Here is a 57,671-nt window from a genome sequence, read left to right on the forward strand (position 1 = left end):
CGAGCGCCTCCGGGCGTTGGCGCGCGACGCCGGCCACCGGGGACCGGTCGAGGTGTTCCGCACCGGGGGGCAGCTGATCGACACCGGCGAGATCCGCGAGCTGTCGCCCGGTGTGGCACCGGCCCGCCCGAGAACTCGGTGACGTTGCGCCTGCGCGACTGGGACAACCGGCCGCGCAGGAGGCGCCCGGCCCCCGGCCCGATCGCCATCCGCCCCGCGCGTGACGCGCCCGGCGCCGAATCCCTGCCGGCGCCGGTGGGACCCGGCGACGGGCCGACCGCCGAGGTGCTCGACCGCTCGGGCGTCGACCGGCCACCGCCGGTGTCCGCGGCGCCGGGCGCGATCCCGCGCCTGGAGGACGTGCGGTACCACCTGCTGCCCGATGGCGCGGGGTGACCTTCCTGGACGACCGGGAGGCCCGCGTGGTGCACGACGCGGTCGACAACGGGTTGACCAGGAGGCTTCCCCGCTCCCGGACGACGGGTCGAGGCACGTCCTGGTGGCCGCGCACGGGCGCGCCGGCGGGGTCGGATCCCGCTGAGGTCCACCCCGAGAGGCCAACTCCAACCCTGACCATTAGTGGTCAGACGGAGTTGGCCTTCTTGGTTTTCCGGGCCAGGTTCGCCCGTGCGCCGCTGGTCAAGAGCGGACACCTGACGGCCAGAGCTATCGTCAAGACCTGTGGATGAAGTTCTTTAGGCGGCTTCCTCGTCGGGTCGTTCGACCAGGACGTCGTTGACGAAGGTGGCGCCGGCTCGGACGAGTGCGACGAGGTGTGGTGCGTTGACCGCCCGCCAGCGGGACTGGGCCGACTCGATCAGTGTGAACGCCATCGCCAGGCCGGCGGCTCGCGAGCCCGGCCCCTTGGTGACCTTGGTGCGATGCCGCACGGTGGCGAAGGTGGACTCGATCGGGTTGGTGGTGCGCAGGTGGATCCAGTGCTCGGCCGGGTGGTCGTAGAAGGCCGGCAGCTCGTTGAGGTCGTCGGTGATCTTGGCGACCGCCTTGGGGAACTTCGCGCCGGGTTGCGCGGACTTCGGTAGCGCCGCGAGCGTGTTGCCGATCTTGTGAAACCAGCATCTCCGTGTGCTGGTGGCGGGGAAGACCTCGGGCAGCGCGCCCCAGAACCCGAGCGCGCCGTCGCCGACGGCGAGGACCGGGGCGGTCATGCCGCGTCGGGCGCAGTCGCGCAGCAGATCGGCCCACGACTCGGTGGACTCACGGTAGCCGTCGGCCAGGGCGACGAGTTCCTTGCGGCCGTCGGCGCGCACGCCGATCATGACGAGCAGGCAGAGCCGGTGTTCCTCCAGTCGGATGTTGACGTGGACACCGTCCGCCCACAGGTAAACGTAGTCCACATCGGACAGATCGCGCTCGGCGAAGGCGCACTGCTCGGTCTTCCACCGCTCGGTCAGCTTCGTGACCACCGGCGCGGACAAGCCCTTGGTCGAGCCGAGGAACTGGCCCAGGGCGGGCACGAAGTCCCCCGAGGACAGGCCGTGCGGGTACAGCAGCGGCAGCACCTCGGTCTCCTCGGCACCACCCGCCGCGCGGCCCTGCCGCGCGGCGTTCAGCCCTGCTGAGCCGCCCCTCCCTCACTGAGCCACACCACATGCACCCGCGAGACCCCCGCCGATCGCGAGGAGATCTCGAACAGCGTCCGGGCGCTCTCCGCACTCTGGGAGTGCAGTTGGAAGTCTCCTTCCACGGAGTTGACGTCAGCTCGGTCCTCGTAGGCCAGGCCGTAGCCCGCAACGCGGGCGTCCTGGCCCTCCCCGAACTCCTCCACCAAGGCGAACAGCCCGGGTGCTTCGGCCAACGCCAGCTCCCGCATCAGGCCGGTGAACTCTTCCTTCGTCCACGGCGGTGCAGGCATGGTCGGTGCGGTCTGCTCAGCCAGCTCGGTCACGCGCTCTTCCTCTTCTCGTAGGTCTGGATCAGGTCGGCCAGCGCGTCACCGGGCCAGAGGACATTGCCTGCCTGTTCGGGGGTGACCAGCCAGATGACCGGCGTGGTCTCCAGGGCGCTCGGCGGCAAGGGCATCGGCATCCCGGCCTCCATCACCCGCGCCTCGTGGCTCAGCAGCACCGAGGGCAGCGGCGGCCGGACGAGGAAGTAGGCGATGGGCATGTTCGGGAAGGACAGCACCGGCGTCGGGAATGCGGCGAACCACGGGTCGTCCGCCAAGGCCATGACCAGCGACTCGCCCACCGCGAACGCCCCTAGTTCCGGACCGGTCACGGTGAAGACGTTGGCTGCGTGCAGCCCAGGCGTCGACCACCACGCGCGTACCACGTTGGCGTCAGTCGTCGCTTCCGCGATCGGCCGCAGGCAGGGACTGGTGACGGGCAGCTCGTCCACCGGGCTGGCGAAGTGACCGTCATGCCAGATGGCTCCGGGTAGGACGGGCCAACCCAGCTCGGCGTAGCTCAGAGCGGCCTGCAAGGTCGTGGACGGTTCGGTGTCCGGTGTGCTGGTCGGCACTGCCTTGCCTTTCTGTTGGGGGTCTGTTGTTGGAGCGGAGGCGGGCACGACCTCGAACAGGTCGTCACACTGCATGGGGGGCGAGGGCGACAAGGGCGCCACCGATGAACGCCGAGCAATGCTTGAAATCTGTGGATCTGAAGGGAAGGGGCGTACCTTCCCGATGATCTGCTGATGATCCTCAAGCAAGGCCGACGTTGGCGCGTCGGTCGGGAAGGCACGCCCATGCTCACCGTAGTCCCTGGCGATGAACCGAACGACGAGGGCACGGCGACGGTGGCGGGTTCGTCGTCGTTGATCGACGAGATCGTGCGGGAGGGTGCCCGGCGGATGCTGGCCAAGGCACTGCAAGCGGAGGTGGACGCCTACATCGCCCGGTTCCGCGAGGAGCTCGACGGGCATGGCCACCGGCTGGTGGTGCGTAACGGCTATCACCAGCCGAGGGAGGTGCTGACCAGCGCGGGCGCGGTGGAGGTGACCGTGCCGCGGGTCAACGACAAGCGCACCGACCCGGACACCGGCGAACGGAAGAGATTCTCTTCGGCGATCCTGCCGCCGTGGGCGCGTAAGACCCCGAAGATCACCGAGGTGTTGCCGCTGCTGTACCTGCACGGCCTGTCGTCCGGGGACTTCGTGCCCGCGCTCGGGCAGTTCCTGGGCAGTAGCAAGGGCCTGTCCGGACCGGTGGTCACGAAGCTGACCGAGCAGTGGAGGACCGATCAACGCGCGTTCGCCGGGCGCAGTCTGTCCGATGTGGACTTCGTGTATCTGTGGGCGGACGGGATCCACGTCAACATCCGCCTGGAGGAACACAGACTCTGCCTGCTGGTGATGATCGGGGTTCGCGCCGACGGCCGCAAGGAGCTCGTCGCCCTGGCCGACGGCTACCGCGAATCGACCGAGTCGTGGGCGGATCTGCTGCGCGACTGCGCGCGCCGCGGGATGCGCGCCCCGGTGCTGGCGGTCGGCGACGGGGCGCTCGGGTTCTGGGGCGCGTTACGCGAGGTCTTCCCCGCCACCCGCGAGCAGCGCTGCTGGTTCCACAAGATCGGCAACGTGCTGTCCGCGTTGCCGAAATCGGCGCATCCCGGGGCGAAGAAGGCCCTGGCGGAGATATGGAACGCCGAGGACAAACGGCATGCCCTGGACGCGGTCACCGCGTTTCAGGCCACCTACGGCGCGAAGTTCCCCAAGGCCGCCACGAAGATCACCGACGACGTCGAGGAGCTGCTGGCGTTCTACGATTACCCGGCCGAGCACTGGATCCACCTGCGCACCACGAACCCGATCGAGTCCACCTTCGCCACCGTGCGCCACCGCACCAAGGTCACCAAGGGCCCCGGCTCACGCGCCGCCGGCCTCGCGATGGCGTTCAAACTGATCGAGTCGGCCCAGGTCCGCTGGCGAGCGGTCAACGCCCCGCACCTGGTCGCTCTCGTCCGCGCCGGCGCCCGCTTCGAGAACGGCAAACTCGTCGAACGACCCGACGAACAAGCACCACCCACCGCAGCCTGAAAGATCTTCATCCACAGGTCTTGACTATTGCTCATGAACGCCGGACCGGGCTGGAGTTCACCGCTCACTACCCGCGCCACCGTGGAGCGGTTGACGTCCATCGCCTTGGCCGGCCCGTAGTCCGAGCGAAAGCCCGCGAGCCGCGCGGCACGGGTGAACATGTCGGTACGCAGCCGGATGGTGTACGGCATCCCCAGCGCCCTGTCCTATGTGGACGGCTTGGCGTAGGTAGGCGGCATAGTTGCGGCTCCCTTGTAGCGTGGGGTGTTGTCGGGTGGCCCCAAGCGCCAGGCGGTGCGGGGGACCACCGGGGCTTGCCTGGCGCTGGGACCGAGATCAAGAGTGGAATCCCGACGGGGCGACAGACAGCGCCGCTACAAGGCCCAGGTATCGCCCAAATGGGGCCAGCCTGATGCAGCGCTACGCTTGACCAGGCAGAACCCGCCCCGCGGAATGCGGTAGCCAACGCCAGGAGGTCACCCGATGGCAGTACGGCGAAGCGGCTTTGTCCGTGCCCGGAAGGCTGCCGGCTTCACCCAGGAGTCGTTCGCGGAGGTCATGCACGTCGACCGCTCCACGGTGGCCCGCTGGGAGCAGGGCACGCGTGAGCCGCTGCCGTACCAGCGTTCGAAGCTGGCCAGGTTGCTGAAGATCACGATGAATGATCTGGACGAGCTGCTGCATCCAGAGGTGGGAAGCGTTGCGGCGACGCAACATGCGAGCCCACCCGCAGTCGTGTTGCCCGCCCCACGGGTGGTCCATGCCGAGCTACTGACGCAGTACGAGGCCTTGACGAGCGCCTACCGCCAGATCGACTACCAGGCCGGCTCGGCAGCGGTGTACGAGCAGACCGTCTCTCAGCTCAACCGCCTGATGGGCATGGCTGACAACGTGCCGTCATCCCACTACCAGCGGTTCGCCCTGGTGCTCGGTGACACAGCTCAGCTCGCCGCCTGGTTGGCCATCGACCACCAGGACTACGGCGCAGCACGGCGCTACACGTCACTGGCCTTGTCCAGCGCGCAGGAGGGCGAAGACGCCCAGCTCCACGCCTACGTGCTGGGGATCATGAGCTACATCCACCTGCACGCGGGTCGAGGGCCGGACGCGTTGCGCCTGCTGCTGGCCGCGCTGCACCTGGCGGAGAACCCGCGCTTCGGCATCAGCCAAGCCGTCCACTCCTGGCTGTCGGAAGCCATCGGGGAGGCGTACGCCCTGGTGGGCGACCACCGGGCAGGAGCGGCTGCGCTGGCCAAGGCTGAGCGGTTGTTCGACGGCGTCGACAGGAGGGACGTACCAGCGTGGCTCGGCTTCTACAACGGTGCTGAGCACATCATGCGGTTGAAGGGCCGTTGCCTCGTGCGGCTCGGAGATGGTGCTGCTGCGGTGACCGCGCTGGAGGAAGCCGTCCAGGCGTTGCCTGTGCACTACGTCAGGGAGCGCTCCGGCACGCTCATCGACTTGGCCATCGCCCGCCTGATGCGGTCGCGCACCGGCCAGACCTCAGCGGTCGAACCCGAGGCTGCCGCCACCGCTGCCCTCGCAGCCTGGGAGCTACAGAGGTTGAATGATCAGGGTTAGCTTGCGGCGTGTCCGGCTGACTCGGGCGCGGGGATGCGGTAGGCCGTAGGGATGCGCTATCCCGATGGTGGTGGACTGACGGCCGAGGGACGTGCCCGGCGTGAAGCCGTGCGGTTGCGGGCGGCGGAGCTGTTCGCGCAGGACGTGTCGGTGTCGGAGATCGCCCGACGGCTGCGGGTGTCGCACAACGCGGTGTATGTGTGGCGGCGGCGCTGGCTGGCCGAAGGCGATGGCGGACTGGTGTCGAAGGGTCCTTCGGGCGCGGACTGCAGGCTCTCGCCGACGCAGGTGGATCGGCTGGCCGCGGCGTTGGAGGAAGGTCCCGCCGCGCACGGCTACATCGAGGACCAGCGGTGGACCCTGGCGCGGGTCGCGGACCTGATCGGCCAGCTGTTCCGGGTCCGCTACACCCTGCGTGGGGTGTCGATGCTGTTGCACCGCATGGGGTTCAGTCCGCAGATGCCCACGCACAGGCTGGTCGAACGCGACGAGGAGGCCGTCACGACGTGGCGACGGGAGGCGTGGCGTCAGGCAAAAGGTTAGCGGCCGAGCGTGGGGCGTGGATCTGCTTCGAGGACGAGGCGGGTCACACGCTACGGCCGCCGAAGGCCCGGACCTGGGCGCCACGCGGACAGACCCCGACAATCCCGGTCTCGGGCAAAGGATCCGGCCGCATCTCGGTCGCCGGACTGTTCTGCGTCCGCCCCGCGGAACCCGAACAACGCCCACACTTATTATACCGCCTCAAGATCCACCGCGCCCGCAAGGGCGAACGCCGCAGCTTCGCCGAGACCGACTACATCGCCCTGCTCGACGCCGCACACCAGTACCTCAAGGCCGAGATCGTGGTCATCTGGGACAACCTCAACACCCACATCAGCACCGCAATGCGAGACCTGGCCGCCAAACGGGACTGGCTGCACATCATCCAACTTCCCGCCTACGCACCCGACCTCAACCCCACCGAAGGCATCTGGTCCCACGTCAAACGAAGCCTCGGCAACCTCGCCGTCACCAACGTGGACCACCTGGTCGACATCGTGCGCAACCGACTCAAACGCATCCAGTACCGACCCGAACTCCTGACCGGCTTCCTCACCCAGACCGGCCTCACCCTCGACCCGGAACCACCCTAATCCTGACCATTCAATCTCTGTAGCCGTCCAGACCGGTTCCGGCCGCAACCAACGCCGGGTACGCGAGCTGCTGCCCCAGCTCCAGCCCTACCGGCGGCGAGTTCAGGCGGTGGGAGCATCTGCTTCGAGGAGTTCGGTGAATACCTCGCTGGGTTTTCTCCAGTCGTGGATCTTACGGGGTCGGTCGTTGATCTCGGCGGCGATGGCGGCGAGGTAGCGGGGGTCGGTGGGGATGTCGACGCCCTTGGGCAGGAACTCGCGGACAATGCGGTTGAGGTTCTCGTTGCTGCCGCGTTCCCACGGTGAGTGGGGGTGGGCGAAGAAGACCGGCAGTCCGGTGGCTGTCACCTGCTTGTGCAGAGCCATCTCGGAGCCGCAGTCCCAGGTCAGGGAGCGTTTGATGGAGGTCGGGAGGTCGCCGACGGCGGCGAAGATCGCGTCGGTGACGGTGAGTGAGTCGCGTCCGCGCAGCGGGACCAGGACCAGGAAGCGGCTGGTGCGCTCCACCAACGTGGCCACCGCACTTTTACCGCCCTTGCCGATCACCAGTCGGGTAGCGGGGACGCATTACTGCGTCCCCGCCCCCTCAGAACCGTGCAAGCAGCTTTCACCGCACACGGCTCAAGCAAGCCCCAAAGGCTCGCCGGCAGGCAACAGTGCTGGACTTGTCATCGCGGCGGTTCATTCCGTCGTTGACAATGGGCGTGGAGGAGGTGGATTCGTTGATCGCCCGGCGCACTCTCGTCTGGAAGCGCGATGTACTGCTTGGAGATCGCCTTCCGGATGACCACCCGCCATGTTTCCCATTCTCGTGGGCTTCGCGGCGGGTGGTCGGCGTACAGCAGGAGACCTCCGCAGGCTGGGCAACGACCGTGTTGCGCCTGTATGAGGCGCATGGTCATGGCGTCGACCGGCAGAGGTGTTCCCTTGCGGCGCCGCTGAGCCCAGTATGATTCCAGGGCGGGGTCGTCCGGGGACGCCCTTCCCTTGACCAACCGGTGCCGGACTATCTTCGTCCAGGAGAACTTGAGGAGGTAGGCGCCGCTGTCGCGGTCACCGAACACCCACCTGTCCTTCCTGGTCCTGTTGAACCGGCCGAAGTACTTGTCGGATACCCAGTGCTTCGACTTGTTCGGGTGGCTGTGCTTGGCCCACTTGTAAGCGAGCTTCCACATGTGGTTGTCCAGCGCCGTGAAGATCTCGCTGGACACCACTGTCCTGTAATAGGCCGACCAGCCGCGTACGATCGGGTTGATCTTCTTGAGCACCGCACCGGCGTTGGCCCCACGCAGGGCCAGCATCTCGGCGCTGAGCCGTTCCCGGATTCGTCGCCGGGCCGCCCTGCTCGGCTTGATCAGCAGTTTGCCGTGATAGCGGCGGACGTTGAACCCCAGGAAGTCGAACCCGCTCTCCGCGTGGACGATGCGCGTCTTGTCCTCGTGGAAGGCGAGTCCTCTGGGTGTCAGCCATGCCGCCAGTCGTTCCTTGACCTGTTCGGCCTGTTCGCGACTGGTGCACATCGCGACAAAATCATCCGAGTACCGGACCAGCACGGGGCTGCCGCTTTGCGCACTTCCGGCGTCCCTGCCGGTGGTGTAGTAGCGGACGCCCGCGGCCTCCTCCATTCCGTGCAGGGCCACGTTGAAAAGCAACGGGCTGATCACCCCACCCTGCGGAACTCCTTCCTCGGTCGGGGCGAACCGACCGCGATCCACGATCCCGGCCTTGAGCCACTGTCGGACCAGTCCCCGGGCGGGGAAGGTGCCGAGTGCGGCCATGAGCCGGGCATGGCCGATGCGGTCGAACGCCGCCGTCAGGTCCGCGTCGAGCACCCACGCACGCTGCGGATTCTTCCCGTTGAGCGTGGAGTAGACGGCTCCGATCGCGTCGTGACAGCCACGGCCGGGCCGAAAACCGTACGACTTCGGCTCGAACCGCGCTTCCCATTCGGGCTCCAATGCCCCCAATGCCACGGCTTGCAGGCACCGGTCGACAATGACGGGAATCCCGAGCCCGCGCTTCTTCGTGGTCCCCGACTTGGGGATGAACACCCGCTTGACGGGCTTGGGAATCCACGGTCGGGCCCGGTGCTGGACCCAGTCGGCCAGTGCGGCCTTGTCCTGGGACATCAGCACGACCTTCCCGTCGACTCCCGCCGTCGCGCGTCCAGCATTGATCTCCGTGACCCGTCGCACGCCCAGAAGCGTGTTCGAGCGGGATCGGAGCATCAGTTTCTGTAGATTTCGGACCTTCTTCAGGTCCCCTGCCTGCGATGCCGCGAAGATTCTCTGCCGCAGACGCCGTACGTCTTCCTCGACCCGCCGCCAGTCGATCGACGGCCAGTCCAAGTCCTCGCCCTCGGGTCCGTTCACCGGCGCAGAAACAGCCGAGACGACCGAGGCCGCTCCGCCCGTGATCCACACAGCGTCCAACTTGTCCCTCGGTTCCGTCGTCCTGTCCAGTGTTTCCCCACAGGCTCACCCGGCCCACGTCAGCACCCTTTCGGGTCCGGGCAGCGCACCCGTATCCGGACGGTTATCCGGGGCCACCGGCGGAGAATCCGGTCAAAGCGCCCAAGTTTCCCGTTTCCTTTCGGCTTCCGGCATTGGCTTGTTGGGCCGTCCTGTTCCCGCTGGAGAGTTGAGCCTTCCTTGCGGTCGACCGACCGGGCCACGAAGGCCTGGACCTCAACGGGTTTTCCACGTTCCACACGAGTGAGATACGACCGGGGTGGGTGCTCCCTTTACCCCGAGGCGGCGGTGTCCACCTGGCCGGAGAGACCTCTGCCAGCCAGCGCCTGCCGCTTCTCAACGGCCAGCCATGCACCCCACTAACACATTCCATCGGCGGGGCTTGGGATCACGAGGCATCATCGGGAGTTCACTTGCGTTCACCCGTCCGGTCTTCCCCTTGCCGGTAACTCCCGGATGGAACAGGAGTCCTTGGGCTTTCCCCCGAGCTTCGCACCACGCCGTTACCGGAATCGCACGTCGAGGGCGGGGACGGGTCATACGGACACGGACCCGTGACTGCACCTACGGCCTCATCAACCGCCTCTCCAATCGGTCAGTCCACTCACATTCGTGCGACTTCGTGTCGCACGGTCCCCTTCCCAGTGGCCGGGCACGGCCCGGTCGTCGGCCTCGGCGGGGCGTTCGTCCAGGTAACGGGGCTCGCGAATGCGTGGCGCCGGTGCCGGACGCGGCCCGCGGCGGGCCGTGCGGCCGGTCCGCAACGCGATCAGCTCCCGGTTCAGGGTGGCTACAGGTTGGGCGTAGACCCACTGGTAGACGGCCTCGTGGCTCACCCGCACAGCGTCCTCGCCGTCCTCGCCCCGTGCCAACCGGCCCGCGATCGACGCCGGTGACCAACCCGCCCGCAACAGCCCCGCCACCCGCGCCCGCAGCACCGGATTGCGGTCCACCGCCAGAGACTTCGGCCTCGACCGGGCGGTTTCCGCAGCCCGGTCGGCCACCACCGCCCGGTACCCGTCGCGACCGCCGTGCCGGGCCACGTCCCTCGACACGACCGAGGCGTCACGACCGATCCGAACCGCGATCTCCTTGTATTCCAACGACTCGGCCAGTCCACGGGAGATCTCCTCCCGATCGGCCAACGTCAACATCCGGCGCACGGCGGGCGATCCTTCCCCACCGAACTCCAAGATCACATGCTACGACCGTTTGAACCTGCCGGCAGCTCGGCGCTGTACGGACCCTGCTGGAGGCGGCCCCGTAGCATCGGCCCCGTGCCGACTGGAAGTGAAGACCGCACCGGAAGCGCCAGGTGATGAACCGCAGGAACTGGCTGCTGCTCGGGACGCTGTCCGTCTTGTGGGGTGCGGCCTACCTGGTTATCGCAGTTGCCTTGCGCAGCTTTCCGCCGGTGGTAGTGGTGTTCGGGCGAGTCTTCCTCGCTGCGCTGTTCTTGGTACCACTGGCCATCCGGCGCGACGTCTTGAGACCGCTCTTGAAACACCCGCGGTGGGTGCTGGTGACCGTCCTTGTGCAGTCCACTGCACCTTTGCTGCTTCTTACCTACGGGCAGCAATGGCTATCCGCTGGTCTCACGGGAGTACTCATTGGAGCGCAGCCGCTGTTCGTTGCGGCACTCGCTACCTGGTTTGCACCTGACGAGAAGCCGGAGGGCGCCAGAGGAATCCTCGGGCTGGTTATGGGCTTTGCTGGTATCGGGCTGTTGTTCGGGGTAGACATCGGCGGCAGTTCGCACCTGCTGCTTGGTGGTGTACTGATCACCGCGGCTGCCTTGTGTTATGCTATCGGTTCCATTCTGATCCACCGCAAACTGGGCTTTGCTCAGCCGCTTGGCGTCGCTACTTCGGCCATGCTGGTGAGCGGCGTGGCAACCGCCATTCCGGCCGTACTGCTGCTGCCTGATCAGGTGCCACCGTTCGTCAGTGTGGCAGCCCTGGTGGCGCTTGGCGTGGTGTTCACGGCTCTCACGCTCACCGTCTTCTACGGCCTGATTGCACGAGCCGGCCCGAGTAAGGCAACCCTGGCGTTCTATCTATCGCCGGGTGTAACAGTGGTGCTCGGCTGGCTGCTGCTTGATGAGCAGGTGCAGTGGTCGACGGTCGTGGGGTTGGCGGCGATTATTGCGGGTTCGGTGCTGGCGGCGGGCAGGGCAGAGGTCAGTAGTTAGTAACCAATCCACCGCAGCCGCACTTCTGCGGTGCGCTGTCCGAATTTATCAAAGTAATAGTACAGGTGGTAATCGCCGTTACTCTGCTCGGTCAGCATTGACGTGTAGGTGATAGGTTCGCTGTCAGGTGTGACGGAGACGATAAAGGTCGGTTCCGGCTCGTCGGGTACACAAACGCCGATGAAGAGCCGTTCGGGCTGGCCAGGACTGACCTGTAAATGATAATTGTTTTGATAGGGTGACTTGTGGTGCCGAACTGCTGCATGGTCTCGTGCCTCGTTTATGGTTGCTAGAAGCCCCACGAGAACCCGAGCAGTCCACCGAAAGCTGGGCGCATCTACCCCATGACCAAGGCGATGCCCGCTTCTGAAGAGTTGCCGCGGGGGTGTCCCTATGTCGTTGTCAAGCCGCGACTGGGCCGGGGAGGGCTTCGGGGTGCCGGTAGTGGGTCTTGTTTCGGAGCATGGCGAACAGGACGTCGCAGCGTCGTCGGGCCAGGCAGATCAGGGCGGCGTTGTGTTTCTTCCCCTGGTTGCGTTTGCGCTGGTAGTAGGCTCTGCTGGTCGGGTCGGACAAGGCCGCGAACGCTGCGAGGAAGAACGCCCGTTTGAGTTTGCGGTTGCCGGTGCGGGCCGGATGCTCGCCTTTGATGGAGGAGCCGGAGCTGCGGGTGACCGGGGCGATGCCGGCGTAGGCGGCCAGGTGCCGGAGGTTTGAATCCGGTGGCGTCGCCGATCTCCAGCAGGATGCGGGCTGCGGTCCTGACCCAGATGCCGGGCATCGAGGTCAGGACCTCGGCAAGAGGGTGCGCATCGAGTATCCCTTCGACCTCGCCGGCGACCTGTTTGCGTTGCTGGAGAACGCTTTCAGGCTGTCGGCAAGGCGGGGTAGCACAGTGTCCGCTGCCGTCGTGCCCGGGACGACAACGGTCTGCTCCTCCAGCGCTGCCAGGATCGCCGCGACCAGTCGTCGCCCACTCTCGGTGCGTGTGCGGTGGCGATCGAGGTGAGCTTGCGGCGCCCGGCCTTGGCGATGCCGGTCGGGCCGCCGCAGCGGGACAGGATCTCCAGCACCGCCGGGTGGGCGACGCGGGGGCCGATGGCGCGTTCGAGTGCGGGGTGGACGCCGGTGAGCAGGCCGCGGATGCGGTTCGCAATCCGGGTCGCTTCGCCGGCCAGGTCGTCGTCGAACCCGACCAGCACGTCCGGTTCGGCCAGGGCGTCGTCGCCGACGTCGACCGGCCGCAGGGTGTGCGGCAGGCTGCGGGCCGCGTCGGCGATGACGAACGCGTCCCGGGCGTCGGTCTTCGCGCGTCCCGGGCAGAGGTCGGCGATACGGCGCATGGCCAGGCCGGGCAGGTATGCCACCGTGTGGCCGGCCGCCCGTGCGACCGCGACCGGCAGCGCGCCGATCGTCGCGGGCTGGTCGACCACCACCAACAGCGGTCCGTGCGCGGCGAGTTTGTCGAACAGGGTCCGCAGCCTCGGTTCGCTGTTGGGCAGGGGTGCGTCGTGCAGCCGTTTCCCGGCGGGGTCCAGGCCCACGGCGTGGTGCTCGCCCTTGCCCACGTCCAGGCCGAGGAACACCCCGAAAGTGCTGGTCATCGGTCGTGCCGTTCGTCCGTCGCGGTGGTCGCGGGGTGGGCATCGTCGGCCGGCACCCACGTTACGACGAGACCTGCCCGGCGGGCGGCCGTGTCCCTGTCAGCGGTCCGGCGATGCCACCGGGTCCGGTGACACCACCCCCCGGATCATGCCTTCGACTGGGGACGTAAGTCATGCCGGACCCGGCGACCACAACTCCTCGGTCAGGAGCTACGAAAAGGTAACGGGGGGTGGGCGGCCTGGTGCGCGTCGTGCAGGTCGCGCACGGGCGCGCCGTGCCGCCCGGTTCCACCGAGGCGGTCGAGGACCGGCGGCGCGTGCACGTCGAGGTGGTCCGGTCCGCCTCCGGGTGACGGGCGGACCCGTGCGTTCGGGAAGCGGTCCCTGCCCCAACGCGCCGGGGGGCGGACGGCGACCTTGTGGGCGCGAGGACCAGGCGGTGGAGTGGACGGTGCCGGACCGCCGACAGGGCGCCGCGCGCGACAGGGAGACACGACGTGGAAGACGACTCGGACGTCGAGAACTGGTTCCTCATGATGGACCCGACGTGGGAGCCGGAGAGCGAGGACGAGGCGCCGCCGCTGGAAGCGGTGGTGGGGCTGTGGCCCGTCCTCCCCGACGGCGGCGTGGGTCCGTTCCGGGCAAACCCCTCCTACGTCCCGTCCGATCCGGACTCGCCCGCCGACCCGCTCGACGCGGTGCTGCGGATGCTCATCCGCGGCGAGGCGGAGGCCGAGCAACTCCAGCTGATGCTGCGCGACTCGCTGTTCGACATCGCCATGAACGGCGACGAGCGCCCGCTGATCCTCCGCTCGCCCGACGACGTGCCGTGCGTGGTCATCGCCACCGCCGAGGTGCACCGCCGCCGGGTCAGCTCCCCGGAGTGGCGGCGCATCGACCTGACCGAGCTGGTGACCCTGCTCGCCGACGACGTCGACGTGCTGTTCAACCCCGGCGGGCCCGCGTCGGCGCGGCTGATCGGCGACTTCATGCGCCGCGCCCTCACCCTGCCCGAGGAGCAGGTGAACGCCGCCTACGAGCGGTTCCGCGAAGGCCGCACGCTGGAGGTGCTGCCGTGGGACGTGCCCCCGGCCCCCTCCGGCGCAGTCGGTGCCGCTCCCGCGGCGGCGACCGTCATCGACCCGCCCGACCTGCCCGTGGCCTCATCCGAAGCCCCGGCCACCCCCGGCGCGGTCCCGTCGGCCGGCTGAGCCGTCGCGACCACCGCACACCGGAGCACGCGTCGCCGGGCGTCCCACCCCTCGTCACCGCGACGCGACACCCCGACGGCCAAGGAGGGCTAATGCCGCACGGGGTAGGCACGGGCGCCGCATGAAGGTGTTCGGGCGCAAACTCCTCCTCGGGAGGGCACTGCCGGGTCTCACGCGCAGGTCGCCGCGATCGCTGCGGCGCGGTGCCGTCGTGGTGGAGCGGGTGGGCGTGGCGTGCGTCATCCGCACCGCCGGCGACGACACCGGGCTGCGGGCACTGGCGCACCTGCTCCCCGCCGTCCCCGCGCCCCTCGTCGTCGACACCGCGACGCCCGCCGTGCTCGACCGGCTGGCCCGGGTCGTGGGCTCTGCCGCCCGGCGCGGCGGGCGCACCCTGCGCGTAGTGGCGCCCGCCGGGTTCCCCGACCTCGACCTGGCCTGGTGGCAGCGCTTGGCCGAGCGGACGGGGGTGGAGCTCCTGGTGCCCTCGGGACCGGTCGCGGTGGCGGGCGGGACGCTGTTCGCGCGGGGTGCCCGCGAGGACTCGACGGGCACCTGGTGGCGCTTCGCACCCCGCCGGCCGGCCGAGTCCCTCGGACCCCGCCACCCGCCGCCGCGCTGGCAGGTGACCGCACCGGGCGCCCCGCCCCGCGCGCACGGCCTGCTGGTCACCGAGCACGTGCCCGGAGGTGTCGTGCTCAGACCGCCGACCTCCGCGTCCGACCCGAGCTGGGCGAGCGTGCCACCCGACCCGGACCACCTCGTGGTCGTCGCGGGCGTGCCCGGCGGCCCTCGCGTGCGGGCCGCGGACGTCGCCGCCTGCCTGGGCGCGCTGCCCGAGGCGGCACGCGCCGCCGTGAAGCTGGGTTGCGCGGACGGTCAGGACGTGGTCGAGCTGGGCTTGCTCGTCGCCGGGTTCCTGGGCGTCGGCGTCACCGTGGTCGACGGTGTGCCCCACGTGCGCGACGGCGAGGTCCGGTTCGTCTTCCGCGACACCGTCGGCGCACCCACCTGGACCCCCTACCTCCAAGAGGTCCACTGCCCGGCCGGTGGCACCGCCGTGGTGCCGGTCCGGTGGCGCACGCCGTCCCCACGCCTCGTCCCGCACCTGCCCGGTGTCTTCCGCGTGGACGACCACTGGTTGGTGCTGGTGATGCGCAGCGGCCTGTGGGTCCGCTCGGCGCACCGCCCGCCGCAACCGGTGCCCGCCGGTCGTGCCGTCGACCCGTCGGTGCTGACGATCGCGGTGGGCGACCCCGGCGAACCGCTGCCGGGCACCGTGTGGCCGGTCGTGCGCGACCTGCTCGACGACCTCGAACCCCCCTCGCGCGACCGTGCCCGGCTGTCGGTCCTCGGGGTCCCGGACCGCGGTGGTCGCCGGGTGGCCGAAGCCCTGGCGGGCAGCAGGCGCGTCGGTCTGCGCCTGCACGCGCGGGACGGGGCGCCGCGCCGCTGATCCGTCGGCCCGACCTCCGACGCCCTGCTCGAACGGGCGGGCGCGCTGCCCGACCGGGCACACCGGTCTGGATCGATCTTGTCGCGTGCGCGCCGGGTGCCCGACCGTGGGGGAATGGGAGTGTTCCCGCTCACGTCGCGCCGCGCCGCGACCGCCTTCGCCGCCGCGTCCGCCCTCGTCCTCGCCGCCGCGTGCGGCACGACCGACGACACGGTGGAGGACAAGGCGGATGACGGCCTCACCATCGGCATCCGCTTCGACCAACCCGGCATGGGGCACCGCCGGGCCGACGGCAGGTACGTGGGCTTCGACGTGGACGTCGCCCGGTACGTCGCCGCCGGGTTCGGCGTGGAGGAAGAGGACATCACCTGGCGCGAGGCCCGTCCCGCGGACCGGGAGTCGCTGATCGAGGACGGCTCGGTCGACCTCGTCGTCGCCGCCTACTCCATCACCGACGAGCGCCGGGAGCGCGTCGCGTTCGCGGGCCCCTACTTCGAGACCGGGCAGAGCCTCCTGGTGCGGTTCACCGAGACCGCCGTCACCGGTCCGGAAGCGCTCGACGACCGGGGGCTGTGCTCGGTGACCGGCTCGACGTCGGCGCAGCGCGTCAAGGAGAACTTCGCGCGGGCCGCGCGACTGGTCGAGTACAACGACTACTCCGACTGCGTCATCGCGCTGCTGGCGGGCAAGGTCGACGCCGTCACCACCGACGAGGCCATCCTCGCCGGGTACGTCGCGGCGAACCCGGAACTGCTCAAGGTCGTCGGAGAGCCGTTCACCACCGAGCGCTACGGCGTGGGCCTGGCCAAGCACGACGGCGCGGGCCGGGCCGCCGTCGACGCGCTGATCGGGGAGATGGTCCGCTCCGGGGAGTGGCGCGCCGCGTGGGAGCGCAACCTCGGGGCCTCCGGATTGGACCTCCCCGAGGCTCCGCCGGTGACCGGTGGATAGCGCTCAAGGGCCGTGCGGGCAGGCGTTCCGGTCCTGGTGGGCACAAGCGGCCCACTACGGCTCCCCAGGACGACGACCACGTGGTCAGCTCGGTTCGAACTCCCGGAAGGAGCCCACCGTGACAACCCAGGCACACCAGGTCGAGGTGGTGACCCCGGTCCGCCCGACGCGGCGCGGCGCGGACGAGGTCGCCGAGTGGTACCGCCACCACTTCGGGTGGCCGGTCGACATCGTGGACGGTGGTGTCAACCTGATCCTCACCAGCGGCCTGGTCGGCTTCGAGCTGCCCGTCCACTTCGCCAGGGGAGTCCTGGCGCGGCTGGTCGACCTCGGCGCCGTCGGTCCGGCCCTGCGCACCGGCGTGCACAACGACCGGGTGGCCTTCCTGTGCGACGTCGACGAACTCGTCCTCGCCCAGGCCGATGTGCCGCTGGGGGTCACCTACCTGCGGACGGGCACCGCGCTGCCGTTGCCCTCGCCGCGGCCGTCGGCGGCGTGGCTCGTCGCCCCCGACCTCGGCCGCCGGTCGCTGCCCACCGCGAACGCGGTCCTGCACGCGGTGCGGCGCGCCGCCTCCGAGGCCGCCCGGTCGGCACCGCTCCGATCCCCGGGGCTCCGGGTCGGTCAGGCACGGGGCCGGAAGGGGTCGGCGTGATCGACCAGACGGGCCCCTACGGGGCGAAGTGGTTCTTCGCCGGAGACCTGCTCCTGCGGCTCGTCGCCGAGGGCAGGCTCGTCCTGGAACCCGCCGAGTCCGACCGGGTGGTCGAGGGCCTGCGCACCACCCTGCGCGTGCTCACCGAGCGCGTCCACGTGATCGAGCTGCTGCGCGGCACCTCGCTGGACAACCTCCGCCGCGCCCACCCCGAGGTGGAGCGCGCCGTCGTGGACGCGGTGTTCACCGACCAGGTCTCCGGGGGCGGCCTGAGCCGGGCGCTGGAGGAGCTGCCCAAGTACATCGAGGCGTTCGAGAACGCCGGGAAGCGCCCGGCCGGCGCGGTGGCGCGCGACGTGGAGGGCTCCGCGCCGACCGACCGCTGACTCAGATGATCCCCACGCGCGCGGCGTACGCCACGGCGTGGGAGCGGTTCTTCAGGTCGAGTTTGCCGGTCAAGGAGGTGACGAGGCCCTTGACCGTGCGCTCGGACAGGGCCATCTTCGAGGCGATCTCGCTGGTGTTCCACCCCTCCGCAACCAACCGCAGCACCTCGACCTCCCGGGCGCTGAGCACCGAGGAGGGCGCGCCGCACTCGGCCAGTTCCCGCCGGAGCCGCTCCACGTACTTGAGCAGCGTCCCGAGCAGGGCCGGCGGCAACTCCCCGCCACCCTTCGCCGCGCTGAGCGCACTGCGCGCCAGGTGGTCCGGAGTGGCAGCCTTGCGGGGCAGCACCGCCACCACGCGGCACTCCAGCGCGGTCAGCAGGTCCCGTTCGTCGAGCGGGTTCGCCGTCACCAGGACCACCAGCGGACCCGGCGCGCTCGCCGCCTCCCTGAGCCAGCACACCGCCTCACGGCTCAGGGCGTCCACCGCCAGGACGACGACCTGCGCGGACGTCGGCCTGGGCACGAGGAGCAGGTCGTCACGCCGGTCGAGCGACCTCGTCAGCCCGAGGCGGGTGACCCCGTCGAACGCGTGGACGGCCACGCGGACGCGCTCCGCCCCGCCGGTGGGCTTCGCGGTCGCCGCGGTCGACTCGGTCATGGCAGGCCCCCGGCTCGTGCCGGGCCGCCCGACGCACGGGGCACCGGGGCGCCTCGCCCGGTCGGCGTGCTCATCCGCGGTCGTGCGTCGGGACGCGGGGCCACGGCGCGGTCGGGGCATCGGTGTCGGCGAACAGGTCGCCGGGACGACCGACCCCGGCTCCGCGCGGGCGTGCGTCCGCCTCGTGGGCGTGCGGCGGCACACCGAGGTCGGTGGTCGTGCTCAGCCGCACCAGGGCCGGGCGCCCGCCGGAGGGGTCGGGCAGCCACACCAGGTCCATGAGCGAGCGCCTGCCGTCCGACGTGACGTGCAGGACGTGCCGCCGGCACGTGGTGTGCTCCGATTTGGGGCGGCGTGGGTCGAGCGGGTCGCTAAGCGGTTCTGCCGGGGGCTCTCCACTGGGCACGACGAAGGTCCTCTCACGGTGAAGGTCCTTTCACGACGGACTTCGGAGCGGCCCGCCGCCCTTCTCGGGCGGAGCGGGAACCGGCGGTGGAGGTCACCCCTGCGGTCGACGGGAACCGACATCGCCTTCCGAATCCGCGGACAGGTGAATGGTCGGCTTTCCGCCGGACTCCTCCCCGATCAGCGCGTCGACCCGGCGTCTTGGATCGCGGCGGTTGCGCCTTCAGGCACGGATATGATCAAGGGTTAACCAAGATTTGATGGAGAACCGGCTGGTGTCGGAAAAGGGAACGCGAATGCGCGCGATCCGTTCACCGAGGGGAATAGCCGAAGTTCTGCGTCCACCAGTGGCCGTCGGCGGTGACCACCAAGCCGACCCCGATCAGGTCGAAATCCGGGTGCACGATGTTCGCGCGGTGCGGCACGCTCGTCATCCACGCCAGGACCACCCGCGCCGGGCTCTCCTGGCCGAACGCCACATTCTCCCCTCCGGGGTGCTCGAACCCCTCGGCTTCCATCCGCTCGAACGGATCCGGCAGTCGCGGCAACCGGTGCGCCAGGGTCCGCAACCGGGCCATGTCACCGCTGTGCCGCCGGGCCGATCGTCGCAACCGCTCGTCCCTGCCCAGCAGCGCGAGACCGCGACTGCGCCGCTCGATGTTCGTCAGGGCGACGACCTTGTCCTCCCACTGGGCGCGCGTCACGTCACGCATCCGCCCACCTTCGTGGTTGACCGACCCGGCCGGGTACGGCATCCGCGGTCTGCTGCCCCTACGGGCATCGGCCTCTGCCTGGTGGTTCGGTGGCTGATCCCGAGCGCGGTCGGAGCCGCAGAGGTAGGACGCCCTTCCTGTTCAGGCACTCTTGGCGGGAATGCCGGACTCGCGGCCGTCGACCCGCCCCATGATGGCGCCGGACAGGTGTTCCGCCACCACCCGGAGGTAGCCCGCTCATGACCGGAGCAGATCGCGATGGCGCCGACGCGACGACGCAGGTGGTCCGGTGGCCCAGCCCGCCGGCCGGGCCGCAGGTCGCCGCGTCGGCCGACTGGGCCACCGGGCTGTTCCGGAAGCTGGACCCGCTGCCCGGTGACCGCGAACCCCTGCGGGTGGAGGTGGTGGGCGGTGGCCCGGTCGGGCTGTCGTTCGCCTGCACGCTGCGGGCGATGATGGGTGACCAGGTCGTGATCCGAGTCCACGACCGGCGGTGGAAGCGCCAGGGCAACAAGGTGGTGTGGCTCGGTCAGGCCGACGGCAACTTCCGGCGCGAGCAGGTGGTGACGCTGCAGAGCAACGTGTGGTCGACCCTGCCGCACCAGGTGCAGGAGCGCCTGTTCGTGGACGGCCGGTTCGGGGAGATGTGGCCGCTGGGCCCCGACTCGCCCGGGGCGAAGGGCCGCCCGCGCAACATCAAGATCCGGTGGATCGAGGACTGCCTGCTGGAGATGGCCCAGGAGCACTACGACATCGAGCTGGTGCCCGGTCGCTACGAGATCCCGCCGTCGTGGGACGGCACGCAGGTCCTGGTCGTCGCGGACGGCGCGAACTCGCCGACCAGGGCGGCGCTGAAGGACCACTTCGGCACTCCGGACCAGGACTTCTACTCGGTGGGCGGACGCCAGCTGGTGGAACCGGTACTGGGCATCCGGGTGAAGGGCAACTTCCCCGACGAGCACACCGTGCCGCTCACGGTGTCGCAGAACCGGTACCTGTTCAACTCGCTCGGGGGCGGGTTCATCAACATGCGGCTGACCGCCGAGGAGGCCTCGGAGATCGTCGCGATCGGCGAGAACAGCCCGGTGGACTGCATCCGCACGTACCGGTGCATGGTGCTGCCGCGTGGCAACCGGTTCGTGTGCGACCGGCACCGGTCGATCTTCAAACCCTCGGTGGACCGCCTGTCCTTCCTGTGGCCGCGCATCCTCGACGGCGCGCGGCTGTTCGGTGCTGGTCCGCAGGACATCCTGGGCATCACCATGTTCAACCTGTCCATGACGCAGAACGCCCGCTTCACCGCGCAACTGGGTCCGTCGACGTTCGCGTTCCTGATCGGCGACGCGGCGAACTCGCTGCACTTCTGGCCCGGCCGCGGCTTGAACACCGGGGTCAAGAGCGCGCTGTCGCTGGCCGGCACGCTGCGCTCGCGGTGGCAGGGCCGGCAGCTGCGCTCCTCGGACTTCTCCGCGCACGAGGGTCTGATGCAGCAGCTCCAGTACCGCGAGAAGGCCAGGGCGTGGACGACCATGGTCATGCCGGACGACACCGGGATGCCCCGCCTGGTCGAGGACCGGCTGCGCGACGGGCTGGAGGGCCCGCACGACCGGGAGGCGTTGACCGCCGTGCTGTGGGAACGGGTGAAGGTGGTCAAGTCGCGGTTGACGGGGCGCATGGGCCCGCTGCCCGACGACGACTGGTACCGACGGCGCTTCGACTGCCTGCCGGTCAAGACGCTCAAGCAGCTGGTCGAGACCGGCCCCTGGATCACCCGTGAGATCGGCGGTGACGAGGTGTCGGTGGACGTCGACTTCGCCGACATCGTCGCGGATCCCAACCCGCCGCCGGGGAACCCCGCGCTGCCGCGTGACCTCGCGCCGCCGAACCGCCCGCTGCCGGACCTCGTGCCGCAGGTCGACCCCGACCAGACGACGCTCACCCCGCTGCGCGCCCTGATGGGCACCCCACCGTCACCGGCGGCCTCCCAGGACTGCGCCGAGCTGACGGTCCTCACCCGGTTGAGCGACGTGCTCCCCACCACCAACGCGTGACCCCGCGGCACCTGCCGCCCTTCCCGCAGACCAACGCCGGCGCCGCACCCCTCACGGGTGCGGCGCCGGCGTTCTGGCCTCGGGTATCAGCGCAGGTCACCGCACGGCGTGGCGTCCGGGTCACCGGCCGCCCCCGCCACCCACCGCACGTGGCGGATGGTGACGTCGAACCGTCCGGCCGTCGTGAGCAGGAAGGGCGTGTTGACCTTCTTCGGGTCCACCCCGGCGGCGGTGAAGCACTCGACCGGGATCTTGACGCTCTGCCCCGTGCCGACCGACAGGCGCCGCAACACCCGGGTGGCGTCCAGCTCGGCCGCGCACGGGTACACGCAGTGCACGCCGATCACCGCGGCCGCGGTCGGCTGCTGGTGGACGACCAGGTCGACCACCAGGGCGCTCCCGGCGTCGGCGTGGGCGCCGAGGTCGCTGCCACCGCCGGTGTGCTGGAGGTACACCTGGCCGGGTCCGGTGCCGCTCCAGGTCACCCGCATCCCCGTCGGACCCTCCGGCGCGGCCGAGATCGCCTGGTAGGACGCGGTGCCGCCGTCGCCGATGGCCTTGCCCGCCCACTCGTCCTCCGCGCTGCCGAGCATGCCCCGGTAGGCAGTCGCCTCCCGACCGCGGTAGACCTCCAGGTCGGCCACCCCCACCACCCGCTGCCGCGCGGGCGAGGTGTTCACGGCGCTGGACGCGGGCGCCTGCGAAGACGCCACCGGCGCGGCCTGGGGCTCCTGCTCCTGCCGCGGATCGTCACCGGACGCCAGGACCGCCGTCGTGCCGACCGCCGCGACCGCGAGCACCGCCGCCACGCCGAGCCACCGGCGCTTCCGCGCCGCCACCGGTCGACGCGCCCGCGTCGGGAGGGTGAGTGGAGCGGCGGGGACGGGGACCACCGAGGACACGGCCGGACGACGCGCGGGAGAGGACGCCGCGCCGGTGCGCCGGGCGATGGCCGCCGCCCCGAGGGCGACGGTCAACTTCGGGTGCAGGGTGGCGTGGATGGGCTTGCCGAAGGTGGCCGACACCATCTGGCTCACCAGCGGGATGCGCGAGGAACCGCCGGCGAGCAGCACGCCGGCGAGGTTGTCCGATCGCAGCCTGGCCGAGTTGATCGTGCGGTGCAGCGCCTCCGTGGTCAGCGAAACCGAGTGCCGCACCATGTCGTTGAACTGCAACCGGCTGATCACCACCTGCCGGGTGCCGGCGGGCAGGGGCACGGACAGCGTGACGTCCGGTTCGGTCGACAGGACCTCCTTCGCCCGGACGCACGACGCGCGGGCGGCGGCCAGGGTGGCGGCGGTGTCCGGCGAGGCCGGGTCGAGCGCCGTGAGCGCACCGTCGAGCCGGGCGTCCAGGTGCGCCAGCATCGCCGCGTCGAAATCCATCCCGCCGAGCTGCTCGACACCCTCCGGCGTCCCGAGGATCTCCATCCCCGCGCCACGTGCGCGCAGCACGGTGGCGTCGAACGTGCCGCCACCGAGGTCGTAGACGGCGATCAGCTCACCGTCACCGAGCCTGCGCTCGACCGAGTAGTGCGTCGCCGCCGCCTCGGGTTCGGTGACGACGCGGACCTCCGTCAACCCCGCCAGCCGGTGCACCTCCTCGAAGTGCTCCCGCCGGTACGGTCCCCAGACGGCCGGGCAGGTGAGCACCACCTCTGCCGGCGGCGCGCCCTCGCGAGCCGTCACCACCGTGACCACGTCCCGCAGTTGCGCGGCCAGCAGGGCCGCCGGCGCATAAGCGACCCCGCCGATCACCAACGGCGTGGGATCGCCGAGCTTGCGCTTGTGCCCGCGCGACACCCGTGCCGGATCCGCGACCGCGGCCTCTTCCGCCGCGTCACCGGTCAGCAGGGTGCCGTCGGGTTTCGAGAACACCGTGGACGGAGCCACGACGTCCCGCCCCAACGGCACCACTCTCGTGCCACTCTCCCCGCACACGGCCGCGGCCGTGAACGTGGTGCCGAGATCGATGCCCAGGCCGTATCGCACCGTCGAACCTCCCCTGCGCGCTGCGTCACAGGAATCCTCACGCACACCCCGCGCCTCGACCTCGGCCGGAAATCCACCATGCCCATTCGGGAAGTCCACTGTGCCCGTTCTCCGCGGACGAGTGGGATTCTCGCGGAGCCGAACCGAATTCGGTGCTCGCGGCGCTCCGCCGGCGAAGGGGACCGTGCGGTAGGCCCCGAACCGCACACGGGGTTCGGGGCCGGCCCGGCGATCCGGACGCCGGTCAGCCCTCCGGCCGACCCCGGTCGTCGGGTGATTCGACGACCGTGTGCTGCACGTCGCGACCGTGCGGCGTCTTCTCCCACATGAACGGCGAGCGGACCAGCTGGAACAGCGCTCGCCACGCCGCCACCCAGTAGAGCAACCAGTAGCCGGGCAACAGACTGGCCATGTGACCGAACGAGATCTTGCGGTGGATGGCCGCGACGATCGTGATGCTCATCATCAGGCCGGTCGCGATCAGCAGCAGTTGTCCCGCGAACGTGCTGAGCCACCCCTGACCGATGGTCGACCAGCGGACCCCCACCAGGTTCAGCAGCAGGAGCGCGGTCGCCAGCGGTTGTCCGAGGAACGTCGCGGGACGTGAGGCGAGGATCCCCAGCAGGGTCACCATCCCGGAAGGCCGGAAACGGCGCAGGGACTTGACGGGGCGCTTGGTGTGGACGAGGACGGTCACCATGAAGCCCTTGAGCCAACGGGTGCGCTGGCGGATCCACGCCACCGGTGTGGAGGTCGCCTCCTCCCACGTCACGGAGTCGATCACGTCGACCCGGTAGCCGAGCGCGCGGCACCGCATGCCCAGGTCGGCGTCCTCGGTGACGTTCCAGGCGTCCCACCCGCCCACCGCGCGCAGGATGTCGGCCCGGAAGTGGTTGCTGGTCCCACCGAGGGGGATGGGTAGTCCGAGGCGTGCCAGACCGGGCAGGGTCATGCCGTACCGCAGCGAGTACTCCAGGGCGAACTGGCGGGTCAGCAGGTTGCGCTTGGCGTTGTAGAAGGCGAGTTCGGCTTGGACGCAGGCCAGCTTGCCGTCCGAGGACGCCGCGAAGGCGGCGGCCGACTTGAGCAGCTGGTCGGGGTCGGGGCGGTCCTCCGCGTCGAAGATGACCACGAGTTCCCCCCGGGCGAGCAGCAGCCCGAGGTTGCACGACCGGGGTTTGGTGCGGGGCGAGCCGGGCGGCAGATCGATCACGCGCATGTGGGGCGCCATGTTCGCGGCGAGCGCCGCCTGCCTGGTCGCAGGGTCGTCCTCCTCGATCAGGAACAGTATTTCGAGGCGGTCGGTGGGGTAGTCCAGTCGCGCCATGCAGCGGACGAGGTCGTTCATCACGGCTGCCTCGTCGTACAGGGGGAGCAGGACCGTGTAGAAGGGCAGTGCTTCCTCGGCGGGCGTCGCTCCGCCACCCGGCGTCCGCGTCGTCGGGTCGGTCGCCGACGAAGACCTCGGCAGGAGTGATGCGGTCGAGACCGTGACGTCGACGATCGCACCGATCAGGAAGATCACCGTCAGGATCAGCGCGAGGACGGTGGGCGCCACCACGAACAGCGCCACCGTCGACACCAGGGCGAGCACGCCCAGCGCGATCTGCCACCTCGCGAAGCCGGCCTTGGCGGTGAGCTCCGGATGGGTCCGGGGGAAGTTGTTCGCCATGTAATCGGCGATCTCCGGTCCACGGGCCCTGACGACGAACTCCTGCAGGGCCACGTGGTCCATTGGTTGGAACGTCAAGTGGCGGTCGGGCACCCGTCGCCGGACCTGCTCCTGGAGTCGCGGGTCGATCGGGGCGCTCGTCGCCACCGTCACCGAGTGGTCGTCGCACCCCACGGGCGCCCAACCTTCGGCGAGCATGTCGTGAGCCGGGATCGTCGACCAGAGGAGCGCCAGTTCCGGCGACACCTCCTCATTGGTGGCATCCGAAGGTGTGGTATCAGTTAACATGTCGGATCCTTCTGTCGAGGATTATTTGTTGCGCGGTGGTCGCTCGAAAGACTCATGTCTTCGGGGTGATATCTGCGTGCACGAATCCTGTGCCCGCCCACTTTTCCGGATGACTTACAGGTGTGTCGCCGGAGAATTTTCGTCAATGGACCGCGACTGTGCTGGGGGCAAACGGTAGAGGTGTCCCCGAGCGCGTGACGCTCAATCCGCGCCGGAGTTTTCCCCAACGCTTGGGGGCCTTACCCGATCGGGCAGGAGAGCCCGGCGCTGCCCGCGATGGGATCGTGGCGCTCGGCGTCCTGCCGCGTCACATCGACGTCACCTGCTGTTCAAGCGGTGAGGGGCCGGACCACTGCTGACGTCATCGAGGCGTCGCACGACGGGGCGGACACCGAACGACTCGGCGGGTCCACGCCCGTGGACCGTTCATCCGGGGGCAGGGGGCCCGATCAGGAATGCAATCGAACAGCGCATCGCCTTCGCCTCGACCACCGGGTCCAGGCGCCGCCTCTTCGGGACGGCGTGGCACACGCCCGAGCCATTTGCCAATGAGCCCCCACCTCGCGACTGCCGGGAGGACTGCGGATCTCGGACAAGGGTGCACGCGCGTGACGTGGATGCCCGCTACCTGGTCCACGCGCGCGACAGGAAGCGGCCGCGCGGTACGTACTGCGGCGGTGCGGTACGCACTGCGGCGGTGCTGCCGGGTGAGGAGCGGGGTCTCTGCCCGGCCCGCGCATACACCCTTGCTCACCGACCCGGCGGCGGGGGATGTCGGAGTGGGACCGTGGCCGGCCGGTCGAGCAGGTCGCCGACGGGTGGCACCGCCTGTCCGCGCTCAGCGCGGGCGACATGCAGGTGCGCGTCACGTTCGAACTGCCCTACCAGCTCCTCGACGACGAGGCGAAGACGGTGTTCGGATCAGCCCGTCCTGACCAACGGGTACCGCGCCCGAGCCCGAGTGCCGTGCGACCGGTTCGACCTGTCGGAGATAGCCGCGCGCCGCCCAACCTCACGCGCACCTGCGGTGAAGGCGCCGTTCCACCGATCCGCCGATCCGCCGGGTTGCCGGGTTGCCGGGTTGCCGGACGACGATCGCGCCGAGCAGCCGTCTCAGCGCCTGGCTCGCACCGCCGGCGTCGGCGGGCGTCGGGTCGCGACGGCCGCGGGCCGCTGCGGCTGCTGTCCGAAGTGGACCAGCACCACCCCGTCGTTGTCCCGGGGGACCTCCACCCTCCGGTAGAGCTTCTTCAGGTGCGGCTGGGCCAGCATCGCCAGCACGCGGGCCTTGAGCTTGCCCTTGCCCTTGCCGTGGATGATCTCCACGAGAGGAACCTTCTCCCGTGCCGCCCGGAAGACGACAGTGCGCACCGCGCTGTCGATGTCCCGGTCGCTGCGGAAGATCGGGTGGAGGTCGACAGTGAGCTTCTCCGGCACTTGATCTCCCATCGCGGTTCTCCCGAAAGGCTAGGGCCGTGGCACGCGAGACCGACGATCCACGACCGGAGTCCTGGCTGAACGGGCGGCGCACCGTGCCCGTTCAGCCACCACAGCTCACCTGCCCGACCGGGTCACCCGCAAGCCCGCAGATCCACGGCAGTCGGTGTGCCAGGTGCTCCACGAGCAGATCGGCCGGCGCGGTAGGGGTGGCCACTGCGCACGACGTGGCGGCTGAACGCCACACCGACCAGCGGACCACCGCAACCGGATCGGTGCCGTGATCCAGGGGACGATTCGACTCGACTCGGGTCGGTGGCGTGCTGTGCTGGAGCGCAACCTCGGCGAAGTCGGTCTCGCGCCGCGGGAGCTTCCAGCGGCGACCGCGAAGAAGCCGGCACCGGAGTCGCGGTGACCGGCGAGGGGGAGCCGAGTCGATCCGGTGCGCCGGTGACCTCCGTGGCCGCGGTGTCGACGGCCGAAGGTGCGAGAGCGGACGCCCGTTGGGGCTGAGTCGAGTTCGGGCGAGCACGTGGCGCGACGCGCGCGCCAAGACTGGCGCCGAAGCGGTATCCACAGTGACGTGGAGGAGCGGGATGCCCGTCGAGTTCGGCACGGATCTGCCCACCCGGATCATCACGGTCCTGCTCGCCGGCAGCCTGCCGCAGGAGATCAGCGTCAGCCGGATCCGCGCGGCGGCCGAGACCTGGGCCGACGCGGCGGCCTTGCTCAGGACCCTGGGCGAGAATGCCGCCGGGATGGTCGTCGGGACGATCCCGGCCGGGGAGGCCGCGGCCTTCGCGGCAGCCCGCGGCGCCCTTGCCAAGCTCGCCCTTGTCGCCGACGACGTCGAGGGCCTCTTGCTGGCGGTCGGCCTCGACGTGGACTCGGCCGAGCGGTCGATGGTCCTCGCGATCGTCCTGTTCTGCTCGGCGATCCTCCAGGCGATGTCCAGTCCGTTCACGGCCCCCTTCGTGCCGGTGCTCGTCCACCAGGGCAGGTACGCCATCGCGCTGGTGCTACAGCGCTTGCACTGGTCGGCTCGCCTGCTCGCGGAAGCGGTGCACGGCGGCGTCCAAGGTCTGCTCGAAGAGGCCGTGGTCCAGGTCAGCCAGTTCGCGGACGGCACGCGGAAGAAAGCCGACGGCACGAGCTTCCTGCTCTCCGGCATCGCGGAAGGGGCGGCCGGAGGACTGCACAGCGCGTTCCGCGGCGTGGCGGACCGGTACCTGGACCGCGAGCTCGTCGACACCGCGCTGTTCGACGGGCTCAACGAAGGCGCTGTCGAAGGGCTCGTGGGCACCGGCATGGCGCTCGCGCTGGGCCAAGGACTGGGCGGAGTCTGGACCGGGGTGGTCAACGGGGCCGCGACCGGCACCCTCGAAAGCGGCGCGGATCGCCACTTCGGTGACCTCGGCGGTGATCTCGACGGACTCACCACCACGTGGGGCGAGGTGGACGTGCCGGAGCCGGAGGACGGCGTGCCCACCGGGTCCGGCGGGATCGGCGCGGCCCGGACACCACCGGACGAGGTCGCGCCGAGCACTCGGGAACGACCCGCGAGCCACGCTTCGGAGGCGGTCGAAGAGCGGGCCGGTGACCGCGGCGCCGTCGATCACGACCTGCCCGGGCCGGACGGCACCGTCACGACACCGACCGCCGATGCCCGACCCCGAGGGGGTGGCCCGGCAGCCACCGGGCCGCAACCACCGAACGCGCCGACCGCCGCTCCCGCGCCCGCTCCAGGGCGAAGTGCGACCACGCGCGAACCCGGACACGCGGACGGATCACCCGTGACACGGAGCCACGACAACGCGCCGAGGACCCGAGATCACCCCGTCGTGCTCGACACGCCCCGCGACACAGCGCCGACACCGACCGGTTCGGCCATGACCGATCCTGGCCACGGCACCCCGGACACCCCGACCACTGCCGAGCCGGACCGTCGACCGGACGCTTCCCCGCCCGCTGCGGCAACCGACCTCGTCCGAGCGCCGGTGCCCGGCGGCGACAGCGGTTCTTCCGACCGCATCCCGACGACGGCGACCACTCCGGAGGCGTCGGGGCAGCAGTCGGCGGAACCTGCCGGACCGCCGTCGAACGCGCACCGCGACACAGCCCCGCCGTCGAGCGGCTCGGCCATGACCGATCCTGGCCACGGCACCCCGGACACCCCGGACACCGCCACCACCGCTGAGCCGGACCGTCGACCGGTCGCTTCCCCGCCCGCTGCGGCAACCGACCTCGTCCGAGAACCCGCGCCCGGCGGCGACAGCGGTTCTCCCGACCGACCAGCCGCCGTCGACGCGGACCCGACCGCGCACCCCGCTGCGGGAAGCGGGGTGGAAGGGCGCAGCGCCGACGAACCCGCGTCGGAGACACCGCTCCACCGCGGAAGCGGCGATTCGTCGTTCGAGAACGACACCGGGGGACGACCGGCCGAACACCGGGGCATCGACGATCCGGCGGCGGGCCGACCAGCGGAGATCGACACACCGGTCACAACGGCCGACCACGCCGGACGGCGGGGAGACCTCCCGATGCCGTCCCCGCTGCTGGACGGGACCGGCAACGTGCTCGGCGCGGTGTTCCTCGCCGGTCGCGACGAGCGGATCGTCCGAGACGCCTTCCTCAACGGCGCGGCGGCGGCCTTCGAGCCCTCGCCCGACAACGCACGACGGGTCTTCGTCGTGGCCCACCACGACCGGCGCACGTTCACCGTGGGAGGGGGCACGACCGGAGCGCACCAGGTGGATGGTCGGCGGTTCGTCGAGCTGATGGCGTCGGTCGGAGCACTCGGTCAGGGAGTGCGGCCCACCCTGCTCAGCTGCCGGATCACGCCGGGCCACCGCGAGCTGCTGCACGGGTGGGCCCGCGGGGCGGGCTTCCACGGCGTCATCGACACCTTCCCGGGGGACATCGGCCTCGTCGCGACCGGGGAGCTGCGAGCCGCACCGCCGGGTGCCGTCCTCGCCCGGTCCGACGAGATCGCGGTGCTCGGCGGTCCTGTCCCGCCGCTCATGTTCGCCTACACCGACACGAGGTCCGAGCTGACGCGGTGGAGCGCGCTGGCGGACCTGGTGCCCGCCGAGGGCGATCCGGAGCTGGTGGTGTTCGTCGAGCAGCGCGACGGGCTCTACCACGTCGACGGGAACCGGGTCGACGGTCCTGGCCTGGCGCGGGCGGTCGCCGGGTCGCCCGCCCTGCGGACCGGAGAGGCGGCACGCGTCGTCCTGCTCACCGAGTCGGGTGTGACGGGTGAAGCGGACCTGGCCGCGGCCGAGGACTTCGCGGCGGCGCTTCGCGACGGCGACGGGGTTCACCTCCCCGTCCTGGTCAACACCGGGCGAGTCGGTGTCGACCCGGAAAGCGGGTACCTGAGCAGGGTCGGGTTCCGGGAGGTCTCGTCCTCGCGCGCCGACGACGTGGCGACGGCGCGGTCCGGTCGCGCGGCCGGCCGGGTCGTCGGACCGACGCCGGCCGGTGAAGTCCCGTCCCTCGTCCACACCCTGGTCGACGAGCACGGGCCGGCGATCATCTCGTTCCCCGGGGATGACCGGGGGAGCGCCGGGGTCGACGTGGGAGCACTGCTCGCCTCCGCCTCCGCCTCCGCCTCGACGATCGATCGCGACGACGTCGCGGTCACCGCGTCGGTGCGGGCGGGGCGCGTCTTCGCGGGCGGGCAGGAGATCCCGCTGGAGACCTTCGCCGCGATCGTCGACAGCCGCGCGGGCGGCAAACGGGTCGTGCTCGCGATGCCCGGCGGCGACACCATCGTCCGGCCCTTGCGGCGTCTTCTCGGCGACACCGCCGTCGTGGCGTCCCGGGACCACCTCGTCCGGCCCACCCCGGAGGTGACCGTCCACGGCGCCCCGGATGCGCCGGTGACCGACCCGGTGACCGACATCGACCCGGCGATCGCGTCGGTCGGCGTGCCCAGGGCAGGGCTGCCGCAGGTCCCCGAGCTGATCACCGCCCTGCGCGGGCTCACGCCCGGTGAACCGCTCGACTCGACGTGGCACGCGCTGCACCAGTACCTGCTCGGCAACTACCGGTACCTCGTGCAGCCGAAGGGGTCCGAGGTCGTCGCGGGCGTCCCCCTGGGCCTCGGCTCCCACGAGGTGCTGATCGCGTTGGAGGTCGAGCCGGTCGGTCGTGTCGCGCGCCCCGCCGGCGCCTACCGCGGCGCCGAGACCGCCCCCGGCTCCGGACCGGACAACTTCAAGGCGGTCGGCACGATCAACAGCGTGTTCCGGCTGGGCGCGCACCAGGACCGCCACACCGGTCAGACCGGCGCGACCCGGCTCAACGCCTCCCTCTCCTTCGGCGTCGGTGTCGACGTGGGCCCGTTGCAGGTGCTGGCCGTGGGTGGAGGGCTGAGCGTCGCCCTCAACCAGAACATCCGCTCCACCAACCGCGTCCTCGACGCCGAGGGCGGGCACGTGGAGGACAACCGTTCCGAGCACGACCTGGTCCACTACCGGACGCGTTGGGTCGTGAGGTCCCGTGACGACCTGACGACACCGTGGTCACAGGCGAAGACCACGCAGGTGCCCGCGCTCCGCCCGGGGCACGAAGAGCGCGGCACGCTCCTGCTGTGGGTGGCCGACCACTACCTGCGTTCCCCTCCCGGACGGCCGGTGGTCGCCGACGTGACCGGGAACGAGCGGCACCGGCTGCCCAGCCACTACTTCGCCTCCGGTATGACGGGGATCCCGGCGCTGTACGACGCGGTGCTCACCCAGTTGGGCGCGAACGGCGTCGCCGTCACCGCGGACCGGCTGCTGCGCGGGGAGTTGGTGCAGAAGCTGTGGAACCTCGACGCGAACCTCGACCACGCGATCAACAACCCGCGGGGGTACCGGTTCGACCTCCACGACGACGAGGGCCGGGCGGTCGCGACGGTGGCCGTCCACACCGTCCGCGACCGCGGCGCGCGTCCGGTCGGCAGCCCCAGCGACAAGTCGCACATCGAGGACGTCCGCACCGCTGTCCACGGCACCGGAGGCGGCCACGCGCTGACCCAGTCGACGACGCTCAGCCTGCCCACCGCGACGGCCGGGCTGCGTGAGCTCGACGGGTCCGACGGCGGGCTCAACGTGTCGTTCAGCCTGTCCTACAGCAGGTCGCGCACCGATGGTCTCACCACCGCCCAGAACGGGCTGTGGGTCGTCGTGCCCCGGTTCGCCGGGCGCACCACCGGCGTGCTCATGGAGTTCACCCACTTCGCGCGCATCACGATCCGCGGCGGCGACTACCGGATTACGCCGGTGACACCCCTGGTGCCGGGCCGAGCCCTGGTCCGGATGCCCGAGAACGACGCCGTCACCCACGGACTGCCCGTCCACGGACCCGAGCCGCGCACCCCCGGCCTTCCTGCCGAGACCGGAGCCGGGAACGTTCCGGTGATCGTGGTCGATCCTCCACCCACTTCGACCGCGCCCGGTGCACCCGACACCGGGGGAGCGGCGTTCGTGCCCCCGCTCGTGCGGGCCGGCCGGGGAATCGGCACCGGGTTCGCGGTCATCGACCAGGGCACGGTCGACTCGCTGCTGTCGATGGTCACGTCGGAACTGCGCCGACACGGCTTCCTGCCCGGGTCGACCGACCACATGCGCGGTCAGCGCTGGTGGCACCACGGCGACGGTCTCGACAGCCGGCTGGCCAACGACGCCCTGCTGCACAAGGTGATCTCCCGGCACGGCATCGAGGCGAACTGGGACCAGATCCACCAGGACGGGCTGGTGTTCACGCTCCGGCACCGGCGCGGCGGCATGGGCGTCACCACCGACGTCGACTCGGCCAAGATCACCCTCACCGCGACGCCGACCCCCGACCGGGAGATCGGCCACCGGGGCACCAGCGGCGACTACCACGCCGTCAACCTGGCCATGGGCATGGGCGTCTTCGGCACGTTCACCGCGGCCGACCGCAAGGTCGCCCTCTCGGTGAGGCTCGGCGCGATCCAGCGCGCGCTGAAGTCGATCTCCGGCGGGGTCGGGTACGCGCGGGGCCACTCGGTCGGCAACAGCGTCACCTTCCTGACCAACCGGCCGGAACTCCTGGAGTACTCCGGCGGGCTCGACGAGTTCTCCACCAGCAGCGACTTCACCGTCACCATCGAGTACCAGCACTCCGGCGTGCGGGGGACCCTGCTCGAAGGGCGCCGCGATCCCGCACCGCTGCGGCTCGCCGGGCAGCCCGCGGTGGTGCGGACAGTCCCGTTGGAGGGCGAGAACGGCTACGAGAGCAGGCCGTCGATCGTGCCGCCGCAGTCGGTGCTCACCCACGCCGTGGTCCACTACCTCGACGGGACCGGGGTGCGCACGGCGCTGCGGGACATGCTCGACGTCCTGGTCGGCCCGGCCGGGCACGCCGACCAGGAGATCGACACCTTCGCCGGCACGACGGTGCTGCGCGCCTTCCTGAAGGAGATCGTCAACGGCGAGTTCACCACCGACCAGTTCTTCGAGCCCGGCTGGTTCGTGGACACCCACGGCGCGGCGGCCGTCGGCGCGTCGATCGGCGCCACCCGTTACGTCGGCAGCACCGCCGACCGGTTCGTGCTCGGCGTCATCAAGCTCTTCCTGTCGATCGCCGGCGACACCTCGACGCGGCGGTCGGAATGGGCGTGGGACCAGGTCGACGCCGCGTTCGGGGAGGCCGACCCCTCCGGGCCGACGGGCGCCGCGGGCGCGGGAGCGGGCCGCGGCTGGGGGTTCGGCGACTTCGCCGGCCTGTCCCGCACCGCGGGCGAGGAACTCATCCAGCTCGACTTCGACCGCGCCTACGTGTTCGAGTCGCAGATCGACTTCACCCTCTCGACCAGGGAGGAGCACCGGGCGAAGCTCCTGTCCCGGGACACGGCCGGGAACCGGCGGACGCTGTCGAGGACCATGCGGTTCGTGCTGGCCGAGCCCGAGGCGCTCGACCGCCACGCCAGGGGTGACCTGATCGTCGCCCCGGAACGCCTCGAAGACGCGCTGACCCGGTGGGCGGCCGGGGAACTCGACCTGAGCGGCAACGTCGTCGCCGGTGTCCTGGCCCGGTGGGCGGCCGACGTCCGGTTCGGCGGCACGACACCGCAGCCACGCCTGCGCGAGTGGGCCGAGACCCTGGCGCGGCGGCACGCCGAGGGCGGGCTGTCGACCGTGTCGAACTCCGACCGCCGCGACGCCTTCACGACCCACTTCGGCCACACCGTCGGCGACCTCGGTCCCCGCCTCGGCGTCACCGTGCCCGAGTACCTGGCCAAGCCCGGGACCCAGGACAACCTCCTGGGCCACAGCGGGGTGCGCGACGTGGAGTTCCTCGACCCGCTGACGGGACACCGGACCTCGTTGTTCAAGCAGGTCAAGGCACTGGTGGAGGCGGCGGCCCCCGGACTGCTCAGCAGCGACGCGGAGGTGTGGGGCTCGAAGGGCAGGCACATCGGCAGGCTGCAAGGCGGGGTGACCGGGATGCAGGCCCTGCTGGCGCAGGGGCGCGACCACGCGATGTGGGGCGACCTGCTGTCCCGCAACGGTGTCGTGCTGTACCTGGTCAACCCGGCGAACTGGGTGCTCGGCGACGTGGTGGAGATCAGGCTCGTCGCGACCCTCACCTCGCTGCCCGAGGTCGTCGACCAGAAACCGGGCTCGGGCCTGGAGAAGTACGGCCACGCCTACAGCGGGCACAGCACGGGCAAGGCCCGCCACGGCGGCCAGCACTTCGCCGTGGCCAAGTCCTCGGTCAACGTGGACGCCAAGGGAGGGCTCAGCGGGGGGCTGCGGGTCGGTGAGGGTCACCACCGCGCCACCAGTCGCAACGAGTCGCTCGTCGCCGAGCAGACCGCGTACGACTGGGGTGGCCACTACCAGTTCCGGTTCGACCAGCAGGTGCGGATCTCGGTGCGCCGGCTGGGCATGAACGGGCGGACGCTCAACAACTTCCTGATCCGGTTCGGCGCGGACCGCCTCCCGGCGGACGCCGATCCGCGGGCGGTCCACCGGACGACCGTCACCGGCACGCTGGACCTCCAGGTGCCCCGGTCGATCGCCGAGGGCAGGAGCGTCGCCGATCGTCGGCCGCGGACGTTCCAGCCCGTCGGGGCGCTGCCCGGTGACGCCGTCGTGGTCGGCACGCTGCTCGACGACCTCCTCCCCGTGGGGGAAGCCCTGCTGCGCACCGCGTTGGGACCGCACGCGCACGACCCCGACACCCACGCTTCGCTGAACCCGACGGTGCTCCTGTCCCGCAACCACCTCAACAACCACCTGCACGAGGCCATCGGCGGCAGGCGCTACCGGATCGCCGACAACCTGATGATCCCGGGCAGGCCGGGTGATCGGGCCACCGTCTGGCTCTCGGGCGAGCTCCACGACGTCGAGGTGCTCCTCGAATTCACCGGAGCGGGCACCGGCCGGTACTCGAAGACGCAGCAGGACACCGGCATCGCGCTCGACACCGACCACTGGCGCCCGACGGTCGACCTCGCCGGCCGGGGAACGACCGCCCTGGACGACGTCCAGCCCCACTCCTTCACCGCCGGACCGGCCCAACACCGCACGTCACCGGCCGGTCAGGGCGGCACCGACAACGTGAACTCCCGCCGGGAGCAGCACGTCAAGCAGATCGCCGGCCGCACGACGCCCGATCCGTCCGCGCCACCCGGACAGCCCTCGCCCGACACCGCGGGGGAAATCCCGGAGCGCACCGCGCTACCGGAGGAGACGGTCGTCCTCGCCCGACTGCGCGGCAGGTTCAGGCTCAGCGCCGAAACGCACCGCCACGCCGTGCTGACCTCCGAACCGACGGTCACCGGCCGGTACTCGAGCCAGTCGGTCACCGGCGACGTCTACGTCCAGGTGTTCCGCTCCGAACTGACCTCCTTCCTCGCCCACCCGCCCACCGTCATCGGGGCACGCCCCGACGCGCCGGAGCCGGTCGTGCGGGTGGTGGAGCACCCGACGCGCGGCGCCGTGGCGACCGCGGCCGACGACCTGACCGCCACCGCGGCCCGGTGGCACGCCGCGGGACACCGCCCCGCTCTCGTCGTCATCGGCCACGGCAGCCGCGAAGCGGCCGACGAGGTGGGCCGCCGCCTCGCCGCCCACCTGCGCGACAGCAGGACGTCGTCCGGCCACGGGCTCACACCGGCCCACGTCGACATCCGGGTGCTGGGACCGCACACCGGCACTGGCGGCGAGCGGGTCACCGTCGTGCTCTCGACCCTGGACGACGGTGACCGCGTGGCCGAGCCGGCGGATCTCGGCGAGCTGTTCGGGCCGGTGGACCTGGCCGCGGCGCTCGCGGACGTCGCCGCGGACGGGACGACGGCCCGCCGCGCACCGGAGGCGGTCGCGGCGCGGCTGCGCGCCGCCGGCGTCGGCGACCTCCCGGTCACGCTGGACCTCGACCGCGACGACCTCGCACGTCGACTGCTGCCGCCCGTCCTCGGCTGGGCCGCGACGCGGGTGCGGTCCAGTCCGGCGGCGAGCGACGTGGACCGGGTGATCGCCGACGACTACGACGTGATCGCGACGGAACCGCACGCGGTCCGCGAACCCGTCGGCTTGGTCGACGACGTGCTGCGACACGTCGCCCTGCTGGCCGCGGTCGACACGTCACCCCCCGACGACGTGCCGGGGCACGCCGGGTTCATCGCGTTGTCCTCCGACGTCCTCGCCCGCGGGATCGCCTTCGAACTGGGCGCGTCCGTGCGCATCGTCGAGACGTCGTCGACCGGTCGGACGCGTGAGTCGCGCGCCACGCCGGACGGTCGCCTCACCGGACATCCCGTCACCGCGGTTCACGTGGCGCCTCCCCACCCCTCGGCGACACCGGTCGACTGTCCCCCGGAGGTCGACTTCGTCCTCGACTTCGACGAGTCGGTGGTCCTGGAGCCGAAGGCCCGGCTGAGGCGGACGCCGACCACCGCGGAAGTGCTGACGGGCCTCGGCGCCGGTGGTGCCGCCCGAACGCCGTGAGACGAACCCGAGGAGTCGCGGAGGATCCGCGACGCGGAGCGCCTCGACGCCGACCCCGCACCGGAACGAACCCAGCCAGACCGAGAACGAGGAGACCGCCGTGGCCGTCGCTCCCCACCAGAACACCGGCCAGGCCGACCTGCCGGAGCCGTCGGAGATCGACCGCGTGACGACCGCCGGGTACGGCGCGCACGGTCGGATCGACGTGGACACCAGGGTGATGCGCGCCAGGGCGGTCACCTACGACAACTTCGCGGACCGGCTGGAAAGTGTCCGACGAGGGCTCGCTCCCGGCCTCCGGGCCGACATCACGAAACGGGGCGAGGACCACGCGGCGTCGGACGAGACGTACAAGACGCTGCGCCCGCTGCTGCACCACTCGACCGACGGGTTCCTCGCGGCTCTCGGTCTCGTCACCGCCGTCGTGGAGCACATGTCGAGCACGCTCGTGCGACTCGCCGTCGCGCACGAGAAGACCGAAGACGTCAACACCGCCATCAGCCGGGATGCGCACGGTCACGGGGGCTTCCGTCCCTGACCGCCGTGACGAGCCGCGGGAAGTCCCCGGCACGATCGGTGCCCTTGTGGTCCGGAAGAAGTGCGCGAAAGGCCCGCGCGATCGGGATCAACGTTGGTGTGACTGGGCCGACACCTCAACTCTTGGTCAAGAAAATGGGCTGACCGGCAGGTGGGTTGATCTACTGCACGAAGTGTTCCCGGCATCGGACAGGACGCAATGCAGGCCATTCTTCTGCTCAGCCTTCACCCCGCCGCTTCGGCCCGGTTGACCGATGCGCTCGGCGATTTGTTCGACCTCCGCCCGGCGAGCTCGGTCCGGCACGCGCGCGAACGACTCGCGGCCGAGCCCCGGCTCCGGGTCGTCGTGCTCGCCCTGGGCTCGGCGCCCTCCGTGCTCGTCCGGAGCCTCGTGCGGGCGACCCACCGGCAGGTCGACCGGCCGTTGATCGTGGTGACGGACGGGCGGGGCGGTCCGTCGGCCGCCGAGTTGTTCGCGGCGGGCGCCGACGAGTGCCTGGTGGACGACATGCCCGCGCCGGAGGTGCGGGCCAGGGTGACGGCGACCGTCCGGCGCGGGCAGTGGTCGGAGTTGACCGCCGTCACGCCGGAACGGGTGGCGGCGCGGGCGTCCACGCTGGTCGTCGGGAACCTGGTCGTCCGCACGGACGTGCGACGCGTGACGTTGGACTCCCGCGTGCTGCGCCCATCTCCCCGCGAGTACGCCCTGCTGCTCCACCTGGCCAGGAGAGGCGGCGAGGTCGTGAGCAGGCAGTCGCTGCTCAACCAGGTGTGGGGTGGGAGGCAGTGGAGCCCCCAACTCGTCAACGCCTACGTCGCCCGACTCCGCCGCCGACTGGGCGAGACCGCCGAGCACCCGCGCTACCTGCACGTCATCCACGGTGTGGGGATCAAGCTCGCCGCCCCCGGGCCCGAACACCCCCGGGCGGCGACGTTCCCGCCCGAGCGCGGCACGGTGATCCCCTTCTCACCACGGGCGGGCCGGCAATCCACGCCGACCGGCGCCCAGTGGTCGGGCTCATTCTTCTCTTAACCGCTTCAAGAAATCCTCAAGACGCGGATCCACGGCCAAAGGAGGCTCGGAGTGACCGGCGTGATCGAAATTCCGGAAAGAACGGGAAGAAGGAACGCGGGAGCGGTGCCGTCGGATCTCCGCCGAGCACTCGCCAAGATCGCCCGGACACCCCACCTGCTCGTCGCCTGTGATTTCGACGGGACGTTGGCGCCGTTCGTGGTCGACCCGCGCGCCGCCGAGCCGCTGCCCGAGTCGGTGAGCGCGCTGCGCTCGTTGGCGGGCCTGCACGAGACGACCGCGGCCGTCGTCTCCGGGCGGGCGTTGCGGGACCTCGCGACGCTGTCCCGGCTGCCCGCCGAGGTGCACCTGGTCGGCTCGCACGGTTCGGAGTTCGACGCGGGCTTCCTGCACGCCCTCGACCCCGGCGCGACCGCGCTCGTGCAGCGGCTCGGGGAGGAGGTCGCTGCGGTCGTCGCCGCCATCCCGGGCGCCCTGGTCGAGTCGAAGCCCGCCGCGGTCGCGGTGCACTACCGCGGCTGCGACGAGGGCGACGCGGCGCTGCTGCTTGACCGCCTCCGGCGCGGCCCGTGCACCTGGGACGGGCTCCACGTCACCGAAGGCCGAGCGGTCGTCGAGCTGGCCGCGGTCGAGGCGGACAAGGGCCGGGCGGTCGACGTGCTCCGGCGCGGCGCCTCGGCCACCGCCACGGTGTTCGTGGGTGACGACGTGGCCGACGAGCGCGCCTTCGGCCGCCTGTCCGGCTCCGACGTGGCCATCAAGGTGGGCGACGGCGAATCGCTCGCCGAGTTCCGCGTGCACGACCCCTTCGACGTCGCCGCCGTGCTGGCCTTCCTGCTGGAGGAACGCCGGGCGTGGTTGCACGGGGGCCACGCCGTGCCGATCGAGCGCCTGACGATGCTGGCGAACGAGCGGTCGGTGGCCCTGCTGACACCCGACGCCCGCCTCACCTGGCTGTGCCACCCGGAACCGGACTCGCCCGCCGTGTTCGCCGACCTGCTCGGCGGGCCCGCGGCGGGTCACTTCTCCATCAGCCCCGAGCACGGTTGTCTGCCGTTGGGCCAGCGCTATGTCCCCGGCACCATGACGGTGGAGACCCGGTGGTCACGTCTCCTGGTCACCGACTACCTGGACCACGACCCCTCCGGGTACCGGACCGACCTCGTGCGCCGGGTGTCGGGGTCGGCCCCCGCCGTCGTCGTGTTCGCCCCGCGACCGGAGTTCGGGCAGGTCCCCGTCCACCTGATCCGCGACCCCGAGGGCCTGCGCGTCATCGGGACGACGGAGCCCGTGGTGCTGAGGTCACCAGGGGTCGACTGGCAGATCACCACCGACGGCAACCAGGAGACGGCCACCGCGGTCGTCCGACCGGGACCGGGCGCGTCGGTCCTCCTCGAACTGCGCTGCGGCACCGACGACCTGTCCGAGTCGGCGCTGGACGAACCGCTCCGCCGCGCCGCCGCGGACGCCCACTGGTCGCGGTGGGCCTCCGGGCTCACCCTGCCCCCGGTGGAGCCCGATCTCGTCCTGCGCTCGGCGCTGACGCTCAAGGGCCTGGTGCACCACGACACCGGTGCGATCATGGCCGCCGCCACCACCTCGCTGCCCGAGGAGCTGGGCGGCATCCGCAACTGGGACTACCGGTACTGCTGGCTGCGCGACGCGGCTCTCACCGCACAGGCGCTGATCTCCGTGGGCTCCCTCGACGAGGCCGAGTCCTTCCTCGGCTGGCTGCACCGCGTCCTCGCCACCGTGCCCGGACCGGAACGCCTCCACCCCCTCTACACCCTGCACGGGCACGCGCTGGGCGCCGAAGCCGTCATCGACGCCCTGCCCGGTTACGCGGGTTCCCGCCCCGTCCGGGTCGGGAACCTCGCCAGTCAGCAGGTGCAGCTGGACGTCTTCGGCCCGGTGGTCGACCTCGTGGCCGACCTCGCCGGCGCCCGCGGCACCCTGACCGACCAGGACTGGGTCATGGTGGGCGCGATGGTGGATGCCGTCGCCCGCCGCTGGCGCGAACCCGACCACGGGATCTGGGAAGAACGCGACGAACCCCGCCACCACGTCTACTCCAAGGTCATGTGCTGGGTGACCGTCGACCGCGCCGTCAAGCTCGCGAAGGAGTACGGGCGCGACATCGACCCCTCGTGGCCCGCCCTGCGCGACACGATCGCCGCGGACGTCCTGCGGCGGGGGTGGAGCGACGAGGCCCAGGCGTTCACGACCGCGTACGACGGCGAGGACCTCGACGCGGCATCCCTGCACGTCGGCCTCTCCGGTCTGCTCGACCCGACCGACGACCGGTTCCAGGCCACCGTCACGTCCATCGAGGCCCAACTCCGCTCCGGCGCCACCGTGTACCGCTACCGGCGCCCCGACGGCCTGCCCGGTGACGAGGGCGGTTTCCACCTGTGCGCCGCCTGGATGATCGAGGCCTACCTGCTCACCGGCCGACGCACCGAGGCCGAGGAGCTCTTCTCGCAGCTGGTCGCCGCCGCCGGACCCACCGGCCTCCTGCCCGAGGAGTACGACCCGGTGGCGGAGCGCTCGCTCGGCAACCACCCGCAGGCCTACAGCCACCTCGGCCTCATCCGCTGCGCACGGCTGCTGTCGGGGGCGACACCCGTGCGGTGACCCGACCGGGCAGCACCCCGCGGTTTCCGGGCACCGTTGCCCGTGCGACTCGGCATTGCGGCGTCGTGGCCTGTTGCATCGCCCTCACCGGTGTGCTGCCCGCCACCGAGCCCCTCGGAGGCGACGTGCGAACGATCTTGCTGGTGGACGACGACGAGGCGATCAGAGCGGCGCTGACCCGTGCGCTGACCGGTCTCCGGTACGACGTGACCGCCGTGGGCACCGCGGCGGAGGCGCTGCGGGAGACCGCGCGGCGCGACCTGGACCTGGTGCTGCTCGACCTGGGGCTGCCGGACCTGCACGGCGCCGCGACGCTGCGGATGATCCGGGGGGTCAGCACGGTCCCGGTCATCGTCATCACCGCGCGGCGCGACGAGCACTCGATCGTGCAACTGCTCGACGCGGGCGCGGACGACTACCTGAGCAAGCCGTTCTCGATCGAGCACCTCACCGCGCGGATGCGGGCGCTGCTGCGGCGCACCACGCAGTACTCCACCGCGCCGGACGAGTGCTCGATCAGCGTGGGCGACCTGCACATCGACCTGCTCGAACACACCGCGTCCGTGGCCGGCGTCGAGCTCAACCTCGCCAAGCGCGAGTTCGACCTGCTCGCCTACCTCGCCGAGCGGCCGAACAAGGTGGTCACCCGCCGGGAGCTGCTGGAGCACGTCTGGGGCGAGTCGGACAAGGGCGGCGACCGGACGATCGACGTGCACCTGTCCTGGCTGCGCCGCAAGCTCGGCGAGACCGCGGCGAGACCGCGGTACCTGCGCACCGTGCGCGGTATCGGCGTCAAGCTCGTCCCGCCGCTCTGACGGAGCCGCCGCGCGGTCGGCCCGGCCCGATCGCCCGGACGCGGTTCAGCTCGCGCCCCGCCACAGCCGCCAAGCCCTGGGACGCGACTCGGGGTGCTCGTGCTCGGCCGAGCAGAACCGCAACCTGATCCGCGCACCACCGAGCCTGCCCTGTTCGACGTGGAGGGAGCCCCGGGCCTGTTCCGCCGCTGCCCGCGCGATGGCCAGTCCCAGGCCGGTCGAGCCGCCTCCGCTCACACCCCGGTGCACGGCGTGCTCAGGCGCGGCGACACCGGGGCCGCCGTCCTCGACGACGAACGTGACCCACCCGGCGTGCTCGACCACCTGCACGGCGACCGGCGTGCCGGCGGCGGTGTGGCGGAAGACGTTGTCCAGCACCGCGTCGACGGCTGCGGCCAACTCGTCACCACCCAGGTCCACGTGCAGCGGACGTGCCGGGACGTCGACGTCGCACGCCCGGCCCTGCGTCGAGGCGTGCGCCGACCAGAAGTCCATCCGCGAGCGCACGACCTCGGCCAGGTCGCACCTGCTCGACGCGACCACCGCCGGTCGCGTCGACTCGACGATCCGGTCGACCTCGTGGTTCAGCGCCGCCACCGCGCCGCGGATGCGGTCGGCCACCGCACCGCTGCCCAGGGCGTCCACGTCCAGCCGCAACACCGTCAACGGCGTGCGCAGCCGGTGCGACACGTCGGCGACCATCTCCCGCTCACCGGCCAGCAGCCGCTCCGTGCGCTCCGCGTTGCCGTTCACCACCGACGCGAGCTCGACGAGTTCCGGCGGGCCGGCCGAGTGGACGCGCACCGCACCGGTCCGCGCGGCCGAGACCAGTGTGCGCAACCCGTTCAGGGCAGGCGCCATCCGCCTGCGGCCGACCAGGACCGCGCCCGGCCAGGCCACCGCACCCACGCCGACCAGCAAAGCCAGTGAACGCAGCAACCCGGGGTCGACGGCCGACGCGGGTTCGGACAGCTCGACCACCGCGCGCCCCGGCAGCACGTGCCACGACGCCGGCACCGGACCTCCCCCCACCGCCGCTGAAACCCGCGCCGCGGACGCCTGTCCCACGCCGACGGTGCCACCGGCGACCAGGTGGACGGCGAGCCTGCCCTGCGCCCCGGCCGCCGTGCGCGCCACCGCCGCGCGCACCTGGTCGCGATCCGATGTCACCGCGACCACCGCGCTCACCGCCATCACGTCGGCGCGGTCGGCCGCCGCGGCCTCCCTCGCCGCGGACTCGACCAGCAGGACCGCCGCGGCGCCCACGAGCACCACCGCGACGAGTCCTGCCGTGCGTGCCAGTGCCCGGTTCAACAGCGCGTTCATGCCGAGAGGGTAGAACGAGGTTGCCCGCCGGTGAACGCCGTGTTTCGCACAACCGTGCCCTCGTCTTATGAATCCCTTAAGGGCAGCGCCATTACGTTCCTGCCCACGCACCAGGCGCTGGACGGACATGAGGAGTGTGGCGTGGCCGAAGTGGTTCTCACCGGGTTGGGCAAGTCGTACGCCGACGGCACCCGGGCGGTGCGCGACCTGGAACTCCACATCCGCGACGGCGAGTTCCTGGTCCTGGTCGGCCCTTCGGGCTGCGGCAAGACCACGGCGCTGCGCATGATCGCCGGACTGGAGCACATCAGCGAGGGCACGATCCGGATCGGCGAGCAGGTCGTCAACGACGTCCCGCCGCGTGACCGCGACGTGGCGATGGTGTTCCAGTCCTACGCCCTGTACCCGCACCTGAACGTCTACGACAACATCGCCTTCGGGCTCACGCTGCGCAAGCTGCCCAAGAAGGAGATCGACCAGCGCGTCCGGCAGGCCGCCTCGGTGCTGGAGCTCACCGAGCACCTGGACCGCAAACCGCGCAACCTCTCCGGCGGCCAGCGGCAGCGCGTGGCCATGGGCCGGGCCATCGTCCGGTCGCCGCAGGTGTTCCTCATGGACGAACCCCTGTCCAACCTGGACGCCAAGCTCCGCGTGCAGATGCGGGCGCAGATCGCCCGCGTCCAGCGAGACCTCGGCGTCACCACCGTCTACGTGACGCACGACCAGACCGAGGCGATGACCCTGGGCGACCGCGTGGCGGTGATGAAACGCGGTGTCCTGCAACAGGTGGGACCGCCCCAGGAGCTGTACGACCGACCGGTCAACCTGTTCGTGGCCGGGTTCATCGGCTCACCGGGCATGAACCTGGTCACCGCCCGCCTGCACGAGGACGGGGGGCGGCACTGGCTGTCGCTCAACTCGGACACGCTGCTGCTGCCCGAATCCGTGCTGCACTCGCGGCCCGCGCTGATGGACTACCTCGACCGGGACGTCGTGCTCGGAATCCGTCCGGAGGACATGGAGGACGCCGCGCTGGCAGGCGCCCAGGACGGGCAGATCCTGCACTCCGTGGCCGACCTGGTCGAGGCGATGGGCTCCGACGTCCTCGTGCACTTCCCGGTCGACGCCTCACCGGTGTCGAACGACGACACCCGCGCGCTGGCCGAGGACGCCGGCACCGCGGACCTGCCGGCGCCCGACAAGGGCACCGTGCTGGTCGGCCGCTTCTCGCCACGCACCCGAACCTACGAAGGCGAGCCCGTCGCGATCTGGGTCGACACCAGTCGACTGCACTTCTTCGACCCGCGCACAGGTTCCGCCATCCGGACCACGTCAGGAGAACAGCAATGAGGCTTACCGGACTGACCGTCCTCTGCGCGGCGCTGGTGACCGCGCTCGCCGGCTGCGGTGGCGCACCGGCCGCCGACGGCACCTCCGGCGGTGACGCGCTCGAAGTCGTCGGCACCTGGTCGGGTGACGAGCAGGAGCGGTTCGAGAAGGTGCTCGCCCGCTTCACCGAGCAGACCGGCCACCGGGTCGAGTACGTCCCGGCGGGTGACGAGCTGCCGACCGTGCTCCAGACCAGGCTCCAGGGCGGGAACCCGCCCAACGTGGCGCTGATCGCGCAACCCGGCCTCGTGGCCCAGTTCGTCGCCGAGGGCGAGCTCCGCCCGCTGGGCAGCCGGACGACGGCCGAGGTGGAGGCCAACTACGCGAAGGTCTGGAAGGACCTCGGCAGCGTCGGCGGCGTGCCGTACGGCGTCTACTTCAAGGCCGCCAACAAGTCCACCATCTGGTACGACGCGCCGTCGTTCACCACCGCGGGAGTGACTCCGCCCAAGACGTGGGACGAGTTCCTGGCGGTCGGCCGCACCCTCTCCGACGCCGGCCAGGCGGCCGTGTCGATCGCCGGCGCCGACGGCTGGACGCTGACCGACTGGTTCGAGAACGTCTACCTGCGCACCGCCGGCCCGGAGAACTACGACAAGCTCGCCAAGCACGAGATCCCGTGGACCGACCCGACCGTCAAGACGGCGCTGGCGGAGTTGGCGAGGCTGTTCGGCGACGCGGCGCTCGTGGCGGGCGGCAGTGCCGGAGCCCTGCAGACGGAGTTCCCGAAGTCGGTCACCGCCGTGTTCGGCGAATCGCCCGAGGCGTCGATGGTGTTCGAAGGCGACTTCGTCAGCGGTGTCGTGGCCTCCAGCACGAGCGCGAAGGTCGGAACGGACGCGTTGTTCTTCCCGTTCCCCTCGATCCGCGGCAGCGCGGACGCCGTGGTCGCCGGCGGCGACATGGCGGTGAGGTTCACCGACGACACCGCCACCGACGACCTGATGACGTTCCTGGCGTCGGCGGAGGGCGGCGCGGTGTGGGCCGCGGAGGGTGGCTTCCTGTCGCCCAACCGCAACATCGCGAACTCCGGCTACCCCGACGAGGTGACCCGCGAACTGGCCGGTCAGCTCGTCGACGCCGGCGACAACGTCCGGTTCGACATGTCGGACCTGGCACCCGCTGCGTTCGGCGGCACCAAGGGCGCGGGGCAGTGGAAGGTCCTCCAGGACTTCCTGGCCGACCCGGCGAGCGTGGACGCGACCGCGGCGAAGCTGGAGGCCGAAGCGGCGAAGGCGTTCACGCCGTGACGACCACGACTCCCGCGCGTTCGCGGCGCACGCGATCGGATCGGACCCCGGGCAGGTCCCCGCGGCACGCGATCTGGTTCCTGCTGCCCGCCCTGCTCGTGCTCGGCGTGCTCGTGGTCTACCCGCTGCTGTACTCACTGGTGCGCAGCACGTTCGACCGCGCGGGCACGGGGTTCGTCGGCCTGGGCAACTACGCGGACCTGTTCACCGATCCGCGGACCCTCACCGCGTTCCGCAACAACGTGATCTGGGTCGTGGTGGCACCCGCCGTCGTCACCGGCCTCGGTCTGATCTTCGCCGTGCTGACCGAGCGCATCCGCTGGGCCACGGCGTTCCGACTGGTGCTGTTCATGCCGATGGCGATCTCGCTGTTCGCCTCCGGCATCATCTTCCGGCTCGTCTACGAGGAAGACCCGGGCCGGGGAATCGTCAACGCCGTCACGGTCGGCTTGCACGACCTGTTCACCGACGGCTCGCCCTACCCCGGGGCCCGTCCCCGGTCCGGTGCGGCCACGCCGGAGGGGATCAGCCTGCCGGCCCACCGGCCGGGTGATGTGGTGACCGTGCCGCTGGTGGGGTTCGCCCCCGCCGAGGTGCCCGAGCAGGCGGCTCCCGCCGCGACACCGCCGGCCGACTCGCGCGAGCTGCGGGGCGTGGTCTGGCTGGACGTGTCCGCCGGAGGCCTCGCCGGACAGCGCGACGAGGGGGAGAGAGGACTGCCCGGCCTCGCGGTCGAGGCCCTCCAGGACGGCCGGGTCACCGGTCGCACCACAACCGGGGCCGACGGTTCGTTCACCTTCCCGGACCTCGCACCCGGCGACTACTCGGTGCGGTTGCCCGCCGAGAACTTCGCGGTCCCGTTCCGCGGCCTGACCTGGCTCGGACCCGGGCTGATCACGCCCGTGATCATCTCGTCCTGGATCTGGATCATGACGGGGTTCGCGATCACGTTCATCGCCGCCGGGCTGTCCGCGATCCCCCGGGACGCGCTGGAGGCGGCACGCGTCGACGGCGCCACCGAGGGGCAGATCTTCCGCCGGGTGACCGTGCCGCTGCTGGCGCCGGTGCTGCTCGTGGTCTTCGTGACACTGGTGATCAACGTGCTGAAGATCTTCGAGTTGGTGTTCGTCATCGCGCCGGGCTCGGTGCAGGAGGAGGCCAACGTGCTCGCCCTGCAGATGTGGCAGGTCTCCTTCGGCTCGGGCGGCGACCAGGGCATGGGCAGCGCGTTGGCCGTGCTGCTGTTCCTGCTGGTGGCGCCCGCGATGCTGTACAACATCCGCCGATTCCGACGGGAGCAGACATGAGCGCGGTCACCGAGGTCGAGCCCCGGGTCGTCGAGGTGGGGGTGGCCGGCACACCGCGCCGGGGCCTGCTCACCCGCCTGGTGGCGAAGCTCGGTCACGGCGGCGTCCAGGTGGCGCTCGCCGCCGTGGCGCTGTTCTGGTTGATGCCGGTGTTCGGCCTGTTCGTCGCCTCGCTGCGGGACGAGCGGGCCAACGCCGGGTCGGGCTGGTGGACGATCTTCACCGAACCCACCCAGTTGACCATCGACAACTACGCCGGCCTGCTGTCCGACGGCTCGGTGCTGCGATCGCTGCTCAACACGGTCTTCATCGCGGTGCCGTCCACGGTGCTGGTGATCGTGCTGTCCGCGCTCGCCGCCTACGCGCTGTCCTGGATCGACTTCCCCGGGCGTGCCTGGCTCACCGCCCTCGTGGTCGGCCTGCTGGTGATGCCGGTGCAGGTCGCGCTCATCCCGGTGGCCAAGCTGTTCGGCGCGCTCGACCTGTTCGGCACCATCACCGGCGTCGTGCTGTTCCACGTCGCCTTCGGCCTGCCGTTCGCCATCTTCCTGCTGCGCAACTTCTTCACGGGTATCCCGCGCGACCTCGTCGAGGCGGCCCGGATGGACGGCGCGACGGAAGCGGTGATCTTCAGGCGGGTCGTGCTGCCCATCGGGAAGCCCGCCATCGCGTCGCTGGCCATCTTCCAGTTCCTGTGGGTGTGGAACGACCTGCTGGTGGCGCTCGTGTTCGCGGACCAGGACTCCGCGCCGATCACGGTCGCGCTGCGCGGGCAACTGCGCCAGTTCGGCAGCAACATCGACCTGCTGGCGAGCGGTGCGTTCCTGTCCATGGTCGTGCCGCTGGCGGTGTTCCTGGCGTTCCAGCGCTACTTCGTGCAGGGCGTGCTGGCCGGGTCCACCAAGTAGGTCGACGACCGACCGCTGAGCACCGTCACCACGACCTCCACGGTCGACCTCACCTCCGTGGCGCCGGCAGGTGCCCTGCCCGTCGCGGTTACCTAAGAGGCACCGAAAACTACGCCATCGGGCGATCCGCGCCGCCGTCCGTTGCCCGCGCCGGGTCGCTCCCGGTCCACTGAGACCGCCACACCGTTGATCAGGAGGGCGACTGTGTCCACGCCGTACACCGAGCAGTCGGAACAACTGCCCGGTCGCAGTTCGAGGAGCGGCAGCGCACGCTGGTGGAGGTGCGGCGCGAGCTGCGCGACATCGGCGCGACCGCACCCCGCCGCCTCCGAGTCGCCGCGCGACCTGCCCCGGTTCCAGGGCTGAGGGGGACGACGATGGCGGTCAAGCCGGGTACCGGTGGTGGGGACGACTTCGACGGCGGGGGCGGCAACGTTCCGCTGAACGCGGAACAGCCCTACCTGCGGGAGACCTACGGACCCCTCACGGTCAGCACCGGCAGGTTGCGAGGCGGCGCGAGGCGCTACGGCCACTACGCGGACAACCTGAAGATCTTCAGCGCCCAGCACGGCCACCTGCGCGAGAAGCCGCTCAAGGACGACGACACCGACGAGACGTGGCGGCAGTTCGCACCCACCTGGTACGCCGGTCAGAAGGTGTTCGTGGTCACGGACATGATCGGCAACGCCCTGAGCGGCATCGAGGACGCCTTGGTGAACCTGGCCGAGACCCACGAGCGGACCGAGGACGACGCGATCGACCTCGGCCGCAACACGTTCAAGTCCGTCGCACCACCGCCGGGCGGGAACGGGGACGGAAACGGGGATGGCGGCTCGGGTTCCGGGACGCACCCGTTGCAGTCGGCCTTCACGCGCAAGACGCACTACGTGGACCCCTCGGGCAACCCCGTGCCGATGGTGAAGGGGAGCGGGATGCACCCCCTGGTGCCGTCCGGGCACGTCAAGCCGGGCGTGGTGCCCGACGGGAAGCTGACCGGCACCGTGCCGGACGGGACCGTGGTGGGACCCGACACCGGGTCCACCGCACCCGACCGCGCGCCCGTGCCGCAGCACGCCAACGCCATCCGCTCCGACGTCGGGATCCCGTTGGTGCCGCAGGAACTGGTCAACGCTTCGGGCGAGCGGATCGGGGTGCTGGCCCCGTGGGGCGCCACCGTGCCCGGCGACCAGACCACCAGGTTGACGCTGCTCGGCCCCGACGGCCGGCCCGAGGGGTTCTTCCAGCCCTACGGGCGGCACACGTTCGGCGAAGCCGTCGAGGGCGAGATGACCCCCGCCCGCACCCGTCCCGCGACGCGCGACTGATCGAGAAGAAGAACTGTGCCCGTCAACCTCGGCTCATCCAGCGGCGGCGACGTCTGGTCCGTCCTGCTCGCCGGCCAGAAGCTGCCCAGGGTCAGCTCCCAGAAGGCCTACGCGCAGGCGGCCGGCTGGGTTGCCGCCGGCCGGCAACTCAGCCGGCTGGGTTCGGGGATGACGGAGTTGCAGGGCTTCATCGGGAGCGCGGTGGGCGGGGCCACCGCCGACGCGTTCCGCGACTACGTCCGCAAGTTGCAGGACGTGATGCCCAAGCTGGTCGCGGCGTCCAACGGGCAGTCCGACGGCCTGCACCAGCTCGCGCTCCAGGTCGAGCACGGCGAGTACTCGATCGTCGTGGAACTGGCCTACTTCAGCCAGGCGGTCCTCTGGGCGATGGCCAGCCCGTTCACCGCGCCCCTCCTGCCGTCGATCTTCACCGCCGGCCGCATGGCCATCGCCCGTGTGCTGGAGCACCTGCACTGGGCCGTGCGCATCCTCACCGAAGCGCTCGAAGAGGGCATCGACGAGATCATCCAGGACGCCATCGCGCAGGTCGCGCAGTTCCTGGAGGGCAACCGCGTCGACTGGGACGGCACGAGCACGCTGCTGTCGGGCATCGGCGGTGCGGCGGCCGGCGGCCTGATCGGGGGCATGTTCCAGGGCATCCGCAGGTACGACCCGGACCTGGCGAACAACCCGGTGGTCCAGGGCGTGGTCCAGGGCACCGGCGAGGTGATCGTCGAAGCGGGCATGGCCGGCGCCCTGGGGCAGAGCATGGACGACCTGTGGGCGGCCGGGGTCAACGGCATGTTCACCGGCACGTTCCAGGGTGGCCTGGACAACTACTTCGGCCAGTTCGACCTGGACGCCATCACGCCACCGGACGAGTCCGCCTTCGACGGTGAGGGTGAGGGCGCCACCGGCGGTGCCGACGGCCTCGACAACCCGGAAGACACCACCGGCGGGCCGGGGGACCCCGGGACCGCGCCGGAGGACGAAGCCCCGCTCCCGCCCGCCTACGAGCAACCCCAGGGCACGGGCGACGCCACGCCCGGCGGTGGAGGTCTCAGCTCGGGCGCCGCGATCGGCATCGCCACCGGTGCCGGCGCAGGTGCCGCCGTCGCCGCCGCGATCGCCCGCGCGAACACGGGCACCACGCCGCCGACCGGGCAGAAAACCTTCCAGCAGGCCAACGCCGATCAGAACCCGAACGGCCCCATTCCTGCCGGTCAGGACCTGAACGGGCCCGCTGCGGCAGACCAGGATCCGAACGGTTCCGTTCCCGCCGCGCAGGACCCGAACGGACCTGCTCCCGCCGGGCAGGCTCCGATCGGGCCGGACTCGACCGGAGCCGCCCCGGCCCAGCAGAACCCCGCCGCGCAGGGCTCGACCGTCCAAGCCGCGCCGGACCGGGCCACGATTCCGCCTCCCGCCGCGCGGACGGACCCGGCCGCATCACCCGTCGGCATCCCCCGGACGGTCGACGCCCCCGACGCGGCCCGCCCGGACCAGGGCATGCCGAACACCGCCGTACCGGTCGGCGTGCCCACCGGTTCGCCCGAGCGCACCCCGTCGCCGTCCTCGGACGGGGAAGGGGCCGGGACCGCCGGCGAGGTCCAGGTCCCGAGCGCGGTGCAGCAGGCCGCACCGCCCGCGCCGTCACCGGTCCAGGGCGAGATGTCCGTCCCTCTCGCCCAGATCCCCGGCACGGCCGGGGACGACGCGCGACCGGTCACCGACGAGCGAAGCGGGCTACCCGCTCCGGGCGGGGCAGTGGTCCAAGCGCCCGTTCAGCCCGGCACCTCGCCGGAGGCGAACGGCTTCTCGGCCCAGCAGGCCCAGAGTGCTTCCACGCCCGGATCACGTCCCGGCACGGAGGGCCGTCCCGACGCGTCCACCGCCCCGGGCGGCCTGCCCGGCTTCGAGACCACGCTGACGACGGACAACGTCCTGTCCGGTGTGGAGCCCGAGGTCGAACGTACCGTCGCCGAGGACGGGGGCACGGGCCGGAGTCCGTTCATGCCCACCTACGAGCGGTCGGAAATCCCGGCCCTGGGGGAGTTCGACCTCTCGGACTTCGTGACGGCTCCGGACATCCTGAACGCCCCGCTGTCGTCGGACTGGGGACCACTCCCCGCGCCAGGCGGCCCGCAGGCGGGCAGCCCACAACCTCCGCGTCCGACCGCCCCGCCCACCGAGAGAGTCGACGGCACCCCGAAGTGGTCGATCCAGGGCATCCTCCAGGAGCTGCCCGGCGCTCGTGATGTCGTCGACGGGCTCGGAGGCGCACCGCTCGACGAGGCGCTCGGGCAGTCGCGGCGGATCGTGGACCGGTTCGCGATCGCCGATCCCGGGTTGCGCGGTGCCTTCGAAACCCTGGTGGCGGCCCACTTGGTCGAGCACGGCGCGACGACCGGCGAGGAGTTCGCCCACGAGGTCGCCGGGGAGGCCGGCATCCCGGCTGCGGACCAGGGCGAGAGCCGGGAGGACACCACCGCGCAGTCGTACGTGCGGCAAGCCCCCGCGGGCACGCCCGAGGGAGGCCTGCCGGGAATGCCACCCGACATCGCCGACGGACGGGTGGCGTGGACGACCCGGATGGTCGTGGACGTCGCTCTGGCGGCGAGCGAGAGCCTGTGGATCTCCAGGGTGCCGAACGCGCCCGGACGGGCCGAGCGGATCGTCGCGGCCACGTACGCGTTGGACGAGGAGACCGGCTGGCTGGGGGACTACCTGCGGAAAGTGGTCGAAGACGCCTTGGCGCGCGGGTGGGACCCGGTCGAGGTCGTGACCCTGGCCCAGAAGATCGGGGCCGACCTGGGGATCCCCGTGCCCTCCGGGAACGCCGCGGTCCTGGAGGACGTCGATCATCCCCGGTGGGCCCCGGAAGACGTCTCGCAGGTCGCAGAGGAGGCCCGCGAGCACCTGGAGCCCCTGCCGGGACCAGCGGTGCGGATCGCGTTCCGGCGGGCGGAGCGGATCGTCGCCCTCACCCACGACCTCGATGCGCTGGACACCGAGGTGTGGGTGCAGCTCCTGGACGTGGTCACCGGCGTCGTGTCGCAGGGACCGGACCTGGACGCCGCCCTGCGCCTGGCACGGGCCATCGCCGCGGACCTCGGCACCCCCTCGCCCTCCGACGACCTCGACGACGACGAGCACTGGCGCGGCGTCATCCAGCGCAGACCCGAGTGGACGCGCGAGGAAGTCCTGGGGCTGGGCGCGGCGTCACGCCGCCGCCTGGACGCGGCGGAGCAGTCGGCGTCGCGGGTCGCCACCGCGCTGGCGACCTGGGCCGCCGCGAAGGCGTACGACCCGGACGGGTTGGACGGCGACCCGGAGCTGGCCGAAGCCGTCTACGCCATCCTGGCGAACCAGGTCCACGACGACGCGGACATGCCGTCCGTGGTGGAGCTGGCCCGCACCATCGCCGCCGACCTCAGGATCGCCTGGCGACGCGACGAGGTGCTCGGCGGCGATACCGACGAGAGCGCGCTGGAGGCGCGGGGCACGGCGTGGCAGCTGGAGATGGTCTCGACTTCGAGTCGCGCCCAACTCGCCGACCTGCCGCCACCTGCCCGCGACGTGCTGATGCGCCGAGCGGACGGGCTGATCACGTCGGTCACCGTCGCGCCCGACCCCGACGACCACCCGGCGGTCACCCGCACCGTCCTGGACGACTTCACGGCGGTGGTCGCGACCGCGATGCTCCTGCGACCGGGCTACCGGCGCAACGCGCGGCTGGCCCACTGGATCGCCGAAGGGCTCGGCATCGCCAGGACCACACCGCTGCCGCTGGACTCGGCCCCGGCGGCAGCGGACGACGTCGTCACCCCCGAGCTGTTGTTGACCTATGACAACTCCCGGGACTCGTTGTCGGACGACCAGCTGGCCCCCGTGCACGACCTGGCGGTCACCCTGGCCGATCTCACCTCGAAGCGACGGCAGCAGGGCTACAAGCCACCCGCTGTCCTGCTCGTGGGGGACGACGAGTCGGTGGAGCGGACCCTCGCGCTGCTGCCCACGGACATCCGCATCAAGACCGAGGTGGACGAGCGGCTTCAGGGCGTGGAGGTGTACGTCGACTGGGACCTCAGGCGGCGCGACCCGGCCGCCTCGTCGTCCTGGGTGGTCCCGTCGACCGCGGTGGTCCCGCAGGTCGTGGCGGACCCCCGCCACGACCTGCGGCACTCCCCGGTCTACGACGAAGAGCGGTGGCGGCACAGCACCGCGCCGACGGCCGACTGGTTCATCTCGGACGACCCCGTGCACTCCAAGGACGTCGAGGCGGCCCGCGCCGACGTCCCGATCACGGGTTGGGTGCGAGGTCAGTACAGCGACGTGAGGACTCGGTCCAAGTTCACGCCCACGCAGGTCCGGTTGGACCCGATGGGCGGTCCTGTCGCTTACGACGTGCGTGCTTTCGAGGTCGCCGGTGTGCCGGTGCGGGACTTGACGGTGCGGTTGTTCCTCGACCCTGTGGGCCCGTCGGGCACGCCGGTGTCGCCGGAGGTGCTCGCGACCGTCCGGCGACACGCGGTCGCGGGCGTCGGGCAGGCGTTCAACCGGGGATATCGCCTGCCCGGTGGTGAGCAGTTGCACGTCACCGTCGAGTTCACCGACGACGCCGGCACCGCGCACGGCCGCATCGGCGTCACCGCCTCCGGTAGCCGGTCCAACCAGCTCGGTTGGGCCGCGGACATCAGCGCCATCACGGCGGCCCACGAGGTGGGGCACTTCCTGGGTCTGGCGGACGAGTACTTCGAGCGCGGGAGCAACAAGCCGATCTTCCAGAGCCGGCCACGCGGTGGCACGGTCGTGTTCGACATGACTCTCATGTCGAACCGGAGCGCCACGGTCAAGCCGCGTCACGCCTGGCTGATCGGCAACATCATGAGGGCCCTGGAAAGCCGGAACGGGCCTTCGGTCGTGGAAGTACCCGACCAGTTCGAAGTCGTGCACGTGCCCAACGCGCCGACATCGGATGCCGTGCGCGGGGGCGTCACGTCGCTGCGCAGGCGAGCGGGCCGCCTGGCGGGCAAGGGCATGGAGATCGTGCGACGCGTGACGATCGGCGCACCCGACGGCTGCGCCGCACCCGCGGCCGCCTCCGACGCCCACCCGGAGTCACCGGACGACGAGGTCGTCGCCGACGAGCCGCCGTACGTGTCGCTGGGCTTCGACTGGGCCACCGCCGAACACCCGTGGACCGCGCGCGGGCTGGCCTACGCCGCCGAGAGCCACCGCAAGCTGTTCCGGGCGTGGGACGACACGATGCGGACCAACGCGTTCCGGCGGGCGTCGAGGATCGTGGAGCGAGCGCTGGAAGGGCGTTCGGTCACCCCGGCGGTCCGGGCGGACATCGAGTCCGCCGTCGTGTACGCGCTGCTGGTGGACCACAGCACCGAGGATCAGGCGTCCGCGCTGGCGGGGCGCATCGTGCGCGACGTGGCGGAGATCGTCCCGACGGGGCGGGAGACGCAGTCGGCCACGGTCGACGGCCGGGCGACGTGGACGCCCGGGATGGTCGGGGACGTCGCCTCCCTGGTGGAGGCCAGGCCTTGGTTCCCCAGGGTGCCCAGGGCGCGGCAGCGGGCGGAGCGGATCGTCACGGGCACGTACTCGTTCGACGATCGGACCATCGACATCCGGGGGGACATCGTCTTCGTGGTCGAGGACGCCCTGGCCCGCGGGCGGGACCTCGACGACGTCCTCCGACTCGCCCGGGACATCGGCACCGACCTGGGAATCCTCGCGCCCCCGAACGCCGCCGCGCCGTGGGGCGTCGAGCCGACACCGTGGACGTCGTCGGATGTCGAGGTCGCTTCCGATCTGGTGGCGAAACACCTGCGGTTGCGCCGGGCGACGGAGCGGTGGGTCGCCTACCGGCAGGCCGAACAGATCGTGGCCTTCACCCACGACCTCACCAGGGTGCCACCGCGTACCCGGATGCCGGTCCAGGTGCTGATCAGCGGCCACGTGTTGCAGGGGCCGAACCTCGATGCGGCCGTGGAGCTGGCACGGACCATCGCCGCGGACCTCGAAGCCTCCTCGTCTTCCGACGGCGGCGGCCCGTCCTGGCGCGGCGCCGTCGACCGCAGGCCCGCGTGGACGAGGGACGCCGTCCTGGAGCTCGGTGCACAAGCGCGGCGCCCCTACGAACCCCCGACGCTGCGGGGCGCGCGCCTGCTCGCCGGGTGGATCCTCACGAGGACCAACGATTCGGACGCGCCGGACAACGACGCCGAGCTGGCGACCGCCGTCACCACCCTCGTGGCGGACGAGCTCCACCAGGACCGGGACATCGCCGCCGTGGTGGAGTTCGCCCGGGACATCGCCACCGATCTCGGTATCGCCGTCCCCGACGGCGAGCCGCGCGGCGGTGACGCCGAGCGGACGGCACGGGAATTGACCACGATCGCGGTGTCGTCCGAAGCGGTACTGGCCCCGTTGGACCCCCCGGAGCGCGACCGGTTGGTTCGGAGCGCCCGCGGTGCGGTCGCGTCGGCGACCAGCACGCTCGTCCCCGAGGACCACCCGTCGCTCGCACCCCACGTCGTCGACGCCTTCGTCACGGTGGTCGCGGCCGACATGCACCTGCGTCCCGCGTACCGGACGAACGCGCTGCTCGCCCACTGGATCGCCGAACAGCTGGGCATCGCCGCCGGGACCGCGCCACTGCGGTCGGAGCCGGTCGAGGGCGTCGTCCTCGACCGCGCCGTCCCCCCTGAGCTGTCGTTGACCTACACCAAGTCCAGGGGCGCGCTGTCGCACCGCCAGTTGCAACCGGTGCGCGAGTTGGCCGACACCCTGTCCGACCTCGCGTCGAGGCGGAGCCGGCAGGGCTACGCACCTCCTGCCGTCTCGCTCACGGGGGACGGGTCATCGGTGGAGCTGGTCCGCGCGCTGCTGCCGGCGGACCTCGTCGGCGAGGTCCGGGTGGTCCCCGACCGCCGGGGCGTGGACGTGCACGTCGACTGGGGTCTGCGGCGGTTCGCGCCCGTGCCGACCCCGTCGACCGGCGTGGCCCCGGCGGCCGAGGTGTCCCCGACCGTCGTGGCCCCGTTCCGGGACCTGGCGCACTCCCCGGTCTACGACGACGAGGGGTGGCGGCACAGCGCCGAGTCGACGGCCGACTGGTTCGCACCCGACAACCCGTTGCTGTCGGAGGAGATCGAGACGGCCCGCGCCGACGCCCCGGTCACCGGGTGGGTACGGGGTGACCAGGCCGTCGCGATGACCGACGACGTGATCGCACCGGTTCGGACCACCCTGCGGCCGGCACGCGGTCCTGTCGCTTACGACGTGCGTGCTTTCGAGGTCGCCGGTGTGCCGGTGCGGGACTTGACGGTGCGGTTGTTCCTCGACCCGGTGGGCCCGTCGGGCACGCCGGTGTCGCCGGAGGTGCTCACGACCGTCCGGCGGCACGCGGTCGCGGGTGTGGAGGAGTCGTTCAACCGGGGTTACCGGTTGCCGGGTGGTGAGCAGTTGCACGTCACCGTCGAGTTCACCGATGACGTCGGCACCGCGCACGGCCACATCCGCGTCACCGCCTCCGGTAGCCGGTCCAACCAGCTCGGTTGGGCCGAGAACATCAGCGCCATCACGGCGGCCCACGAAGTGGGGCACTTCCTGGGCCTGGCGGACGAGTACTTCGAGCGCGGGAGCGAAGGACCGGTCTTCCAGAGCAGGCCCCGCCGCGGCGCTGTTGTGTACGACCTCTCCCTCATGTCGACCCGGAGCGCCACGGTCAAGCCGCGTCACGCCTGGCTGATCGGCAACATCATGAGGGCCCTGGAAAGCCGGAACGGGCCTTCGGTCGTGGAAGTACCCGACCGGTTCGAGGTCGTCCACGCGCCGGGGCCGGAGATCGGCGGCGACGGTACCGCGGCGCGTGAGACCATTGTGAAGGTGCTGCGGCGCAGGACGATCGGGGCTTCCGACGGTTGCGCCGCGTCCTCGGAGCCGCCTGTCCTCCGCCGCACGAGGTCCGACCTCGGGGCCGGGGCGACGCGCGGCGTGATCCGGTTGCCGGCGGGTGACGAGCTGCCCTACGTGCCGAAGGACTTCGGTCCGGTGGACGCGGCGCCGTGGACCGCGGACGAGCTGGCCACCGTTGCCGCCCGGTACCGGAGCCTGTCACCCCGGTGGGGCGGCACCGCGTGGGCCGACGCGGTGCGGCGAGCCGTCGCGATCACCGGTCCCGCGGCGGACGCGGGGTCGCTGACCTCCGCCGTGCGGTCCGACGTCGAGGTCGTGGTCGCGCAAGCGCTGATGAACGGCGGCACCGAGGAGCAGGCGTCCGCGCTCGCGCAGCGCGTCGTTC

35 protein-coding genes and 4 pseudogenes (2 of these 39 cut by a window edge) are annotated in these 57,671 nt (G+C 71.2%); 25 read left to right on the top strand and 14 right to left on the bottom strand.

Going from position 1 to position 57,671, the window contains the following annotated elements:
- On the top strand, positions 1-142 hold the final stretch of the coding sequence (locus ACQPYE_RS17200) for a hypothetical protein (protein WP_498722331.1). The gene continues 22,208 nt to the left of window position 1, outside the view; only the last 142 of its 22,350 coding nucleotides appear in the window; the start codon falls outside the window, past its left edge; the stop codon is at positions 140-142.
- Positions 139-396: a hypothetical protein gene (locus tag ACQPYE_RS17205; RefSeq protein WP_498722332.1), complete on the top strand. Its 258-nt coding sequence runs from the start codon at positions 139-141 to the stop codon at positions 394-396. The genes ACQPYE_RS17200 and ACQPYE_RS17205 overlap by 4 nt, the downstream gene beginning before the upstream one ends.
- Before the next feature lie 299 nt (positions 397-695).
- Here ACQPYE_RS17205 and ACQPYE_RS17210 read toward each other — a convergent pair.
- From ACQPYE_RS17210 to ACQPYE_RS17220, 3 genes and pseudogenes are all read right to left on the bottom strand, one after another.
- Positions 696-1,529, bottom strand: a pseudogene (locus ACQPYE_RS17210) (transposase); the annotation flags it as partial.
- Between the two features lie 41 nt (positions 1,530-1,570).
- On the bottom strand, positions 1,571-1,909 hold the full coding sequence (locus ACQPYE_RS17215; RefSeq protein WP_498722334.1) for a hypothetical protein: 339 nt from the start codon (positions 1,907-1,909) through the stop codon (positions 1,571-1,573).
- A complete protein-coding gene (locus ACQPYE_RS17220) occupies positions 1,906-2,673 on the bottom strand; it encodes a bifunctional DNA primase/polymerase (RefSeq protein WP_498722335.1) in 768 nt (255 codons plus the stop codon). Before ACQPYE_RS17220 ends, ACQPYE_RS17215 begins: the two co-directional genes overlap by 4 nt.
- A gap of 36 nt (positions 2,674-2,709) precedes the next feature.
- On the opposite strand from ACQPYE_RS17220, the gene ACQPYE_RS17225 reads away from it, so the two are divergent.
- The 4 genes from ACQPYE_RS17225 (at position 2,710) to ACQPYE_RS17240 (ending at position 6,716) form a co-directional block, all read left to right on the top strand.
- A complete protein-coding gene (locus ACQPYE_RS17225; RefSeq protein WP_498722336.1) occupies positions 2,710-3,999 on the top strand; it encodes an IS256 family transposase in 1,290 nt (429 codons plus the stop codon).
- A 483-nt stretch (positions 4,000-4,482) separates the two neighbouring features.
- Complete coding sequence (locus tag ACQPYE_RS17230) at positions 4,483-5,580, top strand: helix-turn-helix domain-containing protein (RefSeq protein WP_498722338.1); 1,098 nt, start codon at positions 4,483-4,485, stop codon at positions 5,578-5,580.
- 51 nt (positions 5,581-5,631) lie between these two features.
- Positions 5,632-6,123, top strand: coding sequence for a winged helix-turn-helix domain-containing protein (locus ACQPYE_RS17235; RefSeq protein ID WP_498722340.1), 492 nt, complete (start codon positions 5,632-5,634; stop codon positions 6,121-6,123).
- Complete coding sequence (locus tag ACQPYE_RS17240; RefSeq protein ID WP_498722341.1) at positions 6,087-6,716, top strand: transposase; 630 nt, start codon at positions 6,087-6,089, stop codon at positions 6,714-6,716. The genes ACQPYE_RS17235 and ACQPYE_RS17240 overlap by 37 nt, the downstream gene beginning before the upstream one ends.
- Before the next feature lie 102 nt (positions 6,717-6,818).
- Here ACQPYE_RS17240 and ACQPYE_RS17245 read toward each other — a convergent pair.
- From ACQPYE_RS17245 to ACQPYE_RS17255, 3 genes and pseudogenes are all read right to left on the bottom strand, one after another.
- Positions 6,819-7,265: pseudogene (locus ACQPYE_RS17245) on the bottom strand (IS30 family transposase); the annotation flags it as partial.
- A 119-nt stretch (positions 7,266-7,384) separates the two neighbouring features.
- A complete protein-coding gene (ltrA, locus tag ACQPYE_RS17250) occupies positions 7,385-9,139 on the bottom strand; it encodes a group II intron reverse transcriptase/maturase (RefSeq protein ID WP_498714643.1) in 1,755 nt (584 codons plus the stop codon).
- A 680-nt stretch (positions 9,140-9,819) separates the two neighbouring features.
- Positions 9,820-10,341: pseudogene (locus tag ACQPYE_RS17255) on the bottom strand (IS30 family transposase); the annotation flags it as partial.
- A 164-nt stretch (positions 10,342-10,505) separates the two neighbouring features.
- Between ACQPYE_RS17255 and ACQPYE_RS17260 the strand changes: the two are divergent.
- Positions 10,506-11,378: a DMT family transporter gene (locus tag ACQPYE_RS17260; RefSeq protein WP_498722342.1), complete on the top strand. Its 873-nt coding sequence runs from the start codon at positions 10,506-10,508 to the stop codon at positions 11,376-11,378.
- Between the two features lie 402 nt (positions 11,379-11,780).
- Here the strand turns inward: ACQPYE_RS17260 and ACQPYE_RS17265 are convergent.
- Positions 11,781-12,982: pseudogene (locus tag ACQPYE_RS17265) on the bottom strand (IS110 family RNA-guided transposase).
- 230 nt (positions 12,983-13,212) lie between these two features.
- Between ACQPYE_RS17265 and ACQPYE_RS17270 the strand changes: the two are divergent.
- The 6 genes from ACQPYE_RS17270 (at position 13,213) to ACQPYE_RS17295 (ending at position 17,641) form a co-directional block, all read left to right on the top strand.
- Positions 13,213-13,335: a hypothetical protein gene (locus ACQPYE_RS17270; protein WP_498722344.1), complete on the top strand. Its 123-nt coding sequence runs from the start codon at positions 13,213-13,215 to the stop codon at positions 13,333-13,335.
- A gap of 144 nt (positions 13,336-13,479) precedes the next feature.
- Entirely contained in the window at positions 13,480-14,193 is a 714-nt protein-coding gene (locus ACQPYE_RS17275; protein ID WP_498722345.1) for a type VII secretion system-associated protein, read from the top strand.
- Positions 14,194-14,404: 211 nt separating this feature from the next.
- Positions 14,405-15,649: a hypothetical protein gene (locus ACQPYE_RS17280; RefSeq protein WP_498722347.1), complete on the top strand. Its 1,245-nt coding sequence runs from the start codon at positions 14,405-14,407 to the stop codon at positions 15,647-15,649.
- Between the two features lie 114 nt (positions 15,650-15,763).
- Positions 15,764-16,600: a glutamate ABC transporter substrate-binding protein gene (locus tag ACQPYE_RS17285; RefSeq protein WP_498722349.1), complete on the top strand. Its 837-nt coding sequence runs from the start codon at positions 15,764-15,766 to the stop codon at positions 16,598-16,600.
- Between the two features lie 118 nt (positions 16,601-16,718).
- Positions 16,719-17,255, top strand: a complete 537-nt coding sequence (locus ACQPYE_RS17290; protein ID WP_498722350.1) for a hypothetical protein — start codon at positions 16,719-16,721, stop codon at positions 17,253-17,255.
- A complete protein-coding gene (locus ACQPYE_RS17295) occupies positions 17,252-17,641 on the top strand; it encodes a hypothetical protein (protein WP_498722351.1) in 390 nt (129 codons plus the stop codon). The genes ACQPYE_RS17290 and ACQPYE_RS17295 overlap by 4 nt, the downstream gene beginning before the upstream one ends.
- 1 nt (position 17,642) lies before the next feature.
- Here the strand turns inward: ACQPYE_RS17295 and ACQPYE_RS17300 are convergent, their stop codons facing one another.
- From ACQPYE_RS17300 to ACQPYE_RS17310, 3 genes are all read right to left on the bottom strand, one after another.
- Complete coding sequence (locus tag ACQPYE_RS17300) at positions 17,643-18,302, bottom strand: helix-turn-helix transcriptional regulator (RefSeq protein ID WP_498722352.1); 660 nt, start codon at positions 18,300-18,302, stop codon at positions 17,643-17,645.
- Positions 18,303-18,372: 70 nt separating this feature from the next.
- Positions 18,373-18,708 (bottom strand): hypothetical protein, encoded by a 336-nt coding sequence (locus ACQPYE_RS17305; RefSeq protein ID WP_498722353.1) that lies wholly within the window; start codon positions 18,706-18,708, stop codon positions 18,373-18,375.
- A gap of 310 nt (positions 18,709-19,018) precedes the next feature.
- Positions 19,019-19,420, bottom strand: coding sequence for a CAP domain-containing protein (locus tag ACQPYE_RS17310; protein ID WP_498722354.1), 402 nt, complete (start codon positions 19,418-19,420; stop codon positions 19,019-19,021).
- A 239-nt stretch (positions 19,421-19,659) separates the two neighbouring features.
- Between ACQPYE_RS17310 and ACQPYE_RS17315 the strand changes: the two genes are divergently transcribed.
- Positions 19,660-21,471: a hypothetical protein gene (locus ACQPYE_RS17315; RefSeq protein WP_498722355.1), complete on the top strand. Its 1,812-nt coding sequence runs from the start codon at positions 19,660-19,662 to the stop codon at positions 21,469-21,471.
- A gap of 86 nt (positions 21,472-21,557) precedes the next feature.
- On the opposite strand, the gene ACQPYE_RS17320 is transcribed toward ACQPYE_RS17315, so the two are convergent.
- The 3 genes from ACQPYE_RS17320 to ACQPYE_RS17330 all read right to left on the bottom strand — a co-directional run bounded on the left by ACQPYE_RS17320 (position 21,558) and on the right by ACQPYE_RS17330 (position 26,871).
- A complete protein-coding gene (locus ACQPYE_RS17320; RefSeq protein ID WP_498722357.1) occupies positions 21,558-23,462 on the bottom strand; it encodes an Hsp70 family protein in 1,905 nt (634 codons plus the stop codon).
- A 244-nt stretch (positions 23,463-23,706) separates the two neighbouring features.
- Positions 23,707-25,422, bottom strand: coding sequence for a glycosyltransferase family 2 protein (locus ACQPYE_RS17325; RefSeq protein ID WP_498722359.1), 1,716 nt, complete (start codon positions 25,420-25,422; stop codon positions 23,707-23,709).
- Between the two features lie 1,113 nt (positions 25,423-26,535).
- Positions 26,536-26,871 (bottom strand): Smr/MutS family protein, encoded by a 336-nt coding sequence (locus ACQPYE_RS17330; RefSeq protein WP_498722360.1) that lies wholly within the window; start codon positions 26,869-26,871, stop codon positions 26,536-26,538.
- A gap of 584 nt (positions 26,872-27,455) precedes the next feature.
- Here ACQPYE_RS17330 and ACQPYE_RS17335 point away from each other — a divergent pair.
- From ACQPYE_RS17335 to ACQPYE_RS17355, 5 genes are all read left to right on the top strand, one after another.
- Positions 27,456-36,827: a thioesterase domain-containing protein gene (locus tag ACQPYE_RS17335; protein WP_498722361.1), complete on the top strand. Its 9,372-nt coding sequence runs from the start codon at positions 27,456-27,458 to the stop codon at positions 36,825-36,827.
- Between the two features lie 100 nt (positions 36,828-36,927).
- Positions 36,928-37,365, top strand: coding sequence for a hypothetical protein (locus tag ACQPYE_RS17340; RefSeq protein WP_498722362.1), 438 nt, complete (start codon positions 36,928-36,930; stop codon positions 37,363-37,365).
- A gap of 198 nt (positions 37,366-37,563) precedes the next feature.
- The gene (locus ACQPYE_RS17345) at positions 37,564-38,397 is read left to right on the top strand and encodes a winged helix-turn-helix domain-containing protein (protein ID WP_498722363.1); all 834 of its coding nucleotides are present in this window, start codon (positions 37,564-37,566) and stop codon (positions 38,395-38,397) included.
- Between the two features lie 105 nt (positions 38,398-38,502).
- A complete protein-coding gene (gene otsB / locus ACQPYE_RS17350; RefSeq protein WP_498722364.1) occupies positions 38,503-41,031 on the top strand; it encodes a trehalose-phosphatase in 2,529 nt (842 codons plus the stop codon).
- A 125-nt stretch (positions 41,032-41,156) separates the two neighbouring features.
- Positions 41,157-41,846 (top strand): response regulator transcription factor, encoded by a 690-nt coding sequence (locus ACQPYE_RS17355; protein ID WP_498722365.1) that lies wholly within the window; start codon positions 41,157-41,159, stop codon positions 41,844-41,846.
- A 45-nt stretch (positions 41,847-41,891) separates the two neighbouring features.
- On the opposite strand, the gene ACQPYE_RS17360 is transcribed toward ACQPYE_RS17355, so the two are convergent.
- Positions 41,892-43,172, bottom strand: a complete 1,281-nt coding sequence (locus ACQPYE_RS17360) for a sensor histidine kinase (RefSeq protein ID WP_498722366.1) — start codon at positions 43,170-43,172, stop codon at positions 41,892-41,894.
- Between the two features lie 141 nt (positions 43,173-43,313).
- Here ACQPYE_RS17360 and ACQPYE_RS17365 point away from each other — a divergent pair, with 141 nt between their 5' ends.
- The 6 genes from ACQPYE_RS17365 to ACQPYE_RS17390 all read left to right on the top strand — a co-directional run.
- Positions 43,314-44,522, top strand: coding sequence for an ABC transporter ATP-binding protein (locus ACQPYE_RS17365; protein ID WP_498722367.1), 1,209 nt, complete (start codon positions 43,314-43,316; stop codon positions 44,520-44,522).
- A complete protein-coding gene (locus tag ACQPYE_RS17370) occupies positions 44,519-45,811 on the top strand; it encodes an ABC transporter substrate-binding protein (protein ID WP_498722368.1) in 1,293 nt (430 codons plus the stop codon). Before ACQPYE_RS17365 ends, ACQPYE_RS17370 begins: the two co-directional genes overlap by 4 nt.
- Positions 45,808-47,118, top strand: coding sequence for an ABC transporter permease (locus tag ACQPYE_RS17375; protein WP_498722369.1), 1,311 nt, complete (start codon positions 45,808-45,810; stop codon positions 47,116-47,118). The genes ACQPYE_RS17370 and ACQPYE_RS17375 overlap by 4 nt, the downstream gene beginning before the upstream one ends.
- Positions 47,115-48,026, top strand: coding sequence for a carbohydrate ABC transporter permease (locus ACQPYE_RS17380; protein ID WP_498722371.1), 912 nt, complete (start codon positions 47,115-47,117; stop codon positions 48,024-48,026). The genes ACQPYE_RS17375 and ACQPYE_RS17380 overlap by 4 nt, the downstream gene beginning before the upstream one ends.
- 377 nt (positions 48,027-48,403) lie before the next feature.
- Positions 48,404-49,351, top strand: coding sequence for a hypothetical protein (locus ACQPYE_RS17385; RefSeq protein WP_498722372.1), 948 nt, complete (start codon positions 48,404-48,406; stop codon positions 49,349-49,351).
- Between the two features lie 15 nt (positions 49,352-49,366).
- Positions 49,367-57,671: the start of a hypothetical protein gene (locus ACQPYE_RS17390; RefSeq protein ID WP_498722373.1), read on the top strand. The gene runs 28,268 nt beyond the window's last position; 8,305 of the gene's 36,573 nt are visible here — the first part of the coding sequence; it begins with the start codon at positions 49,367-49,369; the stop codon falls past the right edge of the window.

The organism is Actinosynnema sp. CA-299493 (genome assembly GCF_050946825.1).
Lineage (GTDB): Bacteria > Actinomycetota > Actinomycetes > Mycobacteriales > Pseudonocardiaceae > Actinosynnema.

Bases quoted from the DNA above. Each gene is read 5' to 3' on its own strand.
- ACQPYE_RS17225 (WP_498722336.1), top strand. From the start codon at position 2,710: ATGCTCACCGTAGTCCCTGGCGATGAACCGAACGACGAGGGCACGGCG.
- ACQPYE_RS17230 (WP_498722338.1), top strand. From the start codon at position 4,483: ATGGCAGTACGGCGAAGCGGCTTTGTCCGTGCCCGGAAGGCTGCCGGC.
- ACQPYE_RS17235 (WP_498722340.1), top strand. From the start codon at position 5,632: ATGCGCTATCCCGATGGTGGTGGACTGACGGCCGAGGGACGTGCCCGG.
- ACQPYE_RS17260 (WP_498722342.1), top strand. From the start codon at position 10,506: ATGAACCGCAGGAACTGGCTGCTGCTCGGGACGCTGTCCGTCTTGTGG.
- ACQPYE_RS17285 (WP_498722349.1), top strand. From the start codon at position 15,764: ATGGGAGTGTTCCCGCTCACGTCGCGCCGCGCCGCGACCGCCTTCGCC.
- ACQPYE_RS17300 (WP_498722352.1), bottom strand. From the start codon at position 18,302: ATGACCGAGTCGACCGCGGCGACCGCGAAGCCCACCGGCGGGGCGGAG.
- ACQPYE_RS17310 (WP_498722354.1), bottom strand. From the start codon at position 19,420: ATGCGTGACGTGACGCGCGCCCAGTGGGAGGACAAGGTCGTCGCCCTG.
- ACQPYE_RS17315 (WP_498722355.1), top strand. From the start codon at position 19,660: ATGACCGGAGCAGATCGCGATGGCGCCGACGCGACGACGCAGGTGGTC.
- ACQPYE_RS17325 (WP_498722359.1), bottom strand. From the start codon at position 25,422: ATGTTAACTGATACCACACCTTCGGATGCCACCAATGAGGAGGTGTCG.
- ACQPYE_RS17330 (WP_498722360.1), bottom strand. From the start codon at position 26,871: ATGGGAGATCAAGTGCCGGAGAAGCTCACTGTCGACCTCCACCCGATC.
- ACQPYE_RS17335 (WP_498722361.1), top strand. From the start codon at position 27,456: ATGCCCGTCGAGTTCGGCACGGATCTGCCCACCCGGATCATCACGGTC.
- ACQPYE_RS17345 (WP_498722363.1), top strand. From the start codon at position 37,564: ATGCAGGCCATTCTTCTGCTCAGCCTTCACCCCGCCGCTTCGGCCCGG.
- ACQPYE_RS17360 (WP_498722366.1), bottom strand. From the start codon at position 43,172: ATGAACGCGCTGTTGAACCGGGCACTGGCACGCACGGCAGGACTCGTC.
- ACQPYE_RS17370 (WP_498722368.1), top strand. From the start codon at position 44,519: ATGAGGCTTACCGGACTGACCGTCCTCTGCGCGGCGCTGGTGACCGCG.
- ACQPYE_RS17380 (WP_498722371.1), top strand. From the start codon at position 47,115: ATGAGCGCGGTCACCGAGGTCGAGCCCCGGGTCGTCGAGGTGGGGGTG.
- ACQPYE_RS17385 (WP_498722372.1), top strand. From the start codon at position 48,404: ATGGCGGTCAAGCCGGGTACCGGTGGTGGGGACGACTTCGACGGCGGG.